Source organism: Geodermatophilus sp. SYSU D00700 (assembly GCF_054050255.1).
Genome location: NZ_JBJGZA010000032.1, coordinates 1 through 52,743, shown reverse-complemented (window position 1 = coordinate 52,743; position 52,743 = coordinate 1). Strand labels below are relative to the sequence as shown.

The window sequence follows — 52,743 nt, the reverse complement described above, 5'->3', positions numbered from 1 at the left end:
CCCCCCCCCCCCCCCCCCCCCCCCCCCCCCCCCCCCCCCCCCCCCCCCCCCCCCCCCCCCCCCCCCCCCCCCCCCCCCCCCCCCCCCCCCCCCCGCGGCCCGGCTCGCCGTCGTCGCGCTCGTGCTGGCCGGACTGCTCACCGGGCTCGGCCTGCTGGTGACCGGCCTCCTGCCGACCACCTGGCTGGGCCGGGTCGACCGCGGTGTCGTCGCCTGGTTCGTGGAGATCCGCAGCAGCGGGCTGACCACCGCCATGGAGACGGTGAGCTCCCTGGCCGGCACCCGGATCGTGGTCGCCCTGGGCCTCGTCCTGGCCACGCTGGCCCTGGCCGTGGTCGCGTGCTGGCGACCGGTCGTGTTCGTCACCACCACACTGGCCGGCGAGGTCGTCCTGTACTGGATCACCGCGCAGGTCGTCGACCGGGTGCGCCCGGCCGTCGCCGACCTCACCTCGGGTCTCCCGACCGGCGCCAGCTGACCCTCGGGTCACGCGGCCGCCGCCGCGGCCGCCTACGGCGCGGCCGCGGCACTCGTCCTCTCCTACGGGCGGGGACGCGGGGGCTGGGCGGTGCTCGCCCTACCCGTCGTCGTCGCGCTCGCCGTCGGGACCAGCCGGGTGTACGTCGCCGCCCACCACCCGACGGACGTCGTCGCCGGTCTCCTGCTGGGGGGTCTGTGGGTGACCGCCTGCGCCCGCCTCCTGCTCCCCCCGCCGGGGCGCGGTACCCGGGCCGGGGCGGGCACGCGGACGGCAGCGGAGACCCGGCGATGAAGGGACGGGCGGCCCTCGCCGCGGCCTCGGCGGCGGTGACTCTCATCGTCCTCCGGCTCCGCGGAACCCGGCACCTCACGAGCGGGCGGCACGGCGACCCGCGCGGTGTGCGCACCGAGGACGGCGTGTCGCTGCACGTCGAGCGAACCGGCCGTGTCGACGCGCCGGTGACCGTCGTCCTGGTGCACGGCCTGGCCGCCGACTCGTCGGTGTTCGACCCGCTCCGCACCGCGCTGCGGAGCCCGGTCCGGCTGGTCTGCTACGACCAGCGCGGGCACGGCCGCAGCGGATGGGCCGGTCCCCGGTCGGCCACCGTGCGCCGGCTGGGACGGGACCTCGGCCGGATCCTCGACGCGTGCACGGACACCGCACCCGTCGTCCTGGCGGGGCACTCGCTGGGCGGGATGGCGGTCCTGGCGCTGCTGCGCGAGCGCCCGGAGCTCCTCGGCGGGCGGGTGGCCGGCGTGGCCCTGCTGTCCACCACCGCGGATCCGATCGCCCGGGCCGGCGTGCTGCCCTCCGCGGTCCGCCTCGTCCTGCGAACCGGGCTCGGTCCGGTGGCCGCCCGGCTGCTGTGGCTGGGCGCTCCCGTGCTGCAGGGGGCCGGTCTGGTCCGCAGCCGGATCGGACGGCGGTGGCTGCGCAGGCGGCTGTTCGCCACCGGCCCGCCGGAACCCGCCGTCGCCGCGATGGTCGATCTCTGGGCGGCCACCCCGCTGGCGGTGGTGTCGGCGTTCCTGGCCGGCCTCGCGGCCTACGACGAGCACGCTGCCGTCCGCGTGCTGGGCCGGGTCCCCGTGCTGGTCCTCGCCGGTACCTCCGACGGCACCCTCGCGGCCAGGTCCGCCCGCCGGCTCGCCGACCGGGTCGGACCCGCGGCCCGGCTGGTGCTGGTTCCCGGCGCCGGCCACATGGTGCCCCTGACCCATCCCCGCGCGGTGGCCGCCGCGCTGCGCGCCCTGCTGGCCCGGGTCCGCGCCGGCACCGACGATCGGAGGGCATCGTGAGCCGCTGGCTCAAGCGGATCGGCGCCGCGCTCGGCATCCTGCTGACGCTGGTCCTCGCCTACGGGGTGTTCGTGGAGCCCCGCCTGGTCCTCGACGAGGTGCGCGCCGAGGTGCCGCTGCCCCGCGTCGGCGAGGAACTGGCGGGCACCGAGGTGGCGGTCGTCTCCGACCTCTAGCTGGGCATGTGGTTCGCCAACACCGGCATGGTCGAACGGGCGGTGGCCACCATCACCGCCGCCGAGCCCGACGTCGCCCTGCTCGGCGGGGACTTCGTCTACAGCACCGACCCCAGCATCGAGGCGCAGATCGACACCCTGCTCGAGCTGCTCGGCCCGCTGCTGGACTCCGGCATCCCGACCTTCGCCGTCCTCGGCAACCACGACCACGCCGTCGATGCGGCCGACGAGCTGACGACCGCGCTCGAGGGCGCCGGCGTGCCGGTCCTGCTCAACGAGGCCGCGCCGGTGCCCGGACCCGCGGGTGCGGACGGACCGGCGCTGCACGTCGTCGGTATCGGTCCCGACACCCCCGGCCTCGTCGACGTGGACCAGGCGCTGGCCGACGTGCCCGACGACGCCCCCCGCGTGGTGCTGGTGCACAATCCGACCGTCTTCCCGCAGCTGCCGCCGGGCAGCGCCCCGCTGACCCTCGCCGGACACACGCACTGCGGGCAGGTCGCCCTCCCCGGCACACCACGCTGGGCGTACCTGGCGCTGACCAGCGAGGAGCGGATCGTCGCCGACGGTTGGGCGCCGCCGGGCTACGGCGCGGCGGGCAACCGCATGTTCGTGACCTGCGGGATCGGCTTCAGCCTGGCCCCCATCCGGATCAACGCCCCGCCGCAGGTCGCCTTCTTCGAGCTGCGTCCCGGTGAGTGACCGGGCGCGCTCACCGTGGACCACCGCCCCCGAGAGATCCCTGCCCGCAGGCAGGTCCTCGGTCGGTCGTCGTGCCCCGGTGCCGCCGGACACCGGCAGGGAGCACCCGACACGAACGCCGAGACGCCCGTCGAGCTCTTCCTGCCTCCACGGTTCTCCGCGTGATGCGCCCGCTGACCGCGGTGGCCCGTCCCGTGCTCTCCACGCCGGTCGGCGGCGCCGACCCCGCGATCGGCACGCGGTGAGAACGGCCGAGCCGGCGCTGCTCGCTCGTCGGTAGCGGGGTACGGGCTGCCTCCGCCACCGGGAGTCACCGCCGAGGACGATCGGACGGACGGCGGCACCGGCACGGCCGCGACCGAGGCCGCCCGTGGTCGGCCCGCAGCCCGGCTCTCCGGTTGACCCGATACCCGATCGGTGCCGCGGGCGGATCCGGCGACCAGGAGGACGCGGTCCCGGCGACCACGGAGGCACCCGACCGCACGCGGTCGGGTGCCTCCGTGCCGAGGAGGGATGAGGCCGCCTCAGCGCCTGCCCGGGTGACTCAACGACGACGCGAGACGTCCTCCGTGATGACCGTGGTGTCGTCGGATCGGTCGATCGGGTCCCGATCGACGACGTGGTTGTCTGTCACGGTCACCCCCGCGGCCGGGGCCGCTGCGGGCGCAACGGTCCGCGGCTCGGAGTTGCGGCTGTCGCGCTCGGCCTCCACGACCGGGCGCCGCAGCTTGCCGCCGAGGATGCCCCCCAGTGCGGCCAGCACCACGCCGGCCAGCAGGGACCAGAAGCTCACCCACAGCGCCGACTCGACGGTGAACCCGCCGCCGGCCGTCCCCAGTGGTCCACCCACCGTCGCCTGACCGTCCTGCACACCGGCGCCCAGTTGGTCGGTGAGGTCGAGCGCACCCGGGACGACGGCGGTCAGGGACAGGACGAACAGCAGGGCCCAGGCGGTGAGACCGTTGGTCACCCCGGCCGCGACACCTCGCGGCCCGGAGAGGAGACCGGCGAGGAAGCCCGCCAGCATCAGGGCCGCGGCCGCGGTCACGCCGATGAACCAGCCGAGGTTGCCGCTGATCCAGCCGTTCCCGTCACCGCCGTCGACGCTGTAGGCCAGCGCCAGCCACAGGACGTTCATCAGGGCGAAGAAGCCCAGGGCGATGACCACCCCGGCGACCACCGGCCCCCACCGGACCAGGTCGGTGATCCGCCCGGGCGTCCGGACGTCCTGCTCGATGCTCGTGGCCATGCTGCTTCACTCCTCGGATCGTCGATCGGCGGAGCCGGCCGTCACGCCGGACCGGGCCCTCGGTGCGTGCGGGACATCCCGCCGGGCACCATCCATCGGCACCGACCCGTCCTCGTCGGGCGGCGCCGCGGCGGATTCGCCCGACGCCCCCCGTCGTCGACCGGCACTGCCTCACTGCAGGCGGCGAGGACAGCGGACACCGCCGCGGCGGCGACCCGGGCGGCACCCGGGCGCCTGCAGCTGCGAGGGGTGGGCGTCATGGCCTTCCTCCCGGGCTGCCGACCGTGGCAGGTGGACGGATCGGTGACACCGGTCCACCTGCCCGCCCTCGGAGCGGTCATCCGCTGTCCGGGAGGACCGTCACGCAGGCGTAACGCCAGTCAGCGCCGGCCCGACCAGCCGTCGCGCAATCGTCATCAACCCCGGCCCGGCACCCGGAGTCGTCGGGCCGATCACCTCGGCCAGGTGGGGCAGGTGCCGGACGGAGCCGACCACACCACCGCTCCGCTCAGGTCTCCGGGGTCAGCCGCAGCGGCGGTACCCCGACGACCTCGAAGGTCGCCGAGGCCAGGCCGATGCCGGCCTCCTCGAGCGCGGCGAGGACCTCCCGTGCCATCGTGTCCTTGACGTCGCGGACCCCGTACACCCCGGTCAGGAATCGGACGGTCAGTTCCAGCCAGTTGTCTGTCAACCGCCAGTACACCCGCGGTTCCAGGTCCGCCTCCCGGACGAAGTAGCGCTGCTGCATCGCGGCCAGCGCAGCCGCCGGCACGTCGTCGGCCGCGACGGTCTGCCGCCGGGCGGCGTCGAGCAGGATCTGCTCGGCGCGACCGCGGTCGTCGGTGTAGCGGATGGGGAGACTCAGCTCCTCCCACAGGTAGGGGAAGTCGCGGGTGTAGTTGTAGACCGCCTCGTCGAAGACCTTGTCGTTGGTGACCGTCACGACCCTGCCGGTGTACTGACGGCTCCGGACCCACTGCGCCGGGTCCGCGGGCTGCACGGCGGGGGGCTGCCCCATCTCCATGATGGTGGTGCGGATGAACCCCAGGGCGATCACGTCGCCCCGCACTCCGCCCATCGTGATCCGGTCACCGACGTTGAACGTCTCTCCCCGCAGGATCACCAGGTAGCCGGCGAGCGCGGTGATCACCTTCTACAGCGCGAACGCCAGGCCGGCGGTGACCAGCCCGATCCCGGTGGCCAGGCGGGCCGGGTCGTCGAACCAGATCGACAGGCCCCCCAAGAGGAGGGCGAGCGCAACGGCCAGGTTGATCCCCTGCCGGGACCAGAACCGCGCCTGCTCGTTGTGCACGCCCCTGAGCAGCAGACGGGCCGCGGCGCGGGCGAGCCAGCGCAGCACCAGGAGGACGACCACCAGCCCGGCGGTCAGCAGGACCTTGGTGCCGTTCTCCTCCGTCAGGAACAGCAGCCGGATCTCCTGACCGAAGACCTCGATGGTCATGTCACCGGAGTCTGGACGCCCTCCGCCCCGGCTGCCGGTCCGGCGGCCGGGGCGGACGTGACGGTCGTGTGACATCCCGGCCGATCCCGCGTCCGGCAGGACGGCGCGGGCAGCAAGACGGTGTGACCGGCCCGCCGCCAGCGGGGCCCCGACCATGCGAGAGGGAACGGTCATGCCGGCGCCCGCAGCCACGACCGGCCAGCCGGACTGGCTCCGAGGTCGCCCGCGGGGGCGCCGGGGCCTTCCCAGACGACGCCCGGAGGTATCGATGACCCATCGAGCGACGCGCGCGGCCCGCGCCCGCGCGTCCGTCCTGGCCGCCTGTGCGCTGCTGGCGGTGACCGCCTGCGGTGACCGCCTGGACGAGGACGCACCCCTCGAGGAGCCCGGCCAGGAGGTCGACGGCGGCGCGGTCGGGCCCGACGTCCGGGTCGGCGACGACCTCGCCCTGGCCCAGGTGCAGCTGGAGTACCCGCTCGATGGCGTGTACGAGGAGGGCGAGGACGCCCGCCTGTTCCTGGCGATCACCAACTCCGGCGGCGAGCCGGCCTCGCTCGTCGACGTCAGCGGACCGGACTTCGGCGGGGTCCGGGTCGAGACCGAGGACGGCACCGGCCTGCCGCTGCAGGTGGACGCCAACGACGACCTCTACATCGGCGCCGAGGGCCCACCCGACATGACCCTGCTCGACCTCGACCGGTCGCTGCGCTCCTCGCAGTCCATTCCCGTCACCTTCACCTTCGCCGAGGCCGGCGAGGTCACCGTCGACGTGATGGTCTCCGCGGAGGGACAGAACCCCCAGCCGCCCTACGACTTCCCCAACGACGACCCCGACCAGGACCCCACCGAGGACGACGCGCCGGCGGCCCGTGACCCATCAGGACCTGGGCCGTCGGCTCCGGCCTGACGAGCGCCACGGTCGAGCCGTCCGACCACCGGAGAGCGAGGAGCCACGTGACCTCGGTGCTGGGTGCCGTCGACCGATCCCGGCTACGGCTGCTCGACGGGCTGGTGCTCTGCTGGGTCGTCCTCTGGGTCGTCCTCGGCGCATGGACCGGCCACGAGGTCGGCCGGCTGACCTCGCTGAGCGACTCGGCCGAGGCCTCCGCCCGCGCCGCCGACCGGGCCGGTGAGGCACTGCAGTTCCTGCGGGGCCTTCCCTTCGTCGGCGCCGACACCGGAGCGCTGGGTGACGAGGTGCGGGCCGCGGCACAGGAGGTGTCGGCCGGCGCGGCGGACCTGGAGGTCACGGTGCAGCGGCTGGGCGTGCTGCTCGGCGTCGCGATCGCGCTGCTCCCGCTGACCCCGGTGCTGTGGTCCTACCTCCCGGCCCGCCTCGCCCATCGGGCCGACGTCGGTGCCCTGCGACTCAGGTTGGCCTCGTCACCCCCGGACGAGGGTCTGCGGGCGTATCTGGCCCACCGTGCCGTCGACCGGCTGCCCTACCGGCACCTGCGGACGCTGACCGACGACCCCGTCGGCGATCTGGAGGCCGGTCGTCACGACGTCCTCGCCCGCGCGGAACTCGACCGGCTCGGGCTGACGGCCCATCTGCGGGAGGCCCCGGCGGCCGCGCGGAGCTGACCCCGGCGTGAGGTCACCGCGGCAGCGGCCGGCGCGCTCGTCCCGCCGGCCAGTGGCACCGCTCACCTCCGCGGACCCGGCGGGTACACGCTCCGTGGCTGGTCCATCCGTGAACCCGTCAGGAGCCTGCGAAGGAGCGGTAGCCGTCGTCAGGGGCCAGCGGCGGGTCGTACCCGGCAGCGCCCCTACGACCGGGCGTGCTGGCACTGCGGCGCAGCCGCCGGTCAGCGGCGCAGCGGTTCGACGTAGCGGCCGTCGAGGTGCAAGGCGCTGCGAGCGCTGAGGCCGAGCTGCGCGTAGGCCACGGAGACGACCGCCACGTGGTCACCGACGGCGAAGTCGACCGCCTTGTCGCGGGCGACCATGCGGTCCTCACCGACTTCACTCCCGTCGAGGGTCACCACGATCTCGCCCGTCAGCGTGTCGTGGCGGACCTCGATGTCGCGCTGGCGCCCGTCCAGGGTCACTCGCCAGGCGTTGTCGGCCTCGCTCATCGCTCTCCGTCCTCTGCAGGGTGTCCTCGGGGGCTGTGGCGTACGGACCGCGCTCCGGCGGAGGTCGGCTGCGGCACGAGCCCCGACCTCGGTCTCCCCTGCGCGCCGCGGCGGCAGCCGGCGGGTCCCGACGTCGCGTCCTCGACGGCGCGCCGACCGGGGAACCGACGGGGACCGCGCGGTACCCGTCGGACTGGTTGTCCGCGTCCCCGCCTACCGGTGGGTCCACACCGGCGGCGTCGTCGCTGCCGGTGTGGACTGCTCGCGATGGTGTCCCGTCCGGTCCGCCGCGGTGGGGAACCGGTGGGGTTTGTCACGCACCTGACACGCGCGGACCACCGCGGAGGACCGCGGATGACGACCGGATGACGCAGCAGACCACTGTCCAGACCTGGCATTCCGTGTCCGGCCGGCGGATCGCCTCCGTTCGTGGAGCCGTGTGCCCGCGACGGTCGGCCCTTCGGGGAGCTGGAGCCGCCCTGCGGTGCGACGCCTCGCCGCCGGTCGCGCCGTGCTGCGGTCGTCGGACCGGTCGGCTCCTCCCCGACGGACGGCGGCGGCGTCCGGGGGCGCCACCTGAGGATCAGGACGGTGGGGACTCGCCCGGCGAGAGGAGCGGCGCGTAGTCCGCCGGAGTGAGCGCCTCGGTGGTCAGCGCACCGGAGGGCAGCGGCGCCTCGACGGGTTGGCCATCGATGGTCAACAGGACGTCGTCCACGCCGGGAACGCTCGTGGCGGTCAGCACGAGTTGTGCCACCGCGAGGCGGCTGGCCCACCCGGACGGTGCGTCGGTGGTGCCGCTGATGTCGACGGTGGCCGTCCCCCCGGCGACGTCGGCGACCGACAGCTCGACGTCCGGCGGCAGCGCCGTCGACAACTGCTGGTCCTGCTCGAGGGCCGTCGGCCCGTCCGCGAGGTCGTCGAGCAGGCGCTCGAGTCGGTTCTCCCGCGTGGACCCCGTGACCGCCCGGGCTCGCGGTACCAGGGCGTCGTCGGCGCCGAGCAGGTAGACCCGGGCGGGATCGGCCACCGGCGCCGGGGGCGGCGTCGAGGTCGGCATCGGAGCCGAGGTGGCCGCTGGTGAGCTCAGCCCCGCAGGCACCTCCGAGCCCGGGATGGCCTCGGCCGGCGCGCCCATGGGGACCCCGCACCCGGCGAGCCCCGCCAGCAGGACCGCCCCGATGAACGGCCTGGCTCGCCTCACTGCTGCACCCGGGGCAGGGAGAGGACGAACCGGGCGCCGCCGGACGGAGCAGTGGTGACCCACGCCGCTCCCCCGTGCCGGGCGGCGGTCTCGGCGACGATGGCGAGACCGAGTCCGACCCCGGGCAGGGAGCGGCGGGCGGCGCGGGACCCCCGGGAGAAGCGCTCGAAGATCCGCTCACGGTCCTCCGGTGGAACGCCGGGGCCGTCGTCGTCCACGCTCACGACGACCGCACCGTCCCGCCGGTGCACCGACACGCGGCGGGCACCACCGGCGTGCCGGTCGGCGTTCTGCAGCAGGTTGCCGACGGCGCGCTCCAGCGCGGTCTTGTCCCCGAGCACGGTGGTCTCGCCGTCGGCATCGGCGGTCAGCAGGTCCGCGGCACGCCCGCTGGCAGCGAGTACCTCCCGCACCAGCGCGGTCAGCGACACCGGCCGATCGAACTGCGGTGCGGAGGCACCGTCGATGCGGGCCAGTTCCAGCAGGTCGTCGAGCATCCGCCGGAAGCGACCGAGTTCGCGTTCGACCAGGGCCAGCGCCTGCCCCGACCGAGGGGACAGTTCCCCCCGGCGGGTGGCCAGCACCTCCACGCTGGTGACGAGGCTGGTCAGCGGGCTGCGCAGTTCGTGGCTGACGTCCCCGACGAAGCGGGCATCACGGTCGATCCGCGCGGCCAGCGCGTCCACCATGCTGTTGAAGGCGGCCACGATCGCGACCAGGTCGGGGTCGTCAGTGGCCGGCAGCCGGGTGGTCAGCTCCCCGCCGGTGATCCGGATCGCCGCACCGGCCACCTGCTCCAGCGGCGAGATGGCGCGCCGGCTGGCCCACGCACCGAACGCACCACCCGCGACGGTGGCGGTCAGCGCCCCGGCGCCGAGGACGACGGCGAGCGTGCGCAGCACCATCTGCAGCTCGGTCAACGGGGACAGCTCGTAGAACTGCACGCCCGGGACGGGAAGCGGGACTCCGACCAGCAGCGCAGGGCCGGAGGGCGAGTCGACGCGGACGCGTCCGGGCTCGCCCGACTCGACGATCCGCCGCAGGTCCTCGGGCACGTCCCGCGCACCGACGTCCAGGCTGGAGGAGTACCAGGAGCCCCCGCTGCGGACGACGACCTGCGAGCCACCCGAGGGCACCATCTCCCCCAGCAGGTCACCCACCTCGGTCCCCGCCGTCTCCAGACGGCTGCCCAGCACGGTGGCATCGACGAACGCCTGCCGGACCAGGGAGCGTTCCCGCTGGTCGAGCAGGTAGCCGCGGGCCAGGAACCACGTGGTGGCCACCAGGACCGCGGACACGAGCAGCGTGCCCGCGGCGAAGCCGACGACGATCCGCGCCCGCAGCCCCCGTCCCCCGAGGGCACGCCTCACTGCGGGTCCAGCCGATAGCCCAGTCCCCGGACGGTGACCACGATCCGCGGTGCGCCCGGGTCCAGCTCGACCTTGGTGCGCAGCCGCCGGATGTGGACGTCGACGATGCGCTCGTCGCCGAAGAAGCCGTGCTCCCAGACCCGCTCGAGCAGGGTCTGCCGGCTGAAGACCCGGCCGGGCGCCGACGCCAGCTCGCACAGGAGCCGGAACTCGGTGAGGGTCAGCGGCAGTTGCTGCTCGCCGCGGTGGACGGTGCCCCGCATCGCCTTGAGCACCAGCGGCGCGTCGGGATCCTGGTCGAGGACCACCTCGGCCGGACCGGCGTCCGGTGTTCCCTGGCCGCCGGTGGATGCCGCGCGCCGCCGCAACGCCCGCAGCCGGGCGGTGATCTCCTTCACCTGGAAGGGCTTGGTGACGTAGTCGTCGGCGCCGGCCTCCAGCGCGGCCACGATGTCGTGGGTGTCGGCCCGGGCACTGACGACGGTGATCGGCAGGTCGTGGTCGCGGCGGACCTCCCGGATCACGGCGAACCCGTCCATCGAGCCGAGCATCAGGTCGACGAGCATCAGGTCCGGCGCCGCCGCCGACACCTGCCGCACGGCCTCCTCGCCGCTGGCCGCCTCGGCCACCTCGTAGCCCTCGTCCTCCAACGCCCACCGCAGGGCGGTGCGGATCGGGTCGTCGTCCTCGACGAGGAGAAGACGAAGGGCCGGCACGCTGGCGATGCTCCCACCCGGGCGGGTCGATGCCCCCACGCGCACCCGGTCGTCATGAGATCGCAAAGCGGTGAGCGGCCGGATCGCAAAGTCCGCGGACCAACCTGCTGCTGACGACCCGGCCATCCACCGATACGAGGAGACTCCATGACCCACGCCCTCGCGACGAGGACCCCGCACACGTCATCGCGGGGGGACGTGGTGACCGTCCGGCTCGATGACGCCCTGCTCGCCGACGGCCTCGCCGACGCCCGTTGGCTCCTGCACGACGCCCTGCTCGCCGGAGCCCGGCTGCTCGTCGTCGACCTGACGGCGGTGCACTCCCTGTCCAGCTCCGCCGTGGCCAGCCTCCTGTCGGCGCACCGCACCTGCCGGGCCCGGGGCGGCGCCGTCGTCCTGCGGGGAGCCAACCGTCGCGTCGAGGCCCTGCTGTTCCGGACCGGTCTCTGGCGCGTGATCCGCTTGGAGCCTCTCGATGACTGAGCGCCGCCCCGTCGGTCTCCGCGACCAGACGACGAGCGCGGCCCCCGACAGTCGGCCCCAGGACCCGGTGGATGCCGTGGAGTGGGGCGCCGGTCACGACCACACCTTCTCGCAGGTCGTCGACCAGGAACGCCGGACGATCCACGCCGGTGGACACCTCACGGTCCAAGGCGCCGACCTGGTCCGGGGCACCGTCCTCCTCCTCCAGCGAGACCACCGTGGCCGGGTCACGCTCGACCTGGAGGACATCCGCACCGCCGACGACGCCGGCCTGCAGGACCTGGAGGGCCTCCGGAGGTCCGTGACCGAGGAGGGTGGCGAACTCGTCCTCCTGCACGTCCCGGTACCCGGGATGCAGCGGGTGCCCGCCGGACACGTCGCTCCACCGCCGGGTCGGCCCGGAACGTGACGATCCCGTGGCGGATGCCGATGACGGTGGCCCCGATGACGACGCGCGGTCAGGCTGGAAGAGGCACCCACGTCCCCTGCTGGACCGGCTCGCGGGACGACGACCTGTGGCGCTCCTCAGGCGATGTCGCCGGTGCCTCAGGCAGAGGATCGACAGGAGAGGTCGGAACAAGCCGTGTTGATCGACAGGTGGCACGTCATCCAGACCCTGCGTGCTGGCGGCAAGCCCGAGGAGGCCGGCCGGGCCGAGCGGATCCTGGACGTGGAGGTCGACACCGTCCGGGACGCCGACCTGCTCCGAGACCTCGGGATCGACCCCGACAGGCGCGCCATGGGCGGTGGCCTGGCCCTCAGCTGAGCCGTCGCGACTGCCACCGCCCGACGCCCAGGCGACGAGGATCGGACAGAGCCACCGCCATGCGTCGCAGGCCGCGGGAAGGTGTGATCCGCCGGCCGAGGCGCCGACGCCCCTCGGCGGAGCCGACACGTCCTCCGCCCTGCGCCACGGGTGCACGAGTCACGCTGCCGCCTCGTCGACCTGCACGGTGTAGCCCGACACCCCGAGTCGCCAGACAGCGGGCCCCTGCTCTCGGACCAGGCCCGAGTCCCCAGCTGGTCGCCGGACCCGATCCGCCGGCCTCGTGCCGTCCGCCTGCGCGAGCGCCTGTCCCCGGTGTCCGCGCCGCGCCCGCGACTCCCGGCAGGACGGATGCCTGCTCGGCAGCCCGAGGACCGTCATCGGACCGTCACGGCCTCGACATCGCTCCGTGCCGGTCCACTGGGCATCCAGAGAGCAGGGATCGCGGGCCGGTCGAGCAGCGGCCCCGGCCCCCCGATCCCGCCGAGAGGGCGCCGTCCCGCGGCGCCGACACCGACGTGGAGGAGACGACGTGGACCTGCGCAGGCACGGACGACGGAGTGCGATCGTGGGCGCCGGGGCGGCGACCCTGACAGCAGCGGCCCTGGTCCTCGGCCCGGGCTCGGCGGTCGGTGCACCACCCGACCCGGTCGACGAGGTGGCCGAGGCGGCCCAGGCAGCGATCGACGCGGCGCAACGGGCGGCCGAGGAGGCGGCCCGGGCGGCCCAGGAAGCGGCACAGGAGGCGCAGGAGGCGGCGGACCAGGCGACCCAGGCGGCTCAGGACGCAGCTGACGAGGCGAGCCAGGCCGCCCAGGACGCCGCGGAGGCGGCCGGCGGCGCAGCACAGGGGTCTGCCGACGCCGTGGACGACGAGGATGGCGACGCCGCGCCGGACGAGGTCGACTGGTTGCCCCAGGATCTCCAGGACGACCTGGCGGACCTGCAGGACCTGCCTGCCGACCAGCGTGCCGAAGAGGTCGAGCAGGTCCTCCGTGACGCGGTGGCCGGCGAGTACGGCGAACGTGTCGAGGACTGGGCCGAGCGGACGGTCGACCTCATGGACGACTTTCCCCCGGACCTGCGCAGCGACCTGCAGGACCTCTTGAGCATGCGGCCCGACGCCGCCCAGGAGCGGTTGCGGCAGGTCTGGCAGGGCGTGCAGGACGGCGACTACGGCCAGGACGTCGAGATGTGGGGTCGGTGGCTGCAGCAGACCTCCCAGCGGTGGGACCTCGGTCAGCTGTTGGAGAGCACGACTGACACCGGCGCGACGAACGCCAACTGACTCGAGGAGTGTCCGCGGGCCGGTCCCCGTGCGTGACTCCTGATCGGTGCGGTGCGGTCATGGCATCCCGCGGCGGGACGCCGGACCGGTCGCTGACGCACGAGCGCTTCCCGCGGCCCGTCGTCTCACTGTGAGCGCACGGCGGGGTGGCGCTGTGTCGCGCCGCGAGATCTCCACAGTCTTGAGAGGTGTCGCCGTCTGCACACCGGCGGGCCATCGACCTCTCTCCGCGAGCCCTCCCGCCCTCGTACGTCGTCGGCGACCACGGTCCTGACCGGCTGCCGGGACCGAACGGCACCTGGCTGCGTCCCGGTGTGGATGCCCGTGCGACCACCAGGAGCCGACTCCTCACTTCCGGCTCCCGGCAACCTCCGGGCCCGATGACGTGCCGGGAGCGTTCCTGAACGCCCTCCGGCCTCAGCCGTACGGTCGGTCACGGACCCGCCGCAGGTCCGTCAGGAGGTCGGATGCCGTCGCGTTCAGCGCTCGAGCGTCGGGCGGTGCACCGCTCGACGGAGGGCCCGGCGGGCGACCCGGACGACCTGCTCGGTACTCCCGACGGGGACAGCAGCCCGGAGGCCGGACGGGCCCTCTGCGGCGCCCGCCCGGGACCACGTCGGGGGAAGCCACGGCACTCCACGGGGCACCCGACGTGTCACAGGGCGAGGACTGCTCCGCACCACAGGACACGGCGTTGCCCGCAGCCGAGCGGAAGGGGCCACTCGCGTGGGGTCGGCGGCAGTGCCGGTGGGGGCCGCTAGCCGGGCGGACGGGCACCGTGGCCGGGGCTCCGGCAACCTGACCTCCTGCGCTGGGACCGCGCGCCCGGGAGTCCGTGCGTGTCCGTCCTGACCCAGTCCACGGTCCGTGGCGTCCCCGAGGCCGGCCGGAGCCGGCGACGGACGGAGCTCGACGGCCTGCGCGCCCTCGCGGTGACCCTGGTCGTGGCCTACCACGTCTCCAGCGGGAGGGTCTCCGGCGGCGTCGACGTCTTCCTGGTCCTCAGCGGCTTCTTCCTCGTCCAGGCGATGAGCGCACACGTGCACCGCGAGGGCCGTGTCCCGGTCCTGCGGGCGGTCACGCGGACCCTGTCCCGGTTGCTGCCCACCGCCGTGCTCGTCCTCCTGGCGACCGTGGTCGCGAGCGTGTGGGTGATGCCGCAGAGCCGGTGGCGCGAGCTGGCGCTGCACCTGCTGTCCTCGGTCACCTTCACCGAGAACGCACGGCTGGTGGACGACGCGGTCGACTACAGCGCGAGCAACGCCGCCGCCAGCCCCATGCAGCAGTTCTGGTCCCTGTCGATCCAGGTCCAGGTGCTGGTGCTGGCGCCGGTCGCCGTCGCCGCGGGAGCCGCCGTCCTCCGGTGGGCCGGCTGCACACGCCACGCCCGGCAGGCAGTCGTGGGCTCGGTGGCGCTGGTGACCGCGGCGTCGTTGGCCTGGTCGGTCGCGGCGACCGCCGCCGACCAGCAGCAGGCGTACTTCTCCTCCCTGCCCCGGCTGTGGGAGCTGGGTGCCGGTGCTCTGGTGGCCCTCCTGCTGCGCGACGTCCGCCCGGGACCGAACTCGGCAGCGGCGCTCGGCTGGGGCGGTGTGGTCGCGCTCGTCGCCTGCGGCGCCGTCCTCGACGGAGCTCACGAGTTCCCCGGCTGGCAGGCGAGCTGGCCGGTGCTGTGTGCCGTGGCCGTGCTCGTCGCCGCCGACCACGGGGGCCCGCGGGGAGTCCACCGGGTCCTCGGTGCCGCCCCGGTGCGCTGGCTGGGCGCCCGCTCCTACCCCCTCTACCTGTGGCACTGGCCCGTGCTGGTCCTCTACCTGGTCCACACGCAGCGGGAGACTCCCTCGCCGCGGGGCGCGGCCGCCGTCGTCGCCCTGTCCCTCGTCCTCGCCGCGGTGACCCATCGGCTGGTCGAGCGGCCGGCGGCAGACCGGCTCAAGGCACGTCGCCCCGTCGGGGCCCTGGCCCTCGTCGCGGTCGCGGCCCTGCCGCTGGCCGCGACGGGCGGGCTCGTGCTGACGTGGTTGGACCGGGAGGCATCCCGCGTCGCGACGGCAGCCGACGATCCCGCGTACCCGGGGGCGGCCGCGCTGGGCAGTCCCCTGATCCACACCGGCGGCGTCGAGGGCGTGGAGCCGCTCCCGTCGATGTCGGTGATCCGCGACGACTGGCCGAGGCTCCCCGGTGCGACGTGCCGGAGCGAGGACGAGTTCGGGTGGCAGTCCACAGAGGCCGAGGTCTGCGTCCTCGGCTCCGACGACCGCCCGCGCCGCGTGGTCGTCGTCGGCGACTCACACGTCGCCCAGTGGCTGCCTCCGCTGGCGGCGATGGCCGAGACGCACTCGTGGCAGGTCGTGGGGATGGTGCGCGGCGGCTGCAACCTGTCCACGGAGTCGGAGTTCATCCAGGAGGGCTGGCCCGGGTACGAGGAGTGCGCGACCTGGCGGGCCCACCTGGTCGACCGCATCGTGTCCCTGGAACCGGATCTCGTCGTCTCGCTCGGGACGCGGACCGGATCCGGGCCGGGCGAGGAGTTCGTCCCGCCGGGCTTCCTGGCGGCCTGGACCCAGCTGTCGGATGCGGGCCTGCGCGTGATCGCCCTGCGGGACAGCCCGCGGCACGTGGACGACGTTCCCGACTGCATGGCGCGGTGGGGTGACGCCTCAGCGGCCTGCGAGGTGCCGCGCTCCTGGGTCTACACCGGGTCCCTCCTCGCTGAGGCGGAGCCGTCGTTGCCCCCGGGGGTGAGCGTCCTGGACACCAGTCCCTACTTCTGCACGGACACCACGTGCCCCGCGCTGATCGGCAACGTGCGGGTCTACATGGACGACGGGCACGTCACCGCGACCTACATGAGCACCGTCCGGGCGGTGCTGGAGGACGACTTCCTCGCCCTCGCGGGCTGCGCGTTGGCGCCGTGCTGACCGGCGTCTGGGAGTCAGCCGACCGTCGATCGGCCGCGGCCATATGGCCGGACCGCCCGCCGGCTGCCGTCACTCGACCGGCCGGCCCCGCCGAGCCCGCCGGGTACTCCTGCAGCGGCACCTCACCGGCGCCCCACGCCGCGAGGACCGGTGCGACGGCGACCGCGCACAGCGCGACCGAGTAGGTGAACGGCCGCCCTGGGGTGCGGACCTCCCAGATGCCGTGGTCCGGAGTCGTCCAGTTCTCGATGGTGGCCTCGGTGAGGTCGCACAACGCTGCCCACAGGTGGTCGTCGACCGGCCCACCGGAGCCGGCCCACCCCCAGGCGACGTCGAGCAGCTCCCCGGAGACGTCGTGCTGCGTCTGCCCGCCCGCGGATGCTGATCGATGCCGCCCTCGTCGTGCTGGCCCTCGCTCTGGCGGTGGCGACGGCGCGGTCGACGGCCGGGCCGACCGATGCCGACCGGGCTCTCGCCGTGGACTTCGGCTTCGCGGTGGTGCTCGCCGCCATCGCGCTGCTGGCCGTGCGCCTGGACGCACCGGCCCTGCTGGACCTGGTCCTCGTCGGCACCCTGGTCGGCTTCCTGTCCACGGTCGCGTTCGCCCGGCTGGTCGCCACGAGGTCGTCGTCGTGACCGCCCAGACGGTGCTCGGGGACGTGTTCGTCGGGCTCGGGGTCGCCCTGATCGGCGTCGCCGCGGTCGGTCTGGTGCGTCTGCCCGACGTCTACAACCGCGCCAACGCCGTGGCCAAGGCCGCCGGCCTCGGCCTGGTGTCGGTACTGCTGGGCGTCGCGGTGCTCACCCCCGGCGTGACGGCGGTGACGGTCCTCGTGATCGCCATCGTCCTGCAACTGTTCACCGTGCCCATCGCCGGCCACAAGATCGGCGAGGCCGCCTACCGCTCCGGGGCGCCGCTCGTTCCCGACACCGAGGACGAGACGGCGGCAGCCGACGGTGCGCCCCCGCCGTGAGTCGTCACCAGTTCCCCGAGGTCCCGGCGCGCTGCTGAACAGCGCACGACGGGCCCGTCGGCGGGCTCCTGGATCAACGCCGTGCCATCGGGTCCTCAGACGGTGCCGTCGGTTCCTCGGACGATGCCGACGGGCCTCACACCGGCTGCGGGCACGGCTCCTGCAGGAGCTCGAGGATCCGCCGGACCTGCGGCGAGGCACCGACGACGGTCGTCCGCCCATCGAGCACGGGAGCCAGTCCGTGGCTGTCGGCGTAGCCCACGCCGGTGAGGTCCACCTCGGCAGGTCGACCCTGCACCTCTCCGACGTGCTCGAGCATGGCCGACAGGAGCGCGGCGCCGGAGGCGTCGAGGGCGCCGCTCACGGTGACGAGCGGCCGGCTGCCCCCGCGGGTGACCTGGACGGTCAGCTCCGCCGGTCGATAGAGGAGGGACCCGGCCGACCGTAGACGCGGTCCCCGCCTCGCGAGACCCGACCCGACCGATCGCTGCGTCTGGACTGGCATGTCCCGGACGCTAGGACCGGGTCCGCGGGAGGGCGACGGTCCGACTGGGACGACTCCCGGCCGGTGGACTGCCGTCTGCAGGCAAGGACACCGGTCGTCACTCGCTCACCAGCTGGCGCCGTGGCCAGTCGAGCAGCCGGGCACCGGTGACGGCGACGAGCAGGGTCAGGTGCTGTGACGGCCTCCCGGGGCTGTACCCGGTCAGCTCCTGCACCCGCTGCAGCCGGTAGGTGACGGCGCGGACGCTCAGGTGCAGTCGACGAGCCGCCTCGGCGGCGTTGCTGCCGGCGGCGAAGTAGGTCTGCAGGGTCTCGACCAACGGCTCGGCTCCTCCGCGGGCGGCGGTCAGCGGTTCCAGGACCGTCCGGACGAGGTCGGCCAGGGCCGCCTCGTCCCGCCCGAGGACGCGGTACACCAAGAGGTCGGCGGCGTGGACGACCCGGTGGGGCAGGCGGAGACGGGTCGCCGTCTCCAGCGCCTCCATCGCCTCCTGGAACGAGCGCTGCACTCCCCGCGGCCCGGCGTAGGGACGGCCGATCCCCGCCCGCCAGCACCCCCGCCGCACCGAGGTGGACACGGCCCGGCCGGCGAGCTCGGCCACCTGGTCGCCGACGTCGCCGGCCCTGTCGCCCCCCGGAGGGGAGGACACGACGCACACCAGCCGACCGTCCTTGGCCTCGACGAGCAGGCCCCTGGTGGCGAAGCGGGCGCCCAGGGTCTCCTCGACAGATCCCCGGACAGCACTGCCCGAGTCGATGGGCTGCCCACCCTCCACCACCACCACGAGGTGACCGCCGCTCAGCTGCAGCCCGAACAGCTCCGCGCGCTCGATCAGCGGACCGATCGGGGACCGACCGGTCAACAGATCGTCGACGAACTCGCGTCGGAACTCCTCCTCGCGGCGGACCACGAGCCGTTGGGCCTCGACGTACCCAGCGGTCAGCGCGGCCAGCGCGGCATCCGCGGCCCGCCACACCGCCTCTCCCACACCCACCAGTTCCGTCGGACGCAGCGGGCGCTCCCGCACCGCGCCCAGCAGCTCAGGCAGCCGGGACCACAACCGGCGCGACGCGTGCATGTGGACCGCGACGAGCGCGGGCAGGCCGACACCCATCGCCACCGCCTGACCGCCCAGGCGGCGGCAACTGGCCTCCTCCTCGGCGCTGAGTCCGCGCCCGGTCCGCGCCACCGTCAGCAGGGCGTGGGGGTAGCCGTCCAGGAGCGCGACCGGGACGCCGCTGCGCGCAGTGGCCGCCTCCGCCAGCTCGGAGAGCACCCCGGCGACCTCCCCGCCGCTGCCGCGCGCCGTGCGCACGGCCTGCTCGTCGGCGACGGTCATGGCTCGATCAGCCCCGTTCTGATGGCATAGCGGGTGAGTTGCGTGCGGTCTCGCATGCCGAGCTTCTGCAGGATGTTGGCCCGGTGCCGCTCGACCGTCTTGACGCTGATGACCAGGAGCGCGGCGATCTCCCTCGACGAGCAGCCCTCGGCGATGAGCTTGACGACCTCGGCCTCCCGACCGGTCAGGACGCTGTCGGGGAGACGCTCCCCGCGACCGGCCCGTTGGACGTACTCCCGCATGAGCGAGGTGAACGCGTCGGGGTAGATGAACGGCTCGTCCCGCACCGCGGCCCGGCAGGCCGCGACGAGGTCACGATCGGCGACGGACTTCAGGACGTACCCGGACGCCCCGGCCCTGAGCGCCTCGAAGAAGTACTGGTCGTTGTCGTACATCGACAACATGAGGATGCGCAGCCCCGGCGACCTCCTGGACATCTCGCGCGCCGCCTGCAGGCCGGTCAACCGCGGCATGGCGACGTCGAGGACGGCCAGGTCGACGTCCACGTCACGCGCGCGAGCGACGGCCTCGGTCCCGTCGGCGGCCTCCGCCACGACCCGGAAGTCGGGCTCCCGGTCGAGGATCAGGCGGACACCGCGACGGACGAGCGCGTGGTCGTCCGCGAGGAGGATCCGCGTCGGCTGGCCGTTCCTCACGTCCTGTCCTCTCGTGCTGGGCGCAGCGGGACTCGTGCTGGGCGCAGCGGGACGCAGAGGCGGACGTCCGTACCTCCGGACTCGTGGGGACCGACGGTCAGGGTCGCGCCGACGAGGAGAGCCCGTTCCCGCATCCCCCGCACGCCGGCGCCCTCCGCGCTGCCGTCCAGCCCCCGCCCGTCGTCGAGGACGCGCAGCGACACCGCATCCCCCGAAGCGGTCTCGGTGAGCTCGACCACGACCCGGCGGGCGCCCGCGTGCCTGGCCGCGTTGGTCAGCGCCTCCTGTGCGACCCGGTAGACGACGAGTTCGCTCTGCGGATCGAGAGGAGGAAGCGAGGAGCTGAAGCGACGCTGCACGTCCGCGCCGGTCAGCCAGGCGTGCTCGTTGACCAGGGAGGTCAGAGCGCTGCACAGTCCCAGGTCGTCCAGCACACCGGGGCGGAGCCGGCGGACCACCTGGCGCACCTCGTCCAGGCTGCTGCGGGCTGCCTCCTGCACCATGACGACCTCCTCGGCCAGGTCGGCGGGAGCCCGGTCAGCCACCCCACGCAACCCGAGGAGCACCGCGGTCAGGCTCTGCCCCACCTCGTCGTGCAACTCCCGGGCCACGCGACGCCGCTCTCCCTCCTGGGCCGCGAGCGCGCGACCACTGCTCAGGGCACGCTCGGCCTCCAGCCGGGCGAGCATCGCGTTGAAGGTGCGGATGACGTCGGCGACCGCGCCGTTGCCCTGCTCGGGGAGGCGCTGCCCGGGCTGGAGGAGGTCGACGTCCTCCATCAGGCTCCGCAGGCGGTCGAGTGGCCCCAGGACGGCACGCAGCAGCACCGCGTTCGCGAGCAGGATCACCGCCAGACCCACGAGGAGCACGACGAACTCCCCCGGCGCGACCGGTGAGGACACCGTGGCCGGGGACGCTGCCAGGACGGCCACCCCCGCCGCGAAGACCGCGGCGTTGACCAGGCAGACCCGCCAGAACAGCGAGGCACCGATCCGCTGCAGCCCGCGACTGCGGTCTTCCATCACCCACTCCGCCCGGTCGGGATCGGCACGTCCCCGACCGACACGAGCGTGATCCACGGCCGACGGCCGGTCCAGCGATCCGCGTGAAGATGGGGCCGGGACCCCATCCGGCCGGCTCACCTGCGACCGCGAGGGGTGCAGTCCCGCCGCCGAGCGCCCTGCGATCCCCTCGCGCCCGTACCCGGTGTGGTGCCCGGCCACGGGCGCGACCCGGGTCCCCTGGAGAGCCCCGCTGCAGGGATCCGGCAACGAGGAGCCGCACCGCTCGTCCCGCCCCGGGCGTACCCCCGTGCCGGGGTCGCCCCTACGTTCCGGCTCGTGGACCGGTCAGGACGTCGGCCCCGCGCCGGGCGGGAGCCGGACACGCGGGGTGGTGATGCCGAGGTGACACGACACGCACGACGTTCGATGGCGGTGGCGGTGGCGCGACGCGAGCCCCGCTGCCCGGGTGGCCGGGACCACTCACCGCTCACGGAGGCACGGGCGCCCGGTCGTGTCCGGGCTCTGCGATCCGCGGCCGCCGTCCTCCTGGTCCTGTCGCCGCTGGTGCTCGCCGGCTGCAGCGCCGGTCAGGTCGCCCAGACCGCGACGCAGGTGCGGGACAGGACCGGTGGGACCGGCCAGGTGGGAGACCTCACCATCCGTGCCGTGCAACTCGCCCACCCGATCGGCGGTGCCCACGAGGCTGGTGACGAGGTGGAGCTGCCGATGGCGATCGTGAACAGCGGGACCGTCGACGACCGGCTGGTCGAGGTCACCGGGCCCGACTTCGGCGTCGCCACGCTCGGCGATCCCCCCACGGTCGCGGAGCCGGGCTCCTCCCCCGACCCCGTCGACGTCCGGGCACACCGCACGCAGTCGGCGAGGGACAGGGCCGCCGTGGACGTCCTCCTCCCGGCGCGCGAGGCCGTCCTCATCGGCACGGACGCACCGGTCGTCGTGCTGTCCGGGCTGGACCGCCGCATCGACGCGGCGCAGTCGGCGGCACTGACCCTGACCTTCGCCCGGGCCGGTGAGACGACCGTGCGGGCCGTCGTCGCACCGCCGTCCGACGTCCTGCCCCGCGGCCCCGTCCACGACTTCCACGGTCACGACTCCTGAGGCGACGAGCCGCTCCGGTGTCAGGGCCGGCCCGGGCGGTGAACCGCAGCACGAGCGCCATCCACAGCAGGCCCTGCCGGGAAGCGCACCGGCCGGCAGGCCGAACACCTGAGCGCGGGCGACCCGCGACCGACCGCACGGCCCGGCCGGTGGGGACTGCCGGACCGCGCACCGAGCCCCTGCCGCGGCCGCGCGGCGCGGCGGCCCGACGACCGGACACCGGCCGCGGGCACCACGGCACTGCGCACCGTCGGCAAGCTGGCCGGGGGTTGTTCGCCGACCGCTGTCCTGCCGGGGCGCCCGTGCCCGTCCCTAGCGTCCGGTCCACCGCCGTGGAAGGGCGGGACCGGCCGCGGCACGACGACGTCCGACCCCTCAGGAGGCCAGGATGACCACCTTCACGACGAGATCCCCGGACCACGCGACCCGACCGCCTGCTCCGTGGCAGCCGACGACCCAGGTGCACGAGCTGGCGTACCCAGGGCCGGTGGCGTCCGTCTACCTCCAGGGGCGCACCGGCATCCGTGACGGCGCCGAGCACGTGCGGACGCGGTGGCCCGTCATGCGCCGTCGGCTTCGGGACGAGGGTGCACCGGAGCCGATGCTGGCAGCGCTCGACGAGTGCACGCACCAGGCGCCGCTGCGCGGACAGGCGATGGCTGCGTTCGCCGACGCCGACGGCCGCAGCCACGTCGAGCACCTGCCGCGCTCGGTGGAGGAGCGGGCCACCCTCGGTCCGTTCCCACACCTGTCCCCCCTGCTCGCCGCTCGGCACCGGGAGGTCCCGGTGGTCGTCGTGGTCACCGACCGACGGGGCGCGGACCTGCTCCTCGTCGAACCGGGAGCCCCGGACCTCGTCTGCCAGGTCGTCGGCGAGGACCTCCTGGTCGGAGGCTCAGCCCCCGTCAGCCCGCACCGGCGGCTGGCCCGTGCCGAGCAGCAGTGGACGGCCGACGCCCGGGCCGTCAGCGAGGCGCTGACCTGGCTGGTGGGCTGCAGCCGGGCCCGGCTCGTCGTCACCGGCGGCCAGGCCGGGACGCTGGACCTCCTCCGCACACGGCTCGAACCCCGCATCCGGGCCCTGCTCGTCGGCGTCCGGGGCCCCTCCGACCCCGGCTCGCTGGCCGCCCGGGCACGGCTCATGGCCGCGGACGTCGCCGCGCTGGAGGAGGCCGCCGTCGTCGAGGAGCTGCTCGCCGCGCTCCCCGGTGGCCGCGCCTGCGTCGGGGCGACGGCGACGCTACGGGCCGTCGTGCACGGACAGGCGGAGGAGGTGCTCGTCGCACCGGAGCAGGCCGACCGCCACGGGATCCCACGGCTGGTGCTCGACAGCGCCGGAGCGGCCGGGCGCCCCGTCCGCCTGTCCGACGTCCTCGTGCACGCCGCGTGCGCCACGTCCACGACCGTGCGGACCGTCCGTGACGGTCGGCGACTCCCGGCGGGCGTGGGCGCCCTGCTGCGCGACTCCCTCGACGTCCCCCGGACCCTGAGGAAGCGAGTCCTGTCATGAGCTCCCCCGACCCGGCCCGGCCGGCCCGCGCGGACGCCCGGATCACGTGCACCGAGCCGGCCACCGTCGCCGGCTCGCTGCGCCTCGCCGCCGGCCTCACCCAGCAGGAGCGCCACGTCCTCGTCCGCATGCTGGCGCGCCTGGACGCACAGTTGGCCCGCTACCCAGCGGAACGCGTCGAGCTGGAGGTCTCCCTCAAGGACCGCGGCACCCCGGGCCAGCGCCTCACCCTCGAGTGCTGGATCCGCGGGCGACCGCGCCTGGTCGCCAGCTCGGCGCAGCGCCACCTCGACGACGCGGTCAGGAGGGTGTGCGAGGGGCTGCGCCGGCAGCTGGACGACACCGCCACGCGCCGGGAGCCGCGCAACAACCGGCGGCTGCGGAGCAGGCTGCCCCGACCCACCGACGCCCCAGCCGCCACCGCCGGCGGGAGCGGATCCCCGGTCCCCACGGTGGACGGGAGCGTCCGGTGATCGCGGCGGTGGCCGGCGCCCAGGTCCGACGGGTGGCGCGGTGCCTCCTCCGCGTGGGCACGCTGGCGCTCGCGACGTCGTCGGTGGGCGTGGCGCTGGTCGGCGCGGTGTTCACCAGCCCACAGGGCCTCCTCGTCGCCCTCGCCTTCGGTGGCGTCGGCTGGACCGTGGCCGTGTCGATCGGGCGCCTGGCCGACTCGCTGGACGATCGGGGTGGCCGGGCCGCTCGTCCTCTGTCCAGCGGGCTGCCGGTGGCGACCGGAGCTGCCCTGTTCGTCCCGTTCTGCACCGGTGTCCGCGAACTGGGTGCCGTGGGGGCCTACCTCGTGCTCGCGCTCGTGGGGCTGCTCTCGGTCCGGGGCACGCTGTGGATCCACCGGCTCGGCACGGGGGTGGAACCGGCTGCCCCGGGCGCTCGCGAGCCGCTCGAGGAGGACACGGCAACTGCCTGTCCGCCGCACGAGCTGCTCCGGACGCTCTCCCTCGACGACCTGGTCGCCGAGTGGCGTGCCACGGGCGCGAACGTCGACCGGTCGTCGCCGGCCACCGTCACGCCGTCGTGCGGTGGCGGGAGGCCGTCCTCGAGGAGATCCGACGGCGCGATCCCGCGGGCTTCGACGCCTGGCTGTTCGCGGGAGCGGCGGCCCCACCCGAAGACCACCTCCGTACCGTCGCGGACGACCCGGCACCGCGACCGGACGAGTCGACCCGCTGACCGTCCACGGCAGGCCCCCACCACGCCGGAGGGGGGATGCCGGTCCTCGCGCCACCCGAGCCAGGGTCCCCGTGGCGCCGGGCGGCTTCCGGCGCCCGGCAACGTCCGCGGCCGGCGGAGTTCCGCACGCGTCCCTGACCGCGGGCCGGCCACGGACCTACGGTCGGCGCCTGCCCCCGCCGCCGTCAGGAGGTCCGATGTCCTCGCGATCCCGGCACTCGCCGCAACGCCGTGCTCGCCGTGCCGACCCCCTCGACCGGCCGCCGGAGTGAGCAGTCCGCAGGGACGGCACGGGCGTCGGACCGGTGGAGCGCACGGCTCCTCGGGACCCCTGCTGGCCCTCAACCTCGTGGCCATCCGGGTCCTGGCCACGGTCTTCGTGCTGGTCGCGCTGCTCGGCGTGCTGGTCTCTGCGACACCACTGGTGCTGGTCACGGTGCTCGTCGGCGGGGCGGTGGGCGCGTGGTTCGCCCAGTTCGCGCACTGGGCCGTCGAGCCGGGAGACAGGGCCCCGCTGCTGACCCGCCTGACCGTGGGAGCCGCCACCGGCCTGTTCTTCCCGTTCATCCGTGGGACGGAGGCCCTGGGCGAGCGCGGGAGCCACCTGTCAGTGGTCGTCATCCTGCTGACGACCCTGATCGGCATCAACTGGATCGCCCAGGTCTCTCGCCAGCCCGTCCCTGCGGTCGCGCCACCACGGGAGGCGCTGGATCCCGGGCAGTCCTCGCTGCGACCACTGCTCGAGCGGCTGCCGCTCCACGACCTGCTGGACGAGTGGCGGTGCACCGGCGCGGGGCCGGCCGTCGCCGGATCCCCCTCGGTCCCGGCGCGCGAGCTGGTGCTGGAGGAGATCCAGCGCCGGGATCCCGGGGGGTTCCGGCGCTGGCTGGACGCGGGTCTCGGCACGGACCCGAGGCACTTCATCCGGGGCGAGGACTCGCCGCTGCCGACGGCGGAGCCACCCGACGAGCCGACCCCTGGACGATGAGGACCACCCGTTCTCCGAGGACCGTTCCCCGAGGAAGTCGACCCGGAACGGTGTGAACTCGGCGGACCGGCCGTCCGACGCCGGGCGGACTCCACCACGGCTCGCCGCGAGACCGCCCCACCCGTCGAGCGCGCCCGGGCAGCGCCAGGCGACCCGACCGACGTCCCCTCCGGTGGTCCGGAGTCCCGCTCCTGCCGTGGGGCCGCCCACGGTGTGCCGGGGGCTCTGGAGGGGCGCGACACGGCACCAGGTGCCGAGGGAGGGGACGACGGCGACCGCGCTCTCGGCGCCGATCGCCGCTGACCGAGGAAGCAGGAGGACATGTCGGACGGCTCCTGACGCACGCCCCGTCCGCCGAGCGGGCGGCCTCGCGGCCCGTGCCGGGGTGGCGTACACGTCAGGCCCGGCCGGTCGCGTGGTGGTCGGTCGACGCGTGGCCGCACATACCGTTGAGGCGTGCCCACCTGGCCTCCGAATCGTCACATGCCGTACGCACGCGTCCCGGAGCGGGCCTGGCGGGCGATCGCGGGGACCAGCCCGCCGACCGCGCCGATCGGCATGCGGGCCCAGGCCAGCCGGATGGACGACGTCACCGCGCACGCCGCGCTGGGGCTGGCCCTGCGCATCGGGGCGTCGATGCTGGCCGTCGGGGCATCGGCGGCTGATGCGACCGCGACGGTGCTGCGGGTTGCTGCCGTCTACGGGCTCACCAGCTGCCAGGTCGACATCACCTTCGGGTCGATCACGGTCAGCTACGACCGGGAGAACGCGGTGCCGCTCACCGCGATGCGGATCGTGCACACGAGCCGGCTGGACTACACCCGCCTGCAGGGCATCACCGACCTGGCCCGTGCGGTCGGCGCCGGCGACCTCGACGTCGAGGAGGCGCACCGCCGGCTGGATCGGGTGGTCTCGGCGCCCGCCACCTACCGCCGGAGCGTGACCGCGCTGGGGTGGGCGGGCGTCGCCGGGTGCTTCGGGCTGGTCCTCGGCGGCGGCTGGCGGGAGGCCCTCCTCGCAGCGCTGACCACCGCTGTGGTCGAGCAGGTGATGCGCGCGCTCAACCGGCGGAGCCTGCCGCTGTTCTTCCAGCAGGTGGCCGGGGCTGCGCTGGCCACCGGGGTCGCCGTCCTCCTGCTCGCCTGGGACGTCGACGTACAGACCTCCCTGGTCGTCGCTGCCGGCATCGTCGTGCTGCTCGCCGGCTTGTCCCTGGTCGGTGCGGCCCAGGACGCCATCAGCGGGTTCCCGGTGACCGCCGGGGCGCGGGCCTTCGAGGTGGTGACCCTGACCGCCGGCATCGTCGTGGGCATCGCCGGCGTCCTCGACCTGGCCCAGCGCGCACAACTCCCACTGACCATCATCGACACCTCCCCCGCTCCCGTGCCGTTCGCCGTCGCGCTGGCCGCGTCGGCCGGGATCGCCGGGTTCTGGGCCCTGGCCACCCATGCCCGTCCGCGCGCCGTCGGCCTGGCCACGGTGGCCGGCGGGCTGGCCTGGACGACGTCCTGGACAGCCGGTGAACTGGGTGCCGGTCCCGCGCTGGCCGCCGGGGCCGCCGCCGTCGTCCTCGGGTCGTGCGGCGAGGTGCTGACCGAGCGGCTCCGGGTCCCACCGCAGCTGGTCGCCGTCTGCGGCATCGTCCCGCTGCTGCCCGGGCTGGCCGTCTACCACGGCCTGTTCACCATCGTCGTCGAGGCACGGATCGACGACGGGCTCGGCGCCCTCGTCGGGGCCGGCGCCGTCGGGCTCGCCCTCGCTGCCGGCGTCACGCTGGGCGAGTACCTCGGCAGGCCCCTGAGCGGCGAGCGCGACCGCTACGACGAGCGCGTCCGCCGGCGCGCGATGACCACCGACTGAGCTGGGTGCGCGACCACGCCAACGGCCGCTGGTGGCGTCGCGGTGCCGGTGTTCCTGCAGGCCAGGAGTCCGGGGCGCTGGGCCTCGAGGCCTCCGGGGCCCTGGTGACACCACGTCGACACCCTGCGGCCCGGCCCCACCACCCGGACGGCCGCGTCGACGACGCGGGCGGCCGCGGGCACGATCTCCGGACCGACCCACCTGCTGGACGATCGAGGCGGGGTACCCATGCGGGCGCCGGGTCAGCGAAGACGCCGTGGCCGCCGTCGTCCCCGCACGGCGCGAGCAGGACGGCCGTCCCGGGCGAGTTCAGATCGCGATGCCGACGAGCTTGGTGTCGAGGTACTCGTCGATGCCCTCGTACCCGCCCTCGCGTCCCAGTCCGCTGGCCTTGACCCCGCCGAAGGGTGCGGCGGCGGAGGTGGGGTTGATGTCGTTGACCCCGACCATCCCGAAACGCAGCTGCTCGGTCACCCGGATCGCCGTCGACAGGTCGTTGGTGTAGACGTAGGCGGCCAGGCCGTACTCGGTGTCGTTGGCCCGGGCGATGACCTCGTCCTCGTCGTCGAACGGGGTCACCGCGGCGATGGGCCCGAACGTCTCCTCCCGGGAGACGAGCATGTCCGGCGTCACGTCGGCCAGCAGGGTGGGCGAGAAGAAGGTCGTGCCGCCGAGTCCGTCGACCTGCACCCGCTCACCACCGGCCACGACCCGGGCGCCCCGGGTGCGTGCGTCGTCGACCTGCGCCTCCATCTTCGCCACGGCCCGGTCGTCGATCAGCGGACCGATGGAGATCCCCTCCTGGTCACCCCTGCCCACGCGCAGCGCCGCGATGCGCTGCTCGAGGGTGGCGACGAAGGTGTCGTAGAGGGAGCGGTGGACGTAGATGCGGTTCGGGCTGATGCACGCCTGACCCGTGTTGAGGAACTTGACCAGTGCGGCCCCCTTGGCCGCCCGCACCGGGTCCGCGTCACCGAAGACGATGAACGGCGCATGGCCGCCCAGCTCCACCGAGACGCGCTTGAGGGTGGCGGCGGCCTTCGCCACCAGCATCTTCCCGACGGCGGTGGAGCCGGTGAAGGTCAGCTTCCGGACCACCGGGGAGTCCAGCAGCGCGTCGCCGACCTCGGCAGCGCGGGTGGTGGTGACCATGTTGACCACGCCGGCGGGCAGCCCGGCGTCGGCGAGCACCTGCACCGTCGCCACCGCGCAGAGCGGGGTCTGGTCGGCGGGCTTGAGCACCGAGGTACAGCCGGCGGCGATGGCCGGCGCGAGCTTGCGGGTCAGCATCGAGATCGGGTAGTTCCACGGCGTGATGGCCGCGACCACGCCGACCGGCTGACGCATCGTCACGAACCGCTGGTCGGCCCGCGCGGAGGGGATCGTGACCCCGCTGATGCGCTTGGCCTCCTCGGCGAACCACGCGAGGAAGTCCGCGGCGTAGGCCACCTCGTTCATCGCGGCCTTCAGCGGCTTGCCCTGCTCGCGGGTCATCAGCGCGGCCAGCTCCCTCCGGCGCTCGCGCATCAGCGTGTCGGCCTTCGCGAGAACGGCCGCGCGCTGGTACGCGGTCGTGCCCGACCAGGCCGTCAGTGCGCCTTCGGCGGCGGCGATCGCTGCCGCCGTGTCGACCCGGCCACCGTCCGCCGCCTCCCCGATGACCTCACCCGTGGCCGGATCGGTGACGGCGAAGGTGGCCTGCGTGTCGGCTGCACGCCACTGCCCGCCGATGTAGATGGTGTGTCCGCGTTCGGCGGTCATGGCGTCGTCCTCCCTGCATCGGGGTCCGGTCCGGTCGGTCCGGCATGACAGGAGCGCCGCGGCCTCAGGAGCGCTCCTCGTCGCCAGGAGTCTGACGTCACGAGGGCGGCCTCGGTCCCCACCCCCCGCAGCGACACCTCGATCGGCGCGCGGCACGGTCGCGGGTGTCCCGGCTCCACCACGACCTCGACGAGGACCTCGGCATCGCGTCCGGCCGGCCGCTCCCGGGCACTCACGCTCCGGACCCGGCAGCGAGCCGCGCGGCTTGTGCTCGGACGGCGGCCAGGACGGCACCGAGCGCGGGAGCCGTGGGCTGGTCCCGGGTGAGGATCACCAACCGGCGGCCGATGGCGGCTTCAGCGACGTCACGGACAGCCAGGGTCGGATCCGCCGGCGGGAGGGTGAGGGGCGGCATGAGCGCGACGGCTCCCGCGGCGCGCACGAGTTCGAGTTGGACGTCGGCGTCGTTGGACCGGTGCCGCAGGTCGGGGTCGTAGCCGCCCAGGGAACGGCATGTGCCCACGACCAGGGCGTGGTGGCCGGTGCCGGCGGCGGCAGCGACCCAGACCTCCTCGCGCAGAGCGGCCACCGCGACCGGCCCGCCGTGCCGGGCGGCCGGGTGCGCGGCCGGCAGCACCAGCTTCAGCGGCTCCTGGTGCAGCAGCTCGAACCGGAGTCCGGCCGGCCGCGGCCGGGGGTGGCCGTCGTACTCGTCACTGACCACCAGGTCGAGAGTGCCCAGCCGCAACTCCGGCATCGCCGGCTCGAGTTCGAGCTCGGAGATGTCGACCCGGACCGAGGGGTGCGCGACCTGCAGGTGCGTCACGGCCGGGATCAACAGGCGGCGGGTCGCCGACTGCAGGCCGCCGGCCCGCACCGTTCCCCGGACCTCCCCGGTGAGCGACGCCAGGTCCGCCCGGGCGGCCTCGGCCGCGGCGAGCAGGACCCCGGCGTGCTGGGCGAGCAGCCGACCCGCGTCGGTGAGCCGCACGCCGCGCCCGGCCTTCTCCAGGAGCCGCACCCCGGCCTGCTTCTCCAGGACGGCGAGTTGCTGCGACACCGCGGACGGCGTGTAGCCCAGCGCGGCCGCGACGGCAGCGAGGGTGCCGCGCTCCTCCAGCTCCCGCAACACCCGGAGCCGGCGCAGGTCCAGGTCGACCATGCAGACATGCTAACGAGTCGGCTCCACGAACGGTCACTGGACCTCACCGGAGCAGACGTCGACGCTGGTGGCGTGGGTCCTGCACTGTGCCTGTTGTCCGCGGCGTGCTTCGGGGCCATGGGCGTGTTCGGCAAACTCGCCTACGCCTCCGGGGTCGCACCCGATGCGCTGCTGCTGCTCCGTTTCACGATCGCCGCCCTCCTGCTGGGGCTGGTCCTGGGGCTGCGGCCGGAGCTGCGGTCCGGCCGTCCCGTCACCGCGCAGCGGCCGGAGCCGGGCGGGCTCGCCCGGCGCGTCGTGCTGACCGGACTCGGGCTGGGTGCGGTCGGGTACGCCACCCAGGCCACCCTGTACTTCTCCGCCCTCGAGCGGATCGACGCGTCGCTCGTGGCACTGGTGCTCTACACCTACCCGGCGCTGGTCACCCTCGCCGCCGCGGCCCTCGGGCGGGACCGGCTGACGCCGGTACGAGGAGTCGCCGTGCTCGTCGCGTCGGTGGGAACGCTGCTGGTCCTCCTGGGCGCCGGTGCGCTGCGGTTCGACCCGCTCGGAGTCGCCCTGGCCTTCGGCGCCGCGCTCACCTACACCGTCTACATCCTCGTCGCCGACACCGCGGTGCACCGGACGCCTCCGGTGGTGCTCTCGGCACTGGTGATGACCGGGGCCGCGGTCACGCTCGCCGTCCGCGCCGCAGTGGACGGCGGCATCAGCCTCGGCTTCGGACCGGCCGGATGGCTGTGGGTCGCCTGCATCGCCGTGGTGTCCACTGTCGTGGCGATGCTCGCGTTCTTCGCCGGCCTGCGCAGGACCGGCCCGTCCGTCGCGTCGATCCTCTCGACGTTCGAGCCCGTGGTCACCACGGTGCTGGCCGCGCTCGCGCTCGGCGAGCTCCTCACCCCGGTCCAGCTCGCCGGCGGCCTGCTGGTGCTGGCCTCCGTGGCTGCCGTCCAGCTGCGGAGCCGATCCGGTCAGGCGGCACCGGCCGACGACCGCACGCACCCCGCAACGACCCCGGCGATCAGCGGTGGGGCGGGCCGACGAGCCGGGGACTGACACTCGTTGCCCGCGCGATCGAGAACGGCGAGCTGCCAGCTGTCCGCCTGGGACGGTGGGTCCTCGTCCCCTGCCTGCCTCTGCTGGCCCTTCTCGGAGTGACCGCGGGCGACGCCGTGGCCGAAGGCCACGACGCCGGCGTCGCCGACCGGTGGTCAGCGCGACACAGCGGCACGAACCGTCCGGTCCGCGTCGCCCGTCCGTGCCCCGTGGGATGGCATCTCCCTCGGGCGAGGTGGTCCCGCCCGAGTCCCCCCTCCTGCCGTCACCCGACTCGTGATGCTCGACGTGATGCTGGTGGCGGCGTACCTCGGTGCATCTCGGTGCATCTCGGAGGTCGTCGACGGCCGGCCGTATCCCGAGAGCCCAGGTCAGGGCACCACGAGGCATCCAGATGCTCAGCCTGGGCCAGGAGTTCACGTCCCCCTCGGACACAGCACCACCCCGGTGTTCGGGCAGGTCAGGACCCCGGGGCGCTCCACGTTCGGGCCTCCGGGGCCCTCGTGGTGCCTGTTCGATGCTCATCGCCTCGTCTCAGCCCGCCAGCAGGCGGCGAAGCGGTCGGCGGCCTCGCGGCCCGTGCCGTGGTGCACGTGCCGGTAGACGGTGAGCGTGACGGTGGCGCTCGCGGGCCCCACGCGATGGCAGACGACCTCCACCGGGACGCCGTCGGCCGGCAGCAGCGTGGCGTGGGTGTGGCGCAGGTCGTGCAGCCGGATCACCGGCAACTCGTCCTCCCCCAGCGCCTCGCGGGCCCGGGGCACCTGCGCGGTGGAGCGCCGGGAGAACCGTTCGGGTGCCGGTGACTGCCGTCGAGGTTGCTCAGCACCACCGCTGTGTCCCGCACCCGGTACTGGTCCCCCCGCCCGCGAGCCGCCGGGTAGGCGCGGAGCAGCAGCGACAGGGGTCCAGCACGTGGCGGTGCTTGCCCGGGCACCGCCTGCGCTGTCGACTCTCGACCCGAGAAGGCCCTCGAGGTGTCCCGAGGCCGCGCCATCGGCCAACCGACCACCTCGAGTGCTGCTGGACGACCGCGGGGCTCGCGGTGACGAGACGGTGACGCCGGCGTGACGGGCGCAGAGCTAGTCTCGCCGGGTTGCACAGATAGGACCCGGGTGGTTGATCTGATGCCGCCGAGTGGTGATGCTCCATGGCCTTGACCCTCCCTCGGAGGCCCACCGTGGCCGGCGTGGCCGCCGTCCTCTTCGGAGCGGTCGGCGTGTTCGCCTCCTGGGTGGGCGTGCTGGACTTCCTGTCGGCCGCAGACTTCCAGTACAAGCTGATCGGGCTCGCGTACACGGTGGCCGGGCTGGTGCTGCTCGCGGGCAGTTCGGTCCTCGCTCGGGAGGGCTGGCGGCGGAAGCGGGGTCGGGTCGCGGCCGTGGCCGCAGGCGTCGCCGGGGTGTTCGTCGGCGGCTACCTGCTCCTCATGCAGTACCGGGCGCCTGGTCTCTCGCCCCGTCGCCTGCCGCCGTTCCCGTCGTGGGTGCCGTGGGCCGCCATCGTGGTGGTGTCGGTGGGGGCGGCCGTCCTCGGCTGGTGGAGCACCAGGGCGGACGCCGCCGGGCAGCTGGCCTGGGGAGTAATCGGTGGACGGCTGCTCACCGGAGGGCTGTCCATCACGGTGCTTTTCGGCGGCGTGCAGTGGTGGTACACCCACCAGTACCAGCCGGGCACGATCGCGGCGGCCCTGACCGTCACCACCGAGCTGAGGCCGGCCCCGGCAACGGCGGGGGAGAACGCAGGCGAGCCGTCGGATGGGCACATGTTCGAGGGCACGATCACCGTGAAGAACGTCAGCTCCACCAAGGTGCTGATCGTCAGCTCCCTCTACGAGGTCACGGCGGTCACCCATGACCTCCGTGACCAGATCGACGGCATCAACGACGTCGACCGAGAGCGGCAACAGGTGGCCTGCTTCCTCGAGGAACTCGCGCCCGTGACCGATCCGGAGTGCGACCTGCCCCACATCTACCAGTACGGACAGTTCAGCGCCGGGGACCCGAGGGCCCAGGACGTCTACCCCATCTCCCGCACCAGCCAGCCGAGCGCGTTCCGGACCCTCCAGCTCGGACACATCGTCGTCGACGGATCCTGGCTGGAGCCCGAGGAGGCGTTCCAGCACAACCTGGTGGTCCACGTCCCGGAGCACGAGGCATCGAGCGAGTCCCCCGGCCTGGAGGAGTTGCAACTGTCGGCACGGTTGGCCGTCGCCCAGGGATCGCGACTGGTCCTCGAGCGGGTCCCGAGCCACGGGCCGGAGATGGTGCCGCACGCGCTCATGAGCAACGAGGAGTACCGGGACTACAAGGAGGCCGAGGACGCCGTCCGCCGCGACGGGTCGCAGGACGACAGGGCTGATGGCTCCACCAACGGACCTGACAGCACCGTCGAGGTGGACATCGGACGCCGGGACTCGTACTACGAGGAACTCACCATGCCGAGCAGTTCGGACGAGGCGCCTGTGCCGGTGACCGTCGAGCAGGCGAGGTCGCCGCGCCCCTATCCCCACCGCTACACCGTGGTCGAGTGGCCGATCGAGGACCTGAGCACCCTCCATCGACTCGTCTGGGGCTCCCACGTCGTCAACACGGTGCAGGTGCTCAGCATGCGGCTGTACGACCCCGCGGAGAGGCTGCCCCTCACGGAGGTCGAGCAGTCCGGGATGGCCACGTGCATCAGTCCTGCCGGCACGTTGGAGGGCAAGGCCGAGGACGCCGAGATCCGACGGGACCCGACCGCCGTGTGCCCCGGGGCGTGGTACTCCCTCGCCGACGAGGAGGGCCGCGTGGCGAACTCCTACGAGGGCCTGTACCAGGAGAAGGCCGAGTACGGGGAGGACTTGGCAGACTTCTACGGGCTCGTCCAGACCGGGTCGCTGGACGTGGTGTCACTGACGACCGAGGCCGAGGCAGCGGCGGCTGCGACCACGATGCCCCCCTCGGCGGATTTCCACCCCCTTCCCAGCCATGTCTTCCAGCAGTGCGAGCCAGCGCTGCAGGACGCGAAGACGCTCACGGACTTCTACGCGACCCACATCCAGCGCGCCTTCGACCGGCGTGTCGCCGAGCTGCGTGGAGACTCTCCCGACGGGTCGGGTGGAGCGCCGACGCTCGAGCAGGGTGTCGAGTCAGCCGATGTCCTCGACGCGTACGTCGATATGGCGAACAGCGATCTCTTGGCCTGCAGTGAGCTGGAGGCACCGGAGGACACCCCTGCGGCCTCGTGCCCTCAGGCCGCCGCCGCCAAGATCGATGCACTGCGGTACGCCCAGGACGTCGGTCGTGCGCTGCGGGAGGCCGAGGCGACCGATGCCTGGGTCCAGCGCGGGACGGAGGCCGTGCAGGCCTACCAACGCGCCGAGGGGGTGGTCGACGAGTGGCTCGTGACATGCCGTTGAGAGCGGGACACCGTCCGGGGGCGGACGGCACACTGCCCGGCCGCCACGGGACGAGGCCGCACGACGCCCGGGCTCGGTGCAGAGCGAACCGACACGCTGTAGATGCGTGGTACCGACACGTGCGGCTCCGGTGCTCGCTGGGGCTCCGGATCCGCCCCTTCCGAACCTGCGCTCACCGGACACGGTGGCCGCTCCGACCGGCAACGACCCCTGGGGGTCGGCGATCGTCAGCCACGCTCATCCGCCGCCTCGGCCTCCCCGCCCTGGTCCTCCTCGTGTGCGTCGCCCTGGTACCGACGGCTCAGGCTGCTCCGGCCGGTGACGAGCCCGCCTCGGTGGACACCGAGCTGGCGGGTGCGCGGGCCGCGCTCGTCCGCATCAACGTGATCGCGGACGTGACCATCGCCCATGTCAACCACTCCACCGGCGACGTGGTCATCCACCAGGGGACCTACGAGGTGCACCAAGCCACGGCGACCGGGGTGCTCGTGACTGGGGACGGTGTCATCGCGACGCTGTACAGGTTGCTCCGGGAGGACCTGGACGCGGTGACCGTTCCGGCGGCCAATCGCCTCTTCGTGGAGCAGATCGGCGCGCAACTGGTGGACGGGAACGACACGACCGATCCCACACACGCGACGGATCCCGCGATCGACGAGCATCTCCAGCACTGCTACCGACGGGTCGAGCACTGCATCGTCGTCCCCAACGAACGCTATGAGGTCGTGTTGCTCAGCGCGGGTGAGCAGGAGCCCGTGCCGGCCACGCTCGTCAACGAGCCCTCAGGCCCGACTGACGTGGCGCTCCTACGCATCGGTGCAGGAGGCCTGCCGACCGCCAGTCTGTCTCCGACCCCGGAACCCGTCGACGATGCGATGGTCGCCGGACTGGAGTGGGAGGTGTCGCAGTCAGCTCCGTCCACGCGCCGCCTGCGGCCCGCAGACGAACCCGTGCGGCTGGACGGCAGCAGACTGACGGGGGGCCCGACACTGACGAGTTCGCTGGCCGGTGGGCTGAACGGTGGACCCGTCATCGACCGGGCCACTGGCGGTGTGCTCGCCGTGGCCGACTGCGACCCGTCCTTCGTCGTCTCCGCGGTCGGGGCCGCCAGCATCCAGTCCGCGCTGGTCGGTGCCGGCATCACGCCCGCGCGATCCGGTTTCGACATCGCGTTCGCGGACGGGCTCGCACAGCTCAACCGGGGGGAGTACGCGATCGCTGCCGAGCGGCTGCGGACGGCGACGACCTACTTCGATTCAGCGCTCGCCCGCGATTACCTGACGGTCGCTCAGGACCGCGCCGCCGCCCAGGAGGACGCTGCCGGCAACGCCGCGCCGGACGACAGGGGTATCGCATGGTGGATGTGGGGGGTGGTGGCGCTGCTCGTGCTGGGGGCACTGGCCACGGGGCTGCTCATCGGACGACGTCGCCGCCCTGCCGGCTCGCACGACAGGCCCGCGGCTTCCTCGGAGATCGGCCACGGCTCCGGCGACCCCGATCACCATGTCGTCGGGAGGGCCGACCCCACGGATGGGGCAGCGCCCACGGCGGACAGCTCGTCCGCCGGCCCGCGAGATGCTGACCGGTGAACCACCCTCGGTCCAGGACCGGGAATCCCCGCTCCTGTGGCTGGACACGGACGTCGCTCCGCTGCCGAGGACGGGGACCCGGCGACACCACCCCGGCTCGCCCGTCGTGGTGTCGGTCAGCGGGGAGCCGGGATCGGCGGACCAGCAGCAGGCGTCATGCGGTGACTGGTCGTGGAGGTGGCCGCGGCCGTGAGCGAAGACGAGGATCCGTCCGCGGAGGTACATCCGCTCGCGCAGAACAGAGCTCTCCACCAGGGGGCCTCGAGTTCACCTGGTGCGGACGCTGCTCGGGGTGGCACGCCGTCCGCCTCCTCTCAGTCGTTGGGGGAGCCGGTGGGACCCGCCCGACAGCGACGCCGTCGGCCACTGCGGGTCGTCTTCGGGGCGGTCGTGCTGGCGGCGGCCGTGGTGCTCCTCGTGCTGTGGCGACCGTGGGAGCGTGGGTCCGACCGGGTCACGCGGCAGCTGGGGGTCGGCGGGTACTCCGCGGACGTTCCGCGCGACTGGGAACCATGGCGCCGGCCGGGGATCGAGGGTCAGGCCGTGCTGGCACCGGTCGACTGGTCCGGGATCTTCCTCGGGGAGCCGAACGCACGGCAACAGGCGGCCAGCATGGCTCAACGGGAGCCCGAGTCGGTGGTCGGCCTGTACGTCGCCGAGACGCCTCTGCTGAACGCGCGCGAGCCCCTGGAGCAGCGGGAGCAGATCCAGGCGTCTCTGCCCTCCAGCACGATCTCCCCACCCGGTGACCAGATCGAGATGGCCGGCCGCGCCGTCAACACCTTCGACGGGAGTCTGCGACTGACCCCGGGCGAGGTGCTGCACCTGCACCTGTACCTGATGGAGGGACCTGCTCCAGTCCTCCTCGTGTTCTTCGCTCCAGTTCAGGTGGACCCCGCATGGTTGCCGACGTTCCACCAGGTCACCCTGTCCATACGGGACTAGGGCCGCTCCGGACAGCACCGCCTCAGCAGCACGCCCATCCCTGGCTGACCGACGTCGAGGACAGCGGACGTTCGGGGGACCCAGCGCTGGACTGCTCCGTCGTCCAGAGCCTGGCTCCTCGCCCTGCAGACCAGGGACGGTGGTCGCGTCTCGCGGCGGCCGCCGCCCCTGGTCGCCTCCCGCGGATCCGGGTCCCCCTCACTCGTAGTAGAGCTTCTGCGGCCCCGGGTACACCCAGGACAGCGCGTCGCGCAGCCGGTCCCGCCAGTTCTCCCACGAGTGCCCGTCCCGGGCCTCGGTGTAGCGGACCTGCATGCCCGCGTTCTCGAACACGTGCACCATCGACCGGTTGGGCACGATCAGCTGCTCGTAGACACCGCAGGACATGAAGACCCGGTCGGCGACGCTCCGCGGCTTGGTCCGGAACCGGTTCACGAACTTCACGACCGGGTCGAAGACCGGCCCGCCGCCGTGGTCCGTGCCGATGTCGGTGAACACGAACGACCCCGACAGGAGCACCAGCGATCCGTACGTGTCCGGCGACCGGTAGGCGGCCGACAGCGCGGCGACCCCGCCGAAGGACGAGCCGAGCAGGCACCGCCCGGCCGGCTGCCCGACCAGCGGCAGCGAGGACTCCAGCTCCGGCAGCAGCTCCTGGGTGAGGAACCGCGAGTGGGCCGGCGAGTTCGCGTACTCGGTCAGCCGCTCGCCCGGGTGGGTGAAGGCGACGACCGTCTCCGCGACGTCCAGCCGGTGGATCAGGTTGTCCAGCACCGTCTTCATCGAGGCGTACTGCAGGAAGTCGCCGCCGTCGTGCACCACCAGCAGCGGGTACGGAGTGGTCGGCCGGAACCGCGCCGGGAGGTAGAGCGTCACGTGCGCGTCCCGGCCGAGCGCCCGGCTGCGCAGCACGAGGTCCTTCAGCTCGCCCTGACGGGCGTCGGGGTCCGGGAGCACCCAGTCGGGCGTCTCGTAGCCGGCGCCGAAGGCCAGGGACGACGAGCCGACCGGCCCGTGCGACCGCTTCTCGTTGAGCGGGTCGTTGAAGCGGTCGTAGTGGTCGCCGCGCCGGATCTCGACCTGGTACTCGACGCGCGAGCCCTCCGGCAGCTCCAGCACCAGGTACCACAGGTCGGTGCCGCGCAGCCGGCGCATCGGGATCCGGTCGGGCAGACCGACGATCCGCTGGCAGATCCACGCCTCGTCCGCCTCGCCGCGCCACAGGAACGTGCACCGGTCCCCCTCGACCACCGGGATCTCGTGGCGCGCGATGAACCGGTCCACCGCGTCGCCGTCGAGCGGCTTCGCCGACTTGAGCCGGTTGATCGCCAGCCGGCCGGACCCCGTCCGCGGCCGGGCCGCGGTCACGCGGCGGCTCCCTCGACGATGCGCCCCTCCTCGTCGACCACCCGGGCATCGGACGGCAGAGCACCTCCCGGGCCGAGGTCCACCCGGACGCCGTCGTCCAGGACGACGCACCGGGACGGCGCGAACCGCCGGGCCAGCACGGACATGCGCAGGGGGTCCTCGGTCCGCAGCCGCCGGCGCGCGTGCGGCAGCAGCACCAGCCCGGGGATCACGCCGATCCCCGCGTCGAAGACCTCGGTGAGCGACGCGCCCTGCGCCGCCCGGTCGTGGAAGAGCACCACCCGCGGGGTCAGCGCCATCGCCCCCGCCGACCACGCGACCACCCGCGGGGGCAGGTGCGGCGCCAGGTGGAACAGGTGCACGACGCGCACCAGCTCGCCGACGTGCCCGCCGGCGACGACCAGGCAGGCCGCCGCCGACAGCAGGCCGCGCACCTCCTCGCGGTGCCCGGCGATCGCGCCCCGGGACTCCAGCCGCCACGTGCCGTAGAAGTCGTCGTGCAGCTGCTGCACCCGGGCCACGTGCGTCGCGTCGAGCAGCCGCACCGCCGCGAGCGCGTCCTCCACCGCGGTCGCCTGGACGGTCGGGTGGCCGACGCTGCGGCCGGCCACCGCGTACACGGCCTGCAGGGCGTGGTCCAACCGGACCAGGTAGAGCTGCTGCAGCTCGTCGAGCACGAGCCGGTGCGCGCGCTCGGCCTCGGCGTACTCCGGGTCGGCCCGCAGCACGTCCATCCAGCGGGCGAACAACCGCAGGTTCCTCGCCTGCCCACCGGCCAGCGCGAGGATCTCGGCGTCGTCGGACTCCCGCTCCTGCCAGCCGGCGTTGACGACGGCCACCGGGCCGGCGATCCCCAGGGAGGACAGCACCCGGTCCAGGGTCGGCCGCCGCTGCGGGCCGAGCAGCGTGATCGACGGGGTCACGGGCGTCAGTTCGCGTGGACGTGCACGGTGCGCCCGACGTCGTCGAGCATCCCGCGCAGCGTGTCGAAGTCCGGGTGCCGCATCCGCACGTAGGCGTTGGCCATGTAGCCGGCGGTCTCCGGCTGGGTCGGCGTCCCCGGCGGCGGCAGGTGCGCGTCGAGCACCCACTGCCCGTGGCGCGCCTGGATCTCGTCGACGCCCGAGTAGCCGGAGATGGTGCCGTCCCGGTCGGGCCGCAGGGCCACGATGCCGGCCGAGTACTGCCGGGACGGCTGCCCCCAGATCTGCCCGTGCACGATCGAGTCGGCCCACTGCCGGTAGACGTCGAGGTCGTTGGCGGCCGAGTAGAGGTCCCAGGCACCGACGCCGGGCGGGCGGCAGCCGATCTCGCTGAACCTCAGCCCCTTCGGACCGAAGAACCACTCCATGTGCGTGGCGCTGGTACCGATGCCGAGCGCCTCGTTGACCCGCCGCCCCAGGTCGCGCAGCTCCTGGTAGTCGGCCACCGAGTCGATCCGGTTGGTGGCGACGAACTGCGGCGAGATCCAGCGGGTGCGCATCGCCTCGAGCACGTTCGGGAAGTAGTGCGACACGAAGTCCAGCGCCGGGACGCCGTCGACCGAGACGGTGTCGTAGAAGCCCTCGTGCCCCTCGACGAACTCCTCGACGGCGATCGAGTCGACCTGCTGCGCGCCGAACCTGCCGAGCGCGGCCTCGAGCTCGCCGTCGCCGTCGACCCGGGTGGTGTCCAGGGCCCCCGCGCCCGTCCGCGGCTTGAGGACCAGCGGGTAGCCGATCTCCCTCGCGAACGACCACACCTCGCCGGCGGTGGAGGCCGCGGTCGACGCCGCCGTCGGCACGCCGGCCGCGCGGAGGACCTCCTTCATCGACGGCTTGTCCCGGCACAGCCACGCCGTCCGCACCGAGGTCCCGGGGATCGTGCAGTTCTCCCGCACCCGCGCGGCGGCCAGCGTGTGCGACTCGATGGTGGCCTCGAGCCGGTCGACCCAGACCCGGTCCTGGATCCACCGGACGGCGTCGGTCATCACGCCGACGTCGGTGACGTCCGGGACCTGGTGGTAGTGCACCATCCACGACCGCAGCTCGTCGTCCAGCCACTCCCCCGGGCGGTCGCCGACGCCGTAGACCGACGCCCCAACCTCGGCCAGGGCGCGCACGAAGTGGCGTTGCGTCGACGGGAAGGCCGGATCGACGAACACCACGTTCATCCCGAGAACTCTAGAAGGCCTCTCGGCCCCCCGCAGGGTCCCGCCGCGAGCGTGCGAGCGGTGGGGGGCGGGGGGTCCGTTCGGTAGCGTCCGCCCATGGTCGTCGCCGCCTTCGTCGCGCCGTACCTGATGGAGGCCACGACCCGGTTCGTCTCCGTCGCCGCGGAGCTGCCCGGCGTTCGGCTCGGGCTGGTCACCTGCGAGCCCGTGGAGCGGATCCCGCCGCGGCTGCGCGAGCGGCTCGACGGCCACTGGCGGGTCGACGACGCGCTCGACCCGCGGCAGCTGGCGTGGGCGGTGAGCGGCCTGGCCGGGCAGATCGGCCGGGTGGAGAAGCTGGTCGGCGCCCTCGAGCAGTTGCAGGTGCCACTGGCGCAGGTGCGCGAGTCCCTCGGCATCGAGGGCATGGACGTGCGGACGGCCCTCAACGTGCGGGACAAGTCGCGGATGAAGGAGACGCTCCAGGCGGCCGGCATCCCGTGCGCGCGGCACGCGCTCGTGCGCTCCCCCGGCGAGGCGCTGGCCTTCGCCGACGGGGTCGGGTTCCCGCTGGTCGCCAAGCCACCCGCCGGCGCCGGCGCGCAGTCGACGTTCCGGCTCGACGACGGCGGCATGCTGCAGGGCTGGCTGGCCGCCGTGCCGCTGGGCAGCGACTCGCCCGCGCTGCTCGAGGAGTTCCTCACCGGCGAGGAGCACACCTTCGACAGCGTCACCCTCGGCGGCTCGACCGTGTGGTCGTCGATCGCGGACTACCGCCCGCCGCCGCTGGAGGTCCTGCGCACCCCGTGGATCCAGTGGACGGTCGTGCTGCCCCGCGACATCGGCGGCCCGCGGTACGAGGGCATCCACCGCTGGGGGCCGGCGGCGCTGGCGGCGCTGGGCGTCACCGACGGGCTGACGCACATGGAGTGGTTCGCCCGGCCCGACGGCTCGGTCGCGGTCTCGGAGGTGGCCGCCCGGCCCCCCGGGGCGCAGCTGACCTCGATGCACGGCTACGCGCACGACGTCGACCTCTACCGCGCCTGGGCGGAGCTGGTGGTCCTCGGCCGGTTCGACGTGCCCGAGCGCCGGTACGCGGCCGGGACGGCCTACCTGCGCGGCATGGGGCGCGGCCGCGTGCGCGCGGTGCACGGTGTCGACGCCGTCCAGGAGCAGATCGGGCACCTCGTGGTGGAGGCGCGGCTCCCCCGGCCCGGGCAGCCCGCCGCCGGCGACTACCTGGGTGAGGGGTACGCGATGGTGCGCGACCCCGACACCGCCGTGGTGGAGGACGCGCTGCACCGGATCGTCAGCGGGGTGCGCGTGGAACTGGCCGAGGCCTGACACGAGGGGCCTGACACGACCCGGAGGTGCGATGGACGTCGTGATGCTCTCCCCCGGCTACCCGGCGGAGATGGCGTACTTCACCCGGGCGCTGGCCGACGTCGGCGCCCGGGTCATCGGGGTGGGTGACCAGCCGCCGGACGCCCTGCCCGAGGCCGCCCGCTCGTCGCTGGCCCACTACGAGCACGTGGACCTCGCCGACGAGGGTGCGGTGCTCGGCGCGCTGCGCGGGCTGTCGCAGCACGTCGCGATCGACCGGGTGGAGTGCCTCTGGGAGCCGTACATGCTCCTGGCCGCGCGCATCCGGGAGACCTTCGGGCTGCCCGGCATGACCGTCGAGCAGACCGTGCCCTTCCGCGACAAGGAGCGGATGAAGCGCGTCCTCGACGCCGCCGGCATCCGGACGCCGTGGCACGTCAGCGCGCGCACCGTCGCCGAGGTGTGGGCGGCCGCCGAGAAGGTGGGCTACCCGCTCATCGTGAAGCCGATCGCGGGCGCCGGCTCGGCGGACACCTACCGGGTCGACTCGCCGCAGGAGCTGACCGAGGTCCTGCCCCTGCTGCGGCACGTGCCCGAGGTCAGCGTCGAGGAGTTCGTCGACGGCGAGGAGTTCACCTTCGACACCATCTGCGCCGACGGCCGGATCCTGTTCGAGCACGTCCTCTGGTACCGCCCGCGACCGCTGCAGATGCGCATGCACGAGTGGGTCAGCCCGGTGTCGATCTCGCTGCGCGACCTGTCCGTGCCGCACCTCGCCGGCGGACGGCGGATGGGCGAGGCCGTGCTCGCGGCGCTCGGGTTCCGCACCGGCTTCACGCACATGGAGTGGTACCTCAAGCACGACGGCGAGGCGGTGTTCGGCGAGATCGGGGCCCGCCCGCCCGGTGCCCGCGTGGTCGACGTCATGAACTACGCCACCGACGGCGACACCTACGTCGGCTGGGCGCAGGCCGTCGTCCACGGGTCCATGCAGCCCCTGGAGCGCCGGTACAACGCCGGCGCCGTCTTCAAGCGCGCCCGCGGCTCCGGGCGGATCACGCACTCGGAGGGCCTCGACGCGCTGCTGGGCCGGTACGGCGACCACGTGGCGCTGGTCGACCTGCTCCCGGTGGGGGCACCGCGCCGGGACTGGCGCTCGACGGTCACCGGCGACGGCATGGTCGTCGTCCGGCACCCGGAGCTGCAGCAGGTCATCGAGATGACCGAGGCCTTCGCCCGCGACTTCCAGCTGTACGCCTCGTAGCAGGGCCCTCAGCAGAGCTCGTCGAGGTACTGCGGCAGCATCCGCCGCCAGGTCTCCCAGTCGTGCGGCCACTCCGGGCCCCAGACGTCGACCCGGTTCGGCACGCCCTTGCTGCCGAGCACGTCGCCGGCGTCCCAGGACGCGCCGACGTCCTCCCACGCTCCCTGGCCGGTGGCGATGACCGCGAACCGGGTGCGCAGCAGGTCGAGCTGCTCACCCTCCAGCCCGGGGAGGAAGTCCAGCGGCGAGGCGAAGAAGAGGTCCGGCGAGGACCGGTGGTCGAGGAACTTCTGGATCCGGTACGTGCCGCTCATGCCCACGGCGGCGCGGAACACGTCGGGGAACCGGCACAGGACGGCGAGGGAGTTGAACGCCCCGATCGAGGCGCCGGTGACGACGACCGGCGTCTCGTCCCCGCCCATGTCGGTGCGGATGGCCGGGACGACCTCGTGCCGGATCGCGTGGTGGAACTGGTTGAACAGCCACATCCGGTACTCCGGCGGACCCGCCTTCGCCACCATGGCCTGCCCGGGCACGCTGTCGCAGGAGTAGAGCTTGACCCGGCCGCTCTCGATCAGCGGCCAGCAGGCGCCGACCACGCCGTTGCGCTCGATCTCCTCGGCGTCGCCGCCCGCCGTCGGGAAGACCAGGACGGGGGTTCCGTAGTGGCCCCACCGGGCCAGACCGATCGGCTGGTCCATCCGCTCGGAGTGCCAGCGGTCGGTCACCTTCACGCCGGTGACCCTTGCACGGCCCCCCACCGGCGACAAACGCGGCAGCGCACCGGGTTCTGTGCCAACCTGGCCGCACGTCGGCACCGATGGGAGGCGACCATCGTGGGGCAAGAGGTCGAGGCCCGGACGTTCTCGCGCGCGGACCGCCTGCGCTACCGGGAGAAGCTGCGCCGCTGCCTGGACGTGTTCGGCCGCATGCTCAACGAGTCGAAGTTCGACTTCGAGCGGCCGCTGACCGGCACGGAGATCGAGTTCAACCTGGTCGACGCCCGGCAGGACCCGGCGATGCGCAACGAGGAGGTCCTCGCCGCGATCGCCGACGAGGTCTTCCAGGCCGAGATGGGCCAGTTCAACATCGAGATGAACGTGCGGCCGACGTCGCTGGCCGGCACGGCCGCCGCGGAGCTCGAGACTGAGCTGCGGGCCAGCCTCAACGCCGCCGAGGAGCGCGCCCGCGCCATCGGGGCGCACATCGTCATGATCGGCACGCTGCCGACCCTCGGGCCCGAGCACGTCACCGGCGAGGCGATCACCGCGCACCCGCGCTACGCGCTGATCAACGAGCAGATCTTCGCCGCGCGGGGCGAGGACCTGCACATCGCCATCTCCGGGCCCGAGCGGCTGGACGTGCACGCCGACACGATCGCGCCGGAGGCCGCCTGCACCAGCACCCAGTTCCACCTGCAGGTCAGCCCCCAGGACTACGCGGCCCACTGGAACGCCGCGCAGTGCATCGCCGGCGTCCAGGTGGCGCTCGGTGCCAACTCGCCGTTCCTGTTCGGCAAGGAGCTGTGGCGGGAGACCCGGATCGCGCTCTTCGAGCAGGCCACCGACACCCGCCCACTGGAGCTCAAGGAGCAGGGCGTCCGGCCCCGGGTCTGGTTCGGCGAGCGCTTCATCACCTCCGTGTTCGACCACTTCGAGGAGAACGTCCGCTACTTCCCCGCGCTGCTGCCGGTCTGCGACGAGGAGGACCCGCTCGCCGTCCTCGACCGCGGCGACACCCCGCAGCTGGCCGAGCTGCGGATGCACAACGGGACCGTCTACCGCTGGAACCGTCCCGTCTACGACGTCCACCGGGGCCGGCCGCACCTGCGGGTCGAGAACCGGGTGCTGCCCGCCGGGCCGACCATCGTCGACGTGTTCGCCAACGGCGCCTTCTACTACGGGCTGCTGCGCACCCTGGCGGCGCAGGACCGGCCGGTGTGGTCGCAGATGTCCTTCGCCACCGCCGAGGAGAACTTCGACGAAGGCGCCCGCAACGGCATCAACGCCCAGCTGTACTGGCCCGGCCTCGGCACGGTGCCGGTGACCGAGCTGGTGCTGCGCCGGCTGCTGCCCATGGCCCAGCAGGGCCTGGCCGAGTGGGACGTCGACACCTCGGTCAGCGACCGGCTCCTGGGCGCGATCGAACGCCGCTGCACCGCCTACCGCAACGGCGCGGAGTGGCAGGCGGAGGTGTTCCACCGGATCGACGAGCAGCGGCAGCCGCTGGACCGCCGTGACGCGCTGCGGGAGATGCTGCGCCGCTACAGCGAGCTCATGCACGCCAACGAGCCGGTCGCGGACTGGCCGCTCGACTAGGGCCTGTCCCGCGGATCTGGTGCGCCGCCCACGTCCCTGGAGGCGGCCGATGGGACACCGGCTGACCGGCGCAGTGTCAGCCCGGCAGGATCGTTGCTGCAGATGGCGTCTGCCGTTGGGCAGCGACAGGGGTCCTCCCTGCGTGACGTGCGCAGTCGGTTGCCGTACGCCCTCGTGCCGGGGCTGCTCGTCCTGGTCCCGGTGTGGTGGCTGGACGACCTCCGGTCAGCGATCGGCCTCGCCCCCGCCGGTGTCGTCGCCAGTGCACTCGCGTTGCCGTTCAGCCTGCCGCGAGGTGATCGCCGCCAGCGGGGCTGTACCCGAGTGAGCCGCTCGAGGACACCGCCAGGCCAGCCCAGAGGGCGGCTCCAGGGACAGCGGCAGGAGCCGGGGCGTGGCACACCTCTGGTTGCCGCGTGCCGCTGCCCCCGTCACCGAGAATCCGAGGCCCTCGACGCCAAGGCCGAGAGAGTGCCTGATGGAATCAGAGGCAGTAGGGACAGCCCGTGCCGTCGGCGGCCACCGTGCGCAGGCAGTGGAGCAGCGGACCGAGACGAGTGCCCTTCGGCACCACGGCGCGAGCACCGGCTACCCCGGCCTGGGAGCGCGCCTCGGAGCCTTCACCAGTCAACACGATGACCCGGGTCGGGGATCGGGCGGCACGCAGCGCCTCCGTCGCTGCGAACCCGCCCATCACCGGCATGGACAGGTCCATGAACACGACGTCGGGGCAGAGCCTCTCAGCGGCCTCCACGACCTGTGACCCGTCCTCGCACTCGCCGACGACGGTGAGGTCGTCCTCGTCGGACAGGGCTTCCGCCAGAGCCCTGCGCACGTGTGGATGGTCATCGACGACGAGCACGCGGATCTCGGCGGGGGCACCGCTGCCACTGCGGTCTCCGGTCACCCACGCACTCCTCTCGGCACGAGTACCTGCCGAGATCCGCTCGCCTGGCAGGTCGGACACCTCCAGTATCGGCACCGCGAGACAGCGGCGGCCACAGCGCGCCGGACGACACCCCCGGCGATGCGTATCCCTCAGTGGGCTGCACAGGGACAGGGCCGGATCGCTCGAAGGGCGCGACTTCGGGACGCTGGAGGCGGCTGGACGTCCGGGGAACGAGGCGCGCTGGCAACCGTCACGGGCCCGGCGGAACGTGCCGACGGCGACGTCGAAGGGGCCGACGCCCACGTCGCTCCCTGCGCCGCGACGTCCTCGAGGTGGCTACTGCCCGCCGCTCACCAGGAGCACGACACCCGCGACGATGGCAACAGCGCCGGCAAACAGGGCCTGACCCTCGTTGTAGCCCGTCCAGACGGGGGCGGACCTCTCGCTCTTGCCGACAGACCCCAGGCCGAACAGCAGGACGAGTCCGGCGACGATGCACAGGACGCCGATGACGCGCACGCGGACCGATCCATCCCTCCCTCGACAGCGAGGCGAGTGGATCACGGGGACGGCGGGCGTTGCGCAGCGATTCACCTACACGTGTCCCGAAGAGGGCCGCATGGGGACATCCGAGCGACTGGCGGACTCGGCTGCGAGGGCAGCAGCCTGACAAACCAACGTCGAGTCAGCGCCACGGCCTGTGGAGGACCACCCAGTACAGATACACGACACAGGCGAGGGCCAGCACTGAACCGACGATCGAGAAGGCGTCATCCCGGGTCCTGTGGCTGCGGTGTGCGGCAGCCGGCCGGTGCGGGCGCTCACGGCGCAAGTGCCGTCAGACGGCCCGCCACTCCGCCGTCCTGCGGACGAACTGCTCGAGCGCGAGCACGTCGAAGCCGTGCCAGAGCAGGCGGTATCCCCTTCCGAGGAGCGCCTGCGTCTGCTCGGGCGTCAGCGCCGCGCCGCCGAGCGGGATGCCGGCCTCGGCGGCCACTTGCTCCACGTGGGTGATCGCCTCGACCAGCTCCGGTGCGTCGAGGCGTCCCGAGACGCCCATCTCGGTGGAGAGGTCGAACGGCGCGATGGTCAGGCAGTCGATGCCATCGACCCGGCAGATCTCCTCGATGTTCTCGACGGCGCTGAGGGTCTCGATCAGCAGCGTGCAGACCGTCTCGCCGCCGCGCCGGCCGAGGTACTCGAACAGGCCGACGCCCCACCGCGCGTGGGCCACGAACGGTCCCCATCCCCGCCGCCCCTCGGGCGGGTACCTGGTGAGGGCCACACACTCGGCGGCCGACTCGGCGGTGGTGACGAGCGGGAAGACGATCCCCTCCGCGCCGGCATCCAGAGCGGTCTTCACGGCGGCCGCGTCACAGCCGGGCACCCGGACCCACGGGGAGCACCCGGTCCCTGCGGTGCTCGCGATCATGGCGTGCAGGCTCTCGGGTCCGATCGGGCCGTGCTCCTGGTCGATCATGACGACGTCGGCGCCGGCCGCGGCCAGGGCCTGCGTGACGACGGCGGACGGGACGATGTTGATGAACGCCGCCAGAGGGACCTCGCCCTGCAGGCGCTCTCGGACGCCCGGCATGACCCCTCCCGCACACGCATCCGCCCGCCAGGGAGCACGGACGGCCCGTCGTGACGGGCCCACGGTCCCAGAACCTCCGTCGCAGCGTCCATCACCTCCCACAGCTCCGCGGGACCGCAGGCGCTTCGCGTTTCCGATCCATTCGTCGGCCGGCTGGAGCCCGCGCCGGCGTCCGCCGGCATGCCAGCGTCGAGCAAGCAGCCGCGGTCCCGACCCCGCTCAGTGGATGTCTCGGTGGAGACGGGCCGATCTCTCGGCGTGACCAGCCGGACCACCTGGGCAGTGCTTACTGGCGTGCCGATGATCGGTTGGGCCGTGGCTGTCGGGCTGCTCGTGGCCTTCCTCACGGACTGGCCAGGCGACACGAAGGTCCTCGTCGCGGCTGTCATCTCGGGTCCGGGAGCTGGAGCTGTCCTCTGGTCATCCCGTCGAGCACGGCCCCACGCGCGAGGTGATGGCATCGGACCGGGATGCTCGCGGTCTGCTACCCGCTCACGACGAGGGCCGGGCGCCTGGGCACGGAAGGCTCCCGGGACGGGTCAGCGAGGCGTAACGTGCCGCCGTGACACCGTCGTCAGTGTCGCCGTTCGCCGTCCCCCGCGACGGTGGTGAACGGTTCAGCTTCAGTGGGACCACCCTGATCCTGCGAGCGGCAGCAGACGCGACTGGCGGCTCCTGCACCGTCCTGGAGGAAGCGACTCCGCTGCTCGACACCCCGACCCACGTGCACTCTCGCGAGGACGAGATGTACTACGTGGTCGAGGGCGACCACGTCTTCGTCTGTGGCGGGCGGGAGTTCCAGGCAGGGCCGGGCGGCCTCGTGTTCCTCCCCAGGGGGATCCCGCACGCCCACCGGCGGCTCGTGCCGGGCTTCGGGCGACTCGTCTGCATCCTGACGCCCGGGGGCTTGGAGGGGTTCTTCCGGATCCTGGCCGAGGCGACGCAGACCGGTGGGCCGATGGACGAGGCCTACGCGCGGGCGTCCCGGGAGTACGGGATCACCTGGCTGCCCTGACCATCCCGCCCGTCCCGTGTGCCGCCGCTGGAGGACGCCGGCCGGCTCGCCGGGCAGGTGGCTCAGGCCTGGGCGTGCACGTGGGCCCGGTCGACGTGGCCCCTGGAGGACCCAGCCTCTCCCACTGTCCGGGCTCGTTCTCCCAGAAGAGGACGACGTACTCGTAGTCGCCGTCGACGAACAGGTCCACTGCCACCCGCTCGGTGGAGACGATCACCGAGTCGACTCCGGCGTCGGCTGCCTGCGGCCGGTCGGACAGGGCGAGGAGCGCCGGCCGCTGCCGCTCGGCACCATCGAGGTCGCCCATGGTGCCCACCTCCGGAGGCTGTGGCGATCGTCGTCCGTGAGCCGAGCGGACCCGTCCCGTGGCGGGCCGATCCGGGACACCGGCAGCGGCGCACACGATCCGCAGGCCAGGCCCTAGACGCGACCGAGCCGGCTCTCCTCGTCGCGCATCCACATGCCGAGCAGCCCCCGGTAGTGCGCGATGAAGTGGTCGTGCTCGTGCGGCGGGAACGTGGAGCGCACGGTGTCGACGAGGAGCCGGTCGAAGTCGGGGCTGCGCACCCAGTCGAGCACGACCTCGTCGAGGTGGGCGAGCCGGCTGGCGCAGAAGTCGGAGTAGGCCTCGACCTGGAAGTACTCGTCGGCCAGGCCGCGGTAGGCCTTGAGCTTCTCCCCGTAGCCCAGGTCCTCGCGGTCGGCGATGTCGAAGTACCGGCGGGTGTCGAGGTCGTACCGCGGCCGGCGACCGGTGGCGGTGCAGTACACCGACCACCGGACCAGCGCCTTCAGCGCCCACGGGAAGTAGTAGTGCAGGCTGGTCAGCGCGATGTCCGGGCAGGCGTTGGCGTAGTCGATGGGGTGGACGACGCCGTCCCTGATCAGGGTCTCGCAGGAGTTGAACTCCCAGCGGAAGAAGGCGTTGACCAGCCGGCCGATGGTGACCGTCTCCTCGCCGGTGGCGGCGTCCAGGAAACCGTGGGCGACCGAGTACCGGCCGTGCATCGGCTGGTCGGGGTCGAACTTCATGACCATGGTCTCGGGGCCGATGGACAGGCTCCGCGCGAAGACGTCGTACCCGGCGACGGCCTTCTGCAGGTGCATCAGCCGCTGACCGGAGGCGTCGTACGCCCGCTGCAGCTCCTCGGCGTTGCGGATCATCGTGACGCCGACCCAGGCGCCCCCGTCGTAGGGCTTCATGAACAACGGGTAGCCCATCCGCTCGGCGATCGCCGTCAGGTCGAAGGGCCGGTTGTACTTCTCCGCCGTGTAGGCGTACTTGGCGTGGTCCGGCGGGTTCTTGTACGGGATGAGCACCGTGTCGGGAACCCGCAGCCCCAGCCGCAGCATGGCGCAGTACGCCGCGTGCTTCTCCATGCTCTGGAAGGTGAAGGGGCTGTTGAGCAGGTAGACGTCGTCCATGAGGGCGGCCTTCTTCAGCCACTCACGGGGGTGGTAGTACCAGTAGGCCAGGCGGTCGATGACCAGGTCGTAACGGGGCTTGGCACACAGGTCGAACGGCTCGACCGTGATCCGCTCGACGTCGTACTCGTGGGCGGCACCGGTGCCGTCGTGCACGGTGCCGAGGCGGCGCACGATCGACTCGAAGGCGGTGGGCCAGTCCTCCTCGGTCCCGAGCAGCAGGCCGATGAGGTGCCGGTGGTCGGACATCGACGCTCCTCCAGCGGTGGCAGGGCCTCCCGCGTCGCTCCGGTGACCAGGGCGGACGCGGACGCAGCCTATGACCGGCCGGGGATCACTGCGAGTTCGCGCCAGAGGTGCGCGGCCGCCTCGGCCCCGCGGTACAGCATGGGCAGCAGCACCCGCTCGTTCGGTGAGTGGATCCGGTCGGTGGGCAGCATCGCGCCCAGGAACAGCAGCGGAGCACCGAGCCTCTCGACCAGAGCGGCCTCCGGTCCGCTGCCGCCCTCGCGCAGGTAGAGCACCTCGTCGGGATCGCCGTCCCAGGCCCGGGCGATGGCCCGCCGCAGGGCGCCCATGTGCGGGGAGTCGAGGTCGCTGGCGCACGGGGCGACGCCGGCCTTCTCGGCCCGCACGTCGGCGGTGATCCCCGCCGGCAGCCGCTGGTCGACCCAGGCGCGGACCTGGTCGGCGACGTCCGCCGGTGCCTGGTCGGCCACCAGCCGGAAGCTGATCTTCGCGTGCGCCTCGGCCGGGACGATCGTCTTGTGGCCGGGGCCGGTGTAGCCGCCCCACATGCCGTTGACCTCGGCGGTGGGCCGGGCGCCGATCCGCTCCAGGGTGCTGAACCCGGCCTCGCCGCCCGCCGCGGAGCCCGCCGCCGGCCCGGCCAGCCAGGCCTCCTCGTCGAAGGGCAGCCGGGTCATCAGCTCGCGCTCGCGGTCGCCGAGCGGGCGCACCCGGTCGTAGAAGCCGGGCAGCGTGACCCGGCCCTGCTCGTCGTGCAGGCCCGCCAGCATCTCGGCCATGGCGTGCAGCGGGTTGGGGACCGCGCCCCCGAACGACCCCGAGTGCAGGTCCACCTCGGGGCCGCGCAGCGTGATCTCCGCACCGGCCAGCCCGCGCAGCGAGACGACCGCGCCGGGGACGTCGGGAGCGGCCATGCCGGTGTCGCTGACGACGACGACGTCGCAGTCGAGCCGGTCCCGCCGCTCCTGCAGCAGTGCGGCGAGGTGCGGCGACCCGGACTCCTCCTCGCCCTCCACGAGCAGCTTCAGGGTCACGGCCGGGGTGTCCCGGCCGCTCGCGGCGAGGTGGGCGCGCACGCCGAGCAGGTGCATGGCGACGTTGCCCTTGTCGTCGCTCGCACCGCGGGCGTGCAGCTCTGGGCCCTGCGGGCCCTCGACGACCGTCGGCTCGAACGGCGGGTGGACCCACAGCTCCAGCGGGTCCACCGGCTGCACGTCGTGGTGTCCGTACACGAGCGCGACCGGGGCGCCGGGGTCGTCCGACGGCCACTCGGCGAAGACCGCGGGCGCGCCGGGCGTCGGCCAGATCTCGACCGTCGGGAAGCCGACCCGGCGCAGCGCCTCGGCCAGCCACCCGGCGCTGCGGGCGACGTCGGAGGCGTGCGCGGGATCGGCGGAGATCGACGGGATCCGCACCCAGGCGTCGAGATCGGCCCGCAGGTCGTCGAGGTGCGCGGTCACGAACTGGCGCTCGGGGCTGGTCACGACCCCCGACCGTAGCCCGCCGGCGAGGACGTCCCGCTGCCGTCCACCGCACACGGGCGACACGCGCTCCAGGGCGACGTCGGCGCCGGGCGGTGCAGGCAGGATGTCCGCGGCCCGGCCGGGCCCCCGAGCGACGCCACCGGATCGAGGAGTGGCCGCCCCGGCGGCCGGCACCGAGGAGGGAGCTGACGATGAGCCGATCGCGGTACGAGATGGACCCCGGCCTGCAGAGGGTGGGCCGGCTGCTCGGCCGCCTGACACCCAGCACCTCAGCGGGTTACCGGCGGCAGGTCCGGGTCCTGAACGCCCTCGCCCGGCGCCGCCACCGCCCCGGGCAGGAGACCAGCCGGGTCCGCGGCGACATCGAGGTGGGGCCGGGGGGGGGGGCCCGCCGGGCCCGGTCCCCCCGGGGGCCTGTGGGACTCCGGCGGGCCGG

General features: G+C 73.6%; 51 protein-coding genes and 1 pseudogene. 27 read left to right on the top strand and 25 right to left on the bottom strand.

All coding sequences use genetic code 11. The features are described 5' to 3' along the window. Positions 1–121: 121 nt before the first annotated feature. The 5 genes and pseudogenes from ACI79V_RS19045 to ACI79V_RS19025 all read left to right on the top strand — a co-directional run bounded on the left by ACI79V_RS19045 (position 122) and on the right by ACI79V_RS19025 (position 2,657). The gene (locus ACI79V_RS19045; RefSeq protein ID WP_456891729.1) at positions 122–478 is read left to right on the top strand and encodes a hypothetical protein; all 357 of its coding nucleotides are present in this window, start codon (positions 122–124) and stop codon (positions 476–478) included. A 12-nt stretch (positions 479–490) separates the two neighbouring features. Then, positions 491–772 (top strand): annotated as a pseudogene (locus ACI79V_RS19040) (phosphatase PAP2 family protein); the annotation flags it as partial. Continuing rightward, positions 769–1,779 (top strand): alpha/beta fold hydrolase, encoded by a 1,011-nt coding sequence (locus tag ACI79V_RS19035; RefSeq protein WP_456891727.1) that lies wholly within the window; start codon positions 769–771, stop codon positions 1,777–1,779. The pseudogene ACI79V_RS19040 and the gene ACI79V_RS19035, both read left to right, overlap by 4 nt. Beyond that, complete coding sequence (locus ACI79V_RS19030; RefSeq protein ID WP_456891725.1) at positions 1,776–1,955, top strand: hypothetical protein; 180 nt, start codon at positions 1,776–1,778, stop codon at positions 1,953–1,955. The genes ACI79V_RS19035 and ACI79V_RS19030 overlap by 4 nt, the downstream gene beginning before the upstream one ends. A gap of 6 nt (positions 1,956–1,961) precedes the next feature. Then, the gene (locus ACI79V_RS19025) at positions 1,962–2,657 is read left to right on the top strand and encodes a metallophosphoesterase (RefSeq protein ID WP_456891723.1); all 696 of its coding nucleotides are present in this window, start codon (positions 1,962–1,964) and stop codon (positions 2,655–2,657) included. 544 nt (positions 2,658–3,201) lie between these two features. On the opposite strand, the gene ACI79V_RS19020 is transcribed toward ACI79V_RS19025, so the two are convergent. The 3 genes from ACI79V_RS19020 to ACI79V_RS19010 all read right to left on the bottom strand — a co-directional run bounded on the left by ACI79V_RS19020 (position 3,202) and on the right by ACI79V_RS19010 (position 5,368). Continuing rightward, the gene (locus ACI79V_RS19020; RefSeq protein WP_456891721.1) at positions 3,202–3,906 is read right to left on the bottom strand and encodes a hypothetical protein; all 705 of its coding nucleotides are present in this window, start codon (positions 3,904–3,906) and stop codon (positions 3,202–3,204) included. Positions 3,907–4,414: 508 nt separating this feature from the next. Next, positions 4,415–5,056 (bottom strand): mechanosensitive ion channel domain-containing protein, encoded by a 642-nt coding sequence (locus ACI79V_RS19015; protein WP_456891719.1) that lies wholly within the window; start codon positions 5,054–5,056, stop codon positions 4,415–4,417. 3 nt (positions 5,057–5,059) lie between these two features. Continuing rightward, entirely contained in the window at positions 5,060–5,368 is a 309-nt protein-coding gene (locus ACI79V_RS19010) for a hypothetical protein (protein ID WP_456891717.1), read from the bottom strand. 268 nt (positions 5,369–5,636) lie between these two features. Between ACI79V_RS19010 and ACI79V_RS19005 the strand changes: the two genes are divergently transcribed. Then, the gene (locus tag ACI79V_RS19005) at positions 5,637–6,275 is read left to right on the top strand and encodes a hypothetical protein (RefSeq protein WP_456891715.1); all 639 of its coding nucleotides are present in this window, start codon (positions 5,637–5,639) and stop codon (positions 6,273–6,275) included. Between the two features lie 47 nt (positions 6,276–6,322). Beyond that, positions 6,323–6,952, top strand: a complete 630-nt coding sequence (locus ACI79V_RS19000) for a hypothetical protein (RefSeq protein WP_456891713.1) — start codon at positions 6,323–6,325, stop codon at positions 6,950–6,952. A 224-nt stretch (positions 6,953–7,176) separates the two neighbouring features. Here ACI79V_RS19000 and ACI79V_RS18995 read toward each other — a convergent pair whose 3' ends face one another. The 4 genes from ACI79V_RS18995 to ACI79V_RS18980 form a co-directional block, all read right to left on the bottom strand. After that, complete coding sequence (locus ACI79V_RS18995) at positions 7,177–7,446, bottom strand: hypothetical protein (RefSeq protein ID WP_456891711.1); 270 nt, start codon at positions 7,444–7,446, stop codon at positions 7,177–7,179. A gap of 583 nt (positions 7,447–8,029) precedes the next feature. Next, positions 8,030–8,650 carry a GerMN domain-containing protein gene (locus ACI79V_RS18990; protein ID WP_456891709.1) on the bottom strand — a complete coding sequence of 207 codons (621 nt, stop codon included), beginning with the start codon at positions 8,648–8,650 and terminating at the stop codon, positions 8,030–8,032. Further along, positions 8,647–10,020 carry a sensor histidine kinase gene (locus tag ACI79V_RS18985; RefSeq protein ID WP_456891708.1) on the bottom strand — a complete coding sequence of 458 codons (1,374 nt, stop codon included), beginning with the start codon at positions 10,018–10,020 and terminating at the stop codon, positions 8,647–8,649. The genes ACI79V_RS18990 and ACI79V_RS18985 overlap by 4 nt, the downstream gene beginning before the upstream one ends. Continuing rightward, positions 10,017–10,736: a response regulator gene (locus tag ACI79V_RS18980; RefSeq protein WP_456891706.1), complete on the bottom strand. Its 720-nt coding sequence runs from the start codon at positions 10,734–10,736 to the stop codon at positions 10,017–10,019. Before ACI79V_RS18980 ends, ACI79V_RS18985 begins: the two co-directional genes overlap by 4 nt. 147 nt (positions 10,737–10,883) lie before the next feature. Here ACI79V_RS18980 and ACI79V_RS18975 point away from each other — a divergent pair, with 147 nt between their 5' ends. From ACI79V_RS18975 to ACI79V_RS18955, 5 genes are all read left to right on the top strand, one after another. Next, positions 10,884–11,219, top strand: a complete 336-nt coding sequence (locus ACI79V_RS18975) for an STAS domain-containing protein (protein ID WP_456891704.1) — start codon at positions 10,884–10,886, stop codon at positions 11,217–11,219. Continuing rightward, complete coding sequence (locus tag ACI79V_RS18970; RefSeq protein WP_456891702.1) at positions 11,212–11,628, top strand: hypothetical protein; 417 nt, start codon at positions 11,212–11,214, stop codon at positions 11,626–11,628. The genes ACI79V_RS18975 and ACI79V_RS18970 overlap by 8 nt, the downstream gene beginning before the upstream one ends. A 174-nt stretch (positions 11,629–11,802) precedes the next feature. Beyond that, positions 11,803–11,985 carry a hypothetical protein gene (locus tag ACI79V_RS18965; RefSeq protein WP_456891700.1) on the top strand — a complete coding sequence of 61 codons (183 nt, stop codon included), beginning with the start codon at positions 11,803–11,805 and terminating at the stop codon, positions 11,983–11,985. A 658-nt stretch (positions 11,986–12,643) separates the two neighbouring features. Next, a complete protein-coding gene (locus ACI79V_RS18960; RefSeq protein ID WP_456891698.1) occupies positions 12,644–13,273 on the top strand; it encodes a hypothetical protein in 630 nt (209 codons plus the stop codon). A gap of 839 nt (positions 13,274–14,112) precedes the next feature. Continuing rightward, the gene (locus ACI79V_RS18955; protein ID WP_456891696.1) at positions 14,113–16,194 is read left to right on the top strand and encodes an acyltransferase family protein; all 2,082 of its coding nucleotides are present in this window, start codon (positions 14,113–14,115) and stop codon (positions 16,192–16,194) included. Here ACI79V_RS18955 and ACI79V_RS18950 read toward each other — a convergent pair. Beyond that, positions 16,109–16,534 carry a glycoside hydrolase family 15 protein gene (locus ACI79V_RS18950; RefSeq protein WP_456891731.1) on the bottom strand — a complete coding sequence of 142 codons (426 nt, stop codon included), beginning with the start codon at positions 16,532–16,534 and terminating at the stop codon, positions 16,109–16,111. The two genes, ACI79V_RS18955 and ACI79V_RS18950, sit on opposite strands and share 86 nt — an antisense overlap. 38 nt (positions 16,535–16,572) lie before the next feature. Here ACI79V_RS18950 and ACI79V_RS18945 point away from each other — a divergent pair, with 38 nt between their 5' ends. Continuing rightward, on the top strand, positions 16,573–16,830 hold the full coding sequence (locus ACI79V_RS18945; protein ID WP_456891694.1) for a monovalent cation/H+ antiporter complex subunit F: 258 nt from the start codon (positions 16,573–16,575) through the stop codon (positions 16,828–16,830). After that, positions 16,827–17,168, top strand: a complete 342-nt coding sequence (mnhG, locus tag ACI79V_RS18940) for a monovalent cation/H(+) antiporter subunit G (RefSeq protein ID WP_456891692.1) — start codon at positions 16,827–16,829, stop codon at positions 17,166–17,168. Before ACI79V_RS18945 ends, mnhG begins: the two co-directional genes overlap by 4 nt. A gap of 136 nt (positions 17,169–17,304) precedes the next feature. Here mnhG and ACI79V_RS18935 read toward each other — a convergent pair whose 3' ends face one another. The 4 genes from ACI79V_RS18935 to ACI79V_RS18920 form a co-directional block, all read right to left on the bottom strand. Further along, positions 17,305–17,532: an STAS domain-containing protein gene (locus tag ACI79V_RS18935; protein ID WP_456891690.1), complete on the bottom strand. Its 228-nt coding sequence runs from the start codon at positions 17,530–17,532 to the stop codon at positions 17,305–17,307. Positions 17,533–17,770: 238 nt separating this feature from the next. Then, positions 17,771–19,012, bottom strand: coding sequence for a PucR family transcriptional regulator (locus tag ACI79V_RS18930; RefSeq protein ID WP_456891688.1), 1,242 nt, complete (start codon positions 19,010–19,012; stop codon positions 17,771–17,773). After that, positions 19,009–19,668 carry a response regulator gene (locus tag ACI79V_RS18925; RefSeq protein ID WP_456891686.1) on the bottom strand — a complete coding sequence of 220 codons (660 nt, stop codon included), beginning with the start codon at positions 19,666–19,668 and terminating at the stop codon, positions 19,009–19,011. The genes ACI79V_RS18930 and ACI79V_RS18925 overlap by 4 nt, the downstream gene beginning before the upstream one ends. Then, positions 19,665–20,690 carry a HAMP domain-containing sensor histidine kinase gene (locus ACI79V_RS18920; protein ID WP_456891684.1) on the bottom strand — a complete coding sequence of 342 codons (1,026 nt, stop codon included), beginning with the start codon at positions 20,688–20,690 and terminating at the stop codon, positions 19,665–19,667. Before ACI79V_RS18920 ends, ACI79V_RS18925 begins: the two co-directional genes overlap by 4 nt. 648 nt (positions 20,691–21,338) lie before the next feature. Here ACI79V_RS18920 and ACI79V_RS18915 point away from each other — a divergent pair. The 5 genes from ACI79V_RS18915 to ACI79V_RS18895 all read left to right on the top strand — a co-directional run bounded on the left by ACI79V_RS18915 (position 21,339) and on the right by ACI79V_RS18895 (position 27,337). Then, positions 21,339–21,791 carry a hypothetical protein gene (locus tag ACI79V_RS18915; RefSeq protein ID WP_456891682.1) on the top strand — a complete coding sequence of 151 codons (453 nt, stop codon included), beginning with the start codon at positions 21,339–21,341 and terminating at the stop codon, positions 21,789–21,791. A gap of 487 nt (positions 21,792–22,278) precedes the next feature. Next, positions 22,279–23,301 (top strand): baeRF2 domain-containing protein, encoded by a 1,023-nt coding sequence (locus ACI79V_RS18910; protein ID WP_456891680.1) that lies wholly within the window; start codon positions 22,279–22,281, stop codon positions 23,299–23,301. Beyond that, entirely contained in the window at positions 23,298–23,774 is a 477-nt protein-coding gene (locus ACI79V_RS18905; protein ID WP_456891678.1) for a hypothetical protein, read from the top strand. The genes ACI79V_RS18910 and ACI79V_RS18905 overlap by 4 nt, the downstream gene beginning before the upstream one ends. Before the next feature lie 1,064 nt (positions 23,775–24,838). Beyond that, complete coding sequence (locus ACI79V_RS18900) at positions 24,839–25,477, top strand: hypothetical protein (protein ID WP_456891676.1); 639 nt, start codon at positions 24,839–24,841, stop codon at positions 25,475–25,477. Positions 25,478–25,960: 483 nt separating this feature from the next. Further along, positions 25,961–27,337, top strand: coding sequence for a threonine/serine ThrE exporter family protein (locus ACI79V_RS18895; protein ID WP_456891674.1), 1,377 nt, complete (start codon positions 25,961–25,963; stop codon positions 27,335–27,337). A gap of 309 nt (positions 27,338–27,646) precedes the next feature. Here the strand turns inward: ACI79V_RS18895 and ACI79V_RS18890 are convergent, their stop codons facing one another. Both ACI79V_RS18890 and ACI79V_RS18885 read right to left on the bottom strand, forming a co-directional pair. Beyond that, entirely contained in the window at positions 27,647–29,098 is a 1,452-nt protein-coding gene (locus ACI79V_RS18890) for an NAD-dependent succinate-semialdehyde dehydrogenase (RefSeq protein ID WP_456891672.1), read from the bottom strand. A gap of 232 nt (positions 29,099–29,330) precedes the next feature. Then, positions 29,331–30,260, bottom strand: coding sequence for a LysR family transcriptional regulator (locus tag ACI79V_RS18885; RefSeq protein WP_456891670.1), 930 nt, complete (start codon positions 30,258–30,260; stop codon positions 29,331–29,333). A gap of 72 nt (positions 30,261–30,332) precedes the next feature. On the opposite strand from ACI79V_RS18885, the gene ACI79V_RS18880 reads away from it, so the two are divergent. Continuing rightward, on the top strand, positions 30,333–31,313 hold the full coding sequence (locus ACI79V_RS18880; protein WP_456891668.1) for a DMT family transporter: 981 nt from the start codon (positions 30,333–30,335) through the stop codon (positions 31,311–31,313). 521 nt (positions 31,314–31,834) lie between these two features. Here the strand turns inward: ACI79V_RS18880 and ACI79V_RS18875 are convergent. Continuing rightward, positions 31,835–32,077 carry a hypothetical protein gene (locus tag ACI79V_RS18875; RefSeq protein WP_456891665.1) on the bottom strand — a complete coding sequence of 81 codons (243 nt, stop codon included), beginning with the start codon at positions 32,075–32,077 and terminating at the stop codon, positions 31,835–31,837. Between the two features lie 425 nt (positions 32,078–32,502). Between ACI79V_RS18875 and ACI79V_RS18870 the strand changes: the two genes are divergently transcribed. The 3 genes from ACI79V_RS18870 to ACI79V_RS18860 all read left to right on the top strand — a co-directional run bounded on the left by ACI79V_RS18870 (position 32,503) and on the right by ACI79V_RS18860 (position 37,247). Next, positions 32,503–34,713: a hypothetical protein gene (locus ACI79V_RS18870; RefSeq protein WP_456891664.1), complete on the top strand. Its 2,211-nt coding sequence runs from the start codon at positions 32,503–32,505 to the stop codon at positions 34,711–34,713. A 335-nt stretch (positions 34,714–35,048) separates the two neighbouring features. After that, complete coding sequence (locus ACI79V_RS18865) at positions 35,049–36,302, top strand: hypothetical protein (RefSeq protein ID WP_456891662.1); 1,254 nt, start codon at positions 35,049–35,051, stop codon at positions 36,300–36,302. 543 nt (positions 36,303–36,845) lie between these two features. Next, complete coding sequence (locus ACI79V_RS18860; protein ID WP_456891660.1) at positions 36,846–37,247, top strand: hypothetical protein; 402 nt, start codon at positions 36,846–36,848, stop codon at positions 37,245–37,247. 198 nt (positions 37,248–37,445) lie between these two features. On the opposite strand, the gene ACI79V_RS18855 is transcribed toward ACI79V_RS18860, so the two are convergent. The 3 genes from ACI79V_RS18855 to ACI79V_RS18845 are packed head-to-tail and all read right to left on the bottom strand — an operon-like array spanning position 37,446 to position 40,767. Next, positions 37,446–38,615 (bottom strand): alpha/beta hydrolase-fold protein, encoded by a 1,170-nt coding sequence (locus tag ACI79V_RS18855; RefSeq protein WP_456891658.1) that lies wholly within the window; start codon positions 38,613–38,615, stop codon positions 37,446–37,448. Continuing rightward, positions 38,612–39,538: a hypothetical protein gene (locus ACI79V_RS18850; protein ID WP_456891656.1), complete on the bottom strand. Its 927-nt coding sequence runs from the start codon at positions 39,536–39,538 to the stop codon at positions 38,612–38,614. The genes ACI79V_RS18855 and ACI79V_RS18850 overlap by 4 nt, the downstream gene beginning before the upstream one ends. 5 nt (positions 39,539–39,543) lie before the next feature. Next, positions 39,544–40,767, bottom strand: a complete 1,224-nt coding sequence (locus ACI79V_RS18845; protein ID WP_456891654.1) for an ATP-grasp domain-containing protein — start codon at positions 40,765–40,767, stop codon at positions 39,544–39,546. A 96-nt stretch (positions 40,768–40,863) separates the two neighbouring features. On the opposite strand from ACI79V_RS18845, the gene ACI79V_RS18840 reads away from it, so the two are divergent. Continuing rightward, positions 40,864–42,090 carry a hypothetical protein gene (locus tag ACI79V_RS18840; RefSeq protein ID WP_456891652.1) on the top strand — a complete coding sequence of 409 codons (1,227 nt, stop codon included), beginning with the start codon at positions 40,864–40,866 and terminating at the stop codon, positions 42,088–42,090. Positions 42,091–42,121: 31 nt separating this feature from the next. Beyond that, positions 42,122–43,333 (top strand): ATP-grasp domain-containing protein, encoded by a 1,212-nt coding sequence (locus tag ACI79V_RS18835; RefSeq protein ID WP_456891649.1) that lies wholly within the window; start codon positions 42,122–42,124, stop codon positions 43,331–43,333. Positions 43,334–43,341: 8 nt separating this feature from the next. On the opposite strand, the gene ACI79V_RS18830 is transcribed toward ACI79V_RS18835, so the two are convergent. Then, complete coding sequence (locus ACI79V_RS18830) at positions 43,342–44,067, bottom strand: esterase family protein (protein ID WP_456891647.1); 726 nt, start codon at positions 44,065–44,067, stop codon at positions 43,342–43,344. 102 nt (positions 44,068–44,169) lie between these two features. Here ACI79V_RS18830 and ACI79V_RS18825 point away from each other — a divergent pair, with 102 nt between their 5' ends. Then, positions 44,170–45,651, top strand: a complete 1,482-nt coding sequence (locus ACI79V_RS18825) for a hypothetical protein (RefSeq protein WP_456891645.1) — start codon at positions 44,170–44,172, stop codon at positions 45,649–45,651. 484 nt (positions 45,652–46,135) lie between these two features. Here ACI79V_RS18825 and ACI79V_RS18820 read toward each other — a convergent pair whose 3' ends face one another. From ACI79V_RS18820 to ACI79V_RS18810, 3 genes are all read right to left on the bottom strand, one after another. Then, positions 46,136–46,558 (bottom strand): response regulator, encoded by a 423-nt coding sequence (locus ACI79V_RS18820; RefSeq protein WP_456891643.1) that lies wholly within the window; start codon positions 46,556–46,558, stop codon positions 46,136–46,138. A 318-nt stretch (positions 46,559–46,876) separates the two neighbouring features. After that, complete coding sequence (locus ACI79V_RS18815; protein WP_456891641.1) at positions 46,877–47,059, bottom strand: hypothetical protein; 183 nt, start codon at positions 47,057–47,059, stop codon at positions 46,877–46,879. Between the two features lie 319 nt (positions 47,060–47,378). Continuing rightward, positions 47,379–48,134 (bottom strand): HpcH/HpaI aldolase family protein, encoded by a 756-nt coding sequence (locus ACI79V_RS18810; RefSeq protein ID WP_456891639.1) that lies wholly within the window; start codon positions 48,132–48,134, stop codon positions 47,379–47,381. A gap of 562 nt (positions 48,135–48,696) precedes the next feature. Here ACI79V_RS18810 and ACI79V_RS18805 point away from each other — a divergent pair. Beyond that, positions 48,697–49,149, top strand: a complete 453-nt coding sequence (locus ACI79V_RS18805; protein WP_456891635.1) for a cupin domain-containing protein — start codon at positions 48,697–48,699, stop codon at positions 49,147–49,149. Here ACI79V_RS18805 and ACI79V_RS18800 read toward each other — a convergent pair. The 3 genes from ACI79V_RS18800 to ACI79V_RS18790 all read right to left on the bottom strand — a co-directional run bounded on the left by ACI79V_RS18800 (position 49,133) and on the right by ACI79V_RS18790 (position 52,307). Continuing rightward, complete coding sequence (locus ACI79V_RS18800) at positions 49,133–49,456, bottom strand: hypothetical protein (protein WP_456891633.1); 324 nt, start codon at positions 49,454–49,456, stop codon at positions 49,133–49,135. The genes ACI79V_RS18805 and ACI79V_RS18800 overlap by 17 nt on opposite strands. A 113-nt stretch (positions 49,457–49,569) precedes the next feature. Beyond that, positions 49,570–50,823: an ATP-grasp domain-containing protein gene (locus ACI79V_RS18795; protein WP_456891631.1), complete on the bottom strand. Its 1,254-nt coding sequence runs from the start codon at positions 50,821–50,823 to the stop codon at positions 49,570–49,572. A 68-nt stretch (positions 50,824–50,891) separates the two neighbouring features. Next, complete coding sequence (locus ACI79V_RS18790; RefSeq protein WP_456891630.1) at positions 50,892–52,307, bottom strand: M20/M25/M40 family metallo-hydrolase; 1,416 nt, start codon at positions 52,305–52,307, stop codon at positions 50,892–50,894. Between the last annotated feature and the right edge of the window lie 436 nt (positions 52,308–52,743).

Coding starts and splice junctions, on each gene's coding strand:
- ACI79V_RS19035 (WP_456891727.1), top strand. CDS start 769: ATGAAGGGACGGGCGGCCCTCGCCGCGGCCTCGGCGGCGGTGACTCTC.
- ACI79V_RS19025 (WP_456891723.1), top strand. CDS start 1,962: ATGTGGTTCGCCAACACCGGCATGGTCGAACGGGCGGTGGCCACCATC.
- ACI79V_RS19020 (WP_456891721.1), bottom strand. CDS start 3,906: ATGGCCACGAGCATCGAGCAGGACGTCCGGACGCCCGGGCGGATCACC.
- ACI79V_RS19010 (WP_456891717.1), bottom strand. CDS start 5,368: ATGACCATCGAGGTCTTCGGTCAGGAGATCCGGCTGCTGTTCCTGACG.
- ACI79V_RS19005 (WP_456891715.1), top strand. CDS start 5,637: ATGACCCATCGAGCGACGCGCGCGGCCCGCGCCCGCGCGTCCGTCCTG.
- ACI79V_RS18995 (WP_456891711.1), bottom strand. CDS start 7,446: ATGAGCGAGGCCGACAACGCCTGGCGAGTGACCCTGGACGGGCGCCAG.
- ACI79V_RS18975 (WP_456891704.1), top strand. CDS start 10,884: ATGACCCACGCCCTCGCGACGAGGACCCCGCACACGTCATCGCGGGGG.
- ACI79V_RS18970 (WP_456891702.1), top strand. CDS start 11,212: ATGACTGAGCGCCGCCCCGTCGGTCTCCGCGACCAGACGACGAGCGCG.
- ACI79V_RS18945 (WP_456891694.1), top strand. CDS start 16,573: ATGCTGATCGATGCCGCCCTCGTCGTGCTGGCCCTCGCTCTGGCGGTG.
- ACI79V_RS18930 (WP_456891688.1), bottom strand. CDS start 19,012: ATGACCGTCGCCGACGAGCAGGCCGTGCGCACGGCGCGCGGCAGCGGC.
- ACI79V_RS18920 (WP_456891684.1), bottom strand. CDS start 20,690: ATGGAAGACCGCAGTCGCGGGCTGCAGCGGATCGGTGCCTCGCTGTTC.
- ACI79V_RS18905 (WP_456891678.1), top strand. CDS start 23,298: ATGAGCTCCCCCGACCCGGCCCGGCCGGCCCGCGCGGACGCCCGGATC.
- ACI79V_RS18895 (WP_456891674.1), top strand. CDS start 25,961: ATGCCGTACGCACGCGTCCCGGAGCGGGCCTGGCGGGCGATCGCGGGG.
- ACI79V_RS18890 (WP_456891672.1), bottom strand. CDS start 29,098: ATGACCGCCGAACGCGGACACACCATCTACATCGGCGGGCAGTGGCGT.
- ACI79V_RS18885 (WP_456891670.1), bottom strand. CDS start 30,260: ATGGTCGACCTGGACCTGCGCCGGCTCCGGGTGTTGCGGGAGCTGGAG.
- ACI79V_RS18845 (WP_456891654.1), bottom strand. CDS start 40,767: ATGAACGTGGTGTTCGTCGATCCGGCCTTCCCGTCGACGCAACGCCAC.
- ACI79V_RS18840 (WP_456891652.1), top strand. CDS start 40,864: ATGGTCGTCGCCGCCTTCGTCGCGCCGTACCTGATGGAGGCCACGACC.
- ACI79V_RS18835 (WP_456891649.1), top strand. CDS start 42,122: ATGGACGTCGTGATGCTCTCCCCCGGCTACCCGGCGGAGATGGCGTAC.
- ACI79V_RS18810 (WP_456891639.1), bottom strand. CDS start 48,134: ATGCCGGGCGTCCGAGAGCGCCTGCAGGGCGAGGTCCCTCTGGCGGCG.
- ACI79V_RS18800 (WP_456891633.1), bottom strand. CDS start 49,456: ATGGGCGACCTCGATGGTGCCGAGCGGCAGCGGCCGGCGCTCCTCGCC.
- ACI79V_RS18795 (WP_456891631.1), bottom strand. CDS start 50,823: ATGTCCGACCACCGGCACCTCATCGGCCTGCTGCTCGGGACCGAGGAG.